The 57,671-nt window shown below is 37.8% G+C and carries 56 protein-coding genes, 1 tRNA gene and 2 pseudogenes (2 of these 59 running past the window's edge); 33 read left to right on the top strand and 26 right to left on the bottom strand.

The features are described 5' to 3' along the window. On the bottom strand, positions 1 to 560 hold the 5' portion of the coding sequence (locus N4G44_RS21705; RefSeq protein WP_474929879.1) for a YceI family protein. It extends 100 nt beyond the left edge of the window; the window shows 560 of its 660 coding nt (coding positions 1-560); it begins with the start codon at positions 558 to 560; the stop codon falls past the left edge of the window. A gap of 74 nt (positions 561 to 634) precedes the next feature. Here N4G44_RS21705 and N4G44_RS21710 point away from each other — a divergent pair, with 74 nt between their 5' ends. Further along, a complete protein-coding gene (locus N4G44_RS21710) occupies positions 635 to 1,570 on the top strand; it encodes an ABC transporter ATP-binding protein (RefSeq protein WP_474929880.1) in 936 nt (311 codons plus the stop codon). A gap of 337 nt (positions 1,571 to 1,907) precedes the next feature. On the opposite strand, the gene N4G44_RS21715 is transcribed toward N4G44_RS21710, so the two are convergent. Then, complete coding sequence (locus N4G44_RS21715; RefSeq protein ID WP_040996693.1) at positions 1,908 to 2,252, bottom strand: zinc ribbon domain-containing protein YjdM; 345 nt, start codon at positions 2,250 to 2,252, stop codon at positions 1,908 to 1,910. A gap of 320 nt (positions 2,253 to 2,572) precedes the next feature. Here N4G44_RS21715 and N4G44_RS21720 point away from each other — a divergent pair, with 320 nt between their 5' ends. The 19 genes and pseudogenes from N4G44_RS21720 to N4G44_RS21810 all read left to right on the top strand — a co-directional run bounded on the left by N4G44_RS21720 (position 2,573) and on the right by N4G44_RS21810 (position 19,736). Continuing rightward, the gene (locus N4G44_RS21720) at positions 2,573 to 3,778 is read left to right on the top strand and encodes an RsmB/NOP family class I SAM-dependent RNA methyltransferase (RefSeq protein WP_474929881.1); all 1,206 of its coding nucleotides are present in this window, start codon (positions 2,573 to 2,575) and stop codon (positions 3,776 to 3,778) included. Between the two features lie 184 nt (positions 3,779 to 3,962). After that, positions 3,963 to 5,630 (top strand): GLPGLI family protein, encoded by a 1,668-nt coding sequence (locus N4G44_RS21725; RefSeq protein WP_474929882.1) that lies wholly within the window; start codon positions 3,963 to 3,965, stop codon positions 5,628 to 5,630. Between the two features lie 318 nt (positions 5,631 to 5,948). Then, positions 5,949 to 7,616, top strand: coding sequence for an asparagine synthase B (asnB, locus tag N4G44_RS21730; protein ID WP_474929883.1), 1,668 nt, complete (start codon positions 5,949 to 5,951; stop codon positions 7,614 to 7,616). Between the two features lie 341 nt (positions 7,617 to 7,957). Continuing rightward, positions 7,958 to 8,632 (top strand): hypothetical protein, encoded by a 675-nt coding sequence (locus tag N4G44_RS21735; RefSeq protein ID WP_474929884.1) that lies wholly within the window; start codon positions 7,958 to 7,960, stop codon positions 8,630 to 8,632. A 14-nt stretch (positions 8,633 to 8,646) separates the two neighbouring features. Continuing rightward, the gene (locus N4G44_RS21740; protein WP_474929885.1) at positions 8,647 to 8,769 is read left to right on the top strand and encodes a hypothetical protein; all 123 of its coding nucleotides are present in this window, start codon (positions 8,647 to 8,649) and stop codon (positions 8,767 to 8,769) included. Positions 8,770 to 8,907: 138 nt separating this feature from the next. Continuing rightward, on the top strand, positions 8,908 to 10,311 hold the full coding sequence (locus N4G44_RS21745) for an MFS transporter (RefSeq protein WP_474929886.1): 1,404 nt from the start codon (positions 8,908 to 8,910) through the stop codon (positions 10,309 to 10,311). A gap of 177 nt (positions 10,312 to 10,488) precedes the next feature. Beyond that, on the top strand, positions 10,489 to 11,364 hold the full coding sequence (locus N4G44_RS21750; protein WP_474929887.1) for a pirin family protein: 876 nt from the start codon (positions 10,489 to 10,491) through the stop codon (positions 11,362 to 11,364). Between the two features lie 138 nt (positions 11,365 to 11,502). Further along, on the top strand, positions 11,503 to 11,814 hold the full coding sequence (locus N4G44_RS21755; RefSeq protein WP_474929888.1) for a GNAT family N-acetyltransferase: 312 nt from the start codon (positions 11,503 to 11,505) through the stop codon (positions 11,812 to 11,814). A gap of 54 nt (positions 11,815 to 11,868) precedes the next feature. Then, positions 11,869 to 12,768: a pirin family protein gene (locus N4G44_RS21760; RefSeq protein WP_474929889.1), complete on the top strand. Its 900-nt coding sequence runs from the start codon at positions 11,869 to 11,871 to the stop codon at positions 12,766 to 12,768. 23 nt (positions 12,769 to 12,791) lie between these two features. Next, a pseudogene (locus N4G44_RS21765) lies at positions 12,792 to 13,330 on the top strand (NADPH-dependent FMN reductase). Next, on the top strand, positions 13,323 to 13,901 hold the full coding sequence (locus tag N4G44_RS21770; protein ID WP_474929890.1) for a TMEM175 family protein: 579 nt from the start codon (positions 13,323 to 13,325) through the stop codon (positions 13,899 to 13,901). Before N4G44_RS21765 ends, N4G44_RS21770 begins: the two are co-directional and overlap by 8 nt. A gap of 1 nt (position 13,902) precedes the next feature. After that, positions 13,903 to 14,121 carry a (4Fe-4S)-binding protein gene (locus tag N4G44_RS21775; RefSeq protein ID WP_474929891.1) on the top strand — a complete coding sequence of 73 codons (219 nt, stop codon included), beginning with the start codon at positions 13,903 to 13,905 and terminating at the stop codon, positions 14,119 to 14,121. Next, on the top strand, positions 14,121 to 14,516 hold the full coding sequence (locus N4G44_RS21780; RefSeq protein WP_474929892.1) for an OsmC family protein: 396 nt from the start codon (positions 14,121 to 14,123) through the stop codon (positions 14,514 to 14,516). The genes N4G44_RS21775 and N4G44_RS21780 overlap by 1 nt, the downstream gene beginning before the upstream one ends. A 1-nt stretch (position 14,517) precedes the next feature. Beyond that, on the top strand, positions 14,518 to 14,805 hold the full coding sequence (locus N4G44_RS21785) for a GNAT family N-acetyltransferase (protein ID WP_474929893.1): 288 nt from the start codon (positions 14,518 to 14,520) through the stop codon (positions 14,803 to 14,805). A 112-nt stretch (positions 14,806 to 14,917) separates the two neighbouring features. Further along, the gene (locus N4G44_RS21790; RefSeq protein ID WP_474929894.1) at positions 14,918 to 16,357 is read left to right on the top strand and encodes a sodium:solute symporter; all 1,440 of its coding nucleotides are present in this window, start codon (positions 14,918 to 14,920) and stop codon (positions 16,355 to 16,357) included. Positions 16,358 to 16,519: 162 nt separating this feature from the next. Beyond that, on the top strand, positions 16,520 to 17,314 hold the full coding sequence (locus tag N4G44_RS21795; protein ID WP_474929895.1) for an SGNH/GDSL hydrolase family protein: 795 nt from the start codon (positions 16,520 to 16,522) through the stop codon (positions 17,312 to 17,314). Next, a complete protein-coding gene (locus N4G44_RS21800) occupies positions 17,295 to 17,765 on the top strand; it encodes a hypothetical protein (protein ID WP_474929896.1) in 471 nt (156 codons plus the stop codon). The genes N4G44_RS21795 and N4G44_RS21800 overlap by 20 nt, the downstream gene beginning before the upstream one ends. Positions 17,766 to 17,871: 106 nt before the next feature. After that, a complete protein-coding gene (locus tag N4G44_RS21805) occupies positions 17,872 to 18,726 on the top strand; it encodes a transketolase (RefSeq protein ID WP_474930119.1) in 855 nt (284 codons plus the stop codon). A 62-nt stretch (positions 18,727 to 18,788) separates the two neighbouring features. Further along, the gene (locus tag N4G44_RS21810) at positions 18,789 to 19,736 is read left to right on the top strand and encodes a transketolase family protein (RefSeq protein WP_474929897.1); all 948 of its coding nucleotides are present in this window, start codon (positions 18,789 to 18,791) and stop codon (positions 19,734 to 19,736) included. 229 nt (positions 19,737 to 19,965) lie between these two features. Here N4G44_RS21810 and N4G44_RS21815 read toward each other — a convergent pair whose 3' ends face one another. Both N4G44_RS21815 and N4G44_RS21820 read right to left on the bottom strand, forming a co-directional pair. Beyond that, positions 19,966 to 20,400 carry a hypothetical protein gene (locus N4G44_RS21815; RefSeq protein WP_474929898.1) on the bottom strand — a complete coding sequence of 145 codons (435 nt, stop codon included), beginning with the start codon at positions 20,398 to 20,400 and terminating at the stop codon, positions 19,966 to 19,968. After that, positions 20,397 to 20,861: a hypothetical protein gene (locus N4G44_RS21820; RefSeq protein WP_474929899.1), complete on the bottom strand. Its 465-nt coding sequence runs from the start codon at positions 20,859 to 20,861 to the stop codon at positions 20,397 to 20,399. Before N4G44_RS21820 ends, N4G44_RS21815 begins: the two co-directional genes overlap by 4 nt. A gap of 459 nt (positions 20,862 to 21,320) precedes the next feature. On the opposite strand from N4G44_RS21820, the gene N4G44_RS21825 reads away from it, so the two are divergent. From N4G44_RS21825 to gwsS, 6 genes are read left to right on the top strand one after another with little or no spacing between them, the layout of a single operon-like run. Beyond that, positions 21,321 to 21,527: a grasp-with-spasm system A modified peptide gene (locus N4G44_RS21825; RefSeq protein WP_265131635.1), complete on the top strand. Its 207-nt coding sequence runs from the start codon at positions 21,321 to 21,323 to the stop codon at positions 21,525 to 21,527. A 48-nt stretch (positions 21,528 to 21,575) separates the two neighbouring features. Next, a complete protein-coding gene (locus tag N4G44_RS21830) occupies positions 21,576 to 22,469 on the top strand; it encodes a hypothetical protein (RefSeq protein ID WP_474929900.1) in 894 nt (297 codons plus the stop codon). A 2-nt stretch (positions 22,470 to 22,471) separates the two neighbouring features. Continuing rightward, entirely contained in the window at positions 22,472 to 22,678 is a 207-nt protein-coding gene (locus N4G44_RS21835; protein ID WP_474929901.1) for a hypothetical protein, read from the top strand. Beyond that, positions 22,645 to 23,373 carry a grasp-with-spasm system ATP-grasp peptide maturase gene (gene gwsG / locus N4G44_RS21840; RefSeq protein ID WP_474930120.1) on the top strand — a complete coding sequence of 243 codons (729 nt, stop codon included), beginning with the start codon at positions 22,645 to 22,647 and terminating at the stop codon, positions 23,371 to 23,373. The genes N4G44_RS21835 and gwsG overlap by 34 nt, the downstream gene beginning before the upstream one ends. Next, on the top strand, positions 23,370 to 23,552 hold the full coding sequence (locus N4G44_RS21845) for a hypothetical protein (protein ID WP_474929902.1): 183 nt from the start codon (positions 23,370 to 23,372) through the stop codon (positions 23,550 to 23,552). The genes gwsG and N4G44_RS21845 overlap by 4 nt, the downstream gene beginning before the upstream one ends. Further along, positions 23,549 to 24,595 carry a grasp-with-spasm system SPASM domain peptide maturase gene (gene gwsS / locus N4G44_RS21850; RefSeq protein WP_474929903.1) on the top strand — a complete coding sequence of 349 codons (1,047 nt, stop codon included), beginning with the start codon at positions 23,549 to 23,551 and terminating at the stop codon, positions 24,593 to 24,595. The genes N4G44_RS21845 and gwsS overlap by 4 nt, the downstream gene beginning before the upstream one ends. A 30-nt stretch (positions 24,596 to 24,625) precedes the next feature. Here gwsS and N4G44_RS21855 read toward each other — a convergent pair whose 3' ends face one another. The 4 genes from N4G44_RS21855 to N4G44_RS21870 form a co-directional block, all read right to left on the bottom strand. Further along, positions 24,626 to 25,003, bottom strand: a complete 378-nt coding sequence (locus N4G44_RS21855; protein ID WP_474929904.1) for a hypothetical protein — start codon at positions 25,001 to 25,003, stop codon at positions 24,626 to 24,628. 70 nt (positions 25,004 to 25,073) lie between these two features. Beyond that, the gene (locus tag N4G44_RS21860; RefSeq protein WP_040996736.1) at positions 25,074 to 25,544 is read right to left on the bottom strand and encodes an Lrp/AsnC family transcriptional regulator; all 471 of its coding nucleotides are present in this window, start codon (positions 25,542 to 25,544) and stop codon (positions 25,074 to 25,076) included. Between the two features lie 134 nt (positions 25,545 to 25,678). Continuing rightward, positions 25,679 to 29,626: a translocation/assembly module TamB domain-containing protein gene (locus N4G44_RS21865; protein WP_474929905.1), complete on the bottom strand. Its 3,948-nt coding sequence runs from the start codon at positions 29,624 to 29,626 to the stop codon at positions 25,679 to 25,681. After that, positions 29,605 to 30,468, bottom strand: a complete 864-nt coding sequence (locus N4G44_RS21870) for a hypothetical protein (RefSeq protein ID WP_474929906.1) — start codon at positions 30,466 to 30,468, stop codon at positions 29,605 to 29,607. Before N4G44_RS21870 ends, N4G44_RS21865 begins: the two co-directional genes overlap by 22 nt. 4 nt (positions 30,469 to 30,472) lie before the next feature. Between N4G44_RS21870 and tsaD the strand changes: the two are divergent. From tsaD to N4G44_RS21885, 3 genes and pseudogenes are all read left to right on the top strand, one after another. Then, positions 30,473 to 31,488 (top strand): annotated as a pseudogene (gene tsaD, locus N4G44_RS21875) (tRNA (adenosine(37)-N6)-threonylcarbamoyltransferase complex transferase subunit TsaD). Beyond that, entirely contained in the window at positions 31,485 to 31,889 is a 405-nt protein-coding gene (locus N4G44_RS21880; protein WP_474929907.1) for a hypothetical protein, read from the top strand. Before tsaD ends, N4G44_RS21880 begins: the two are co-directional and overlap by 4 nt. Positions 31,890 to 31,934: 45 nt before the next feature. Beyond that, complete coding sequence (locus tag N4G44_RS21885; protein ID WP_474929908.1) at positions 31,935 to 32,636, top strand: RsmE family RNA methyltransferase; 702 nt, start codon at positions 31,935 to 31,937, stop codon at positions 32,634 to 32,636. A gap of 56 nt (positions 32,637 to 32,692) precedes the next feature. Here N4G44_RS21885 and N4G44_RS21890 read toward each other — a convergent pair whose 3' ends face one another. Both N4G44_RS21890 and N4G44_RS21895 read right to left on the bottom strand, forming a co-directional pair. Then, entirely contained in the window at positions 32,693 to 33,334 is a 642-nt protein-coding gene (locus N4G44_RS21890) for an XAC2610-related protein (RefSeq protein WP_474929909.1), read from the bottom strand. Next, positions 33,331 to 34,002 (bottom strand): TrmH family RNA methyltransferase, encoded by a 672-nt coding sequence (locus N4G44_RS21895; protein WP_474929910.1) that lies wholly within the window; start codon positions 34,000 to 34,002, stop codon positions 33,331 to 33,333. Before N4G44_RS21895 ends, N4G44_RS21890 begins: the two co-directional genes overlap by 4 nt. A gap of 81 nt (positions 34,003 to 34,083) precedes the next feature. Here N4G44_RS21895 and N4G44_RS21900 point away from each other — a divergent pair, with 81 nt between their 5' ends. Together N4G44_RS21900 and N4G44_RS21905 are read left to right on the top strand one after the other, a co-directional pair. Next, a complete protein-coding gene (locus tag N4G44_RS21900) occupies positions 34,084 to 35,100 on the top strand; it encodes an asparaginase (RefSeq protein ID WP_474929911.1) in 1,017 nt (338 codons plus the stop codon). Positions 35,101 to 35,155: 55 nt separating this feature from the next. Then, a tRNA-Ser gene (locus N4G44_RS21905) sits at positions 35,156 to 35,242 on the top strand. 167 nt (positions 35,243 to 35,409) lie between these two features. On the opposite strand, the gene N4G44_RS21910 is transcribed toward N4G44_RS21905, so the two are convergent. The 16 genes from N4G44_RS21910 to N4G44_RS21985 form a co-directional block, all read right to left on the bottom strand. Next, positions 35,410 to 36,108 (bottom strand): hypothetical protein, encoded by a 699-nt coding sequence (locus N4G44_RS21910; RefSeq protein WP_474929912.1) that lies wholly within the window; start codon positions 36,106 to 36,108, stop codon positions 35,410 to 35,412. A 314-nt stretch (positions 36,109 to 36,422) separates the two neighbouring features. Then, positions 36,423 to 37,955: a M20/M25/M40 family metallo-hydrolase gene (locus N4G44_RS21915; RefSeq protein ID WP_474929913.1), complete on the bottom strand. Its 1,533-nt coding sequence runs from the start codon at positions 37,953 to 37,955 to the stop codon at positions 36,423 to 36,425. A gap of 105 nt (positions 37,956 to 38,060) precedes the next feature. Next, positions 38,061 to 38,627 (bottom strand): hypothetical protein, encoded by a 567-nt coding sequence (locus tag N4G44_RS21920; protein WP_474929914.1) that lies wholly within the window; start codon positions 38,625 to 38,627, stop codon positions 38,061 to 38,063. 314 nt (positions 38,628 to 38,941) lie between these two features. After that, the gene (locus N4G44_RS21925; protein WP_474929915.1) at positions 38,942 to 39,412 is read right to left on the bottom strand and encodes a hypothetical protein; all 471 of its coding nucleotides are present in this window, start codon (positions 39,410 to 39,412) and stop codon (positions 38,942 to 38,944) included. Between the two features lie 751 nt (positions 39,413 to 40,163). Next, positions 40,164 to 40,475 carry a hypothetical protein gene (locus N4G44_RS21930; RefSeq protein WP_474929916.1) on the bottom strand — a complete coding sequence of 104 codons (312 nt, stop codon included), beginning with the start codon at positions 40,473 to 40,475 and terminating at the stop codon, positions 40,164 to 40,166. Between the two features lie 469 nt (positions 40,476 to 40,944). Beyond that, positions 40,945 to 42,891, bottom strand: a complete 1,947-nt coding sequence (locus tag N4G44_RS21935) for an RHS repeat domain-containing protein (RefSeq protein WP_474930121.1) — start codon at positions 42,889 to 42,891, stop codon at positions 40,945 to 40,947. Between the two features lie 107 nt (positions 42,892 to 42,998). Then, positions 42,999 to 43,547, bottom strand: a complete 549-nt coding sequence (locus N4G44_RS21940) for a hypothetical protein (protein ID WP_474929917.1) — start codon at positions 43,545 to 43,547, stop codon at positions 42,999 to 43,001. Continuing rightward, a complete protein-coding gene (locus N4G44_RS21945) occupies positions 43,496 to 44,590 on the bottom strand; it encodes a DUF6443 domain-containing protein (protein ID WP_474929918.1) in 1,095 nt (364 codons plus the stop codon). Before N4G44_RS21945 ends, N4G44_RS21940 begins: the two co-directional genes overlap by 52 nt. Continuing rightward, positions 44,583 to 44,726, bottom strand: coding sequence for a hypothetical protein (locus N4G44_RS21950; RefSeq protein ID WP_474929919.1), 144 nt, complete (start codon positions 44,724 to 44,726; stop codon positions 44,583 to 44,585). The genes N4G44_RS21945 and N4G44_RS21950 overlap by 8 nt, the downstream gene beginning before the upstream one ends. 8 nt (positions 44,727 to 44,734) lie before the next feature. Continuing rightward, positions 44,735 to 48,484 (bottom strand): DUF5977 domain-containing protein, encoded by a 3,750-nt coding sequence (locus N4G44_RS21955; RefSeq protein ID WP_474929920.1) that lies wholly within the window; start codon positions 48,482 to 48,484, stop codon positions 44,735 to 44,737. Positions 48,485 to 48,488: 4 nt separating this feature from the next. After that, positions 48,489 to 49,367, bottom strand: a complete 879-nt coding sequence (locus N4G44_RS21960) for a T9SS type A sorting domain-containing protein (protein WP_474929921.1) — start codon at positions 49,365 to 49,367, stop codon at positions 48,489 to 48,491. A gap of 253 nt (positions 49,368 to 49,620) precedes the next feature. After that, a complete protein-coding gene (locus tag N4G44_RS21965; RefSeq protein ID WP_474929922.1) occupies positions 49,621 to 50,040 on the bottom strand; it encodes a hypothetical protein in 420 nt (139 codons plus the stop codon). A gap of 252 nt (positions 50,041 to 50,292) precedes the next feature. After that, positions 50,293 to 51,735, bottom strand: coding sequence for a TolC family protein (locus N4G44_RS21970; RefSeq protein ID WP_474929923.1), 1,443 nt, complete (start codon positions 51,733 to 51,735; stop codon positions 50,293 to 50,295). Then, positions 51,722 to 54,916 carry an efflux RND transporter permease subunit gene (locus N4G44_RS21975; RefSeq protein WP_040996766.1) on the bottom strand — a complete coding sequence of 1,065 codons (3,195 nt, stop codon included), beginning with the start codon at positions 54,914 to 54,916 and terminating at the stop codon, positions 51,722 to 51,724. The genes N4G44_RS21970 and N4G44_RS21975 overlap by 14 nt, the downstream gene beginning before the upstream one ends. A gap of 87 nt (positions 54,917 to 55,003) precedes the next feature. After that, positions 55,004 to 56,086 carry an efflux RND transporter periplasmic adaptor subunit gene (locus tag N4G44_RS21980; protein WP_474930122.1) on the bottom strand — a complete coding sequence of 361 codons (1,083 nt, stop codon included), beginning with the start codon at positions 56,084 to 56,086 and terminating at the stop codon, positions 55,004 to 55,006. A gap of 147 nt (positions 56,087 to 56,233) precedes the next feature. Next, entirely contained in the window at positions 56,234 to 56,623 is a 390-nt protein-coding gene (locus N4G44_RS21985; protein WP_040996768.1) for a hypothetical protein, read from the bottom strand. A 565-nt stretch (positions 56,624 to 57,188) separates the two neighbouring features. Here N4G44_RS21985 and N4G44_RS21990 point away from each other — a divergent pair. After that, a complete protein-coding gene (locus tag N4G44_RS21990; protein WP_474929924.1) occupies positions 57,189 to 57,500 on the top strand; it encodes a hypothetical protein in 312 nt (103 codons plus the stop codon). A gap of 117 nt (positions 57,501 to 57,617) precedes the next feature. Beyond that, positions 57,618 to 57,671 carry the 5' portion of an META domain-containing protein gene (locus tag N4G44_RS21995; RefSeq protein WP_474929925.1) on the top strand. 384 nt of this gene lie beyond the right edge of the window, so the window shows 54 of its 438 coding nt (coding positions 1-54); the start codon lies at positions 57,618 to 57,620; the stop codon falls past the right edge of the window.

Genomic DNA, 57,671 nt, shown 5'->3' on the forward strand with positions numbered 1-57,671 from the left:
CTTTTAATATCCTTAGGCTCAGTAGCCACACTCACTTCTCCGTCTTTTACAGAAACATTGGCTTTAAACTGAACCGGCTTTGAAATCCCCTTGATCGTTAAATTTCCATCAAGAAGCGTATTATAGTCTCCTTCCGCAGAAGGTGTCACTTTAGTAATTTCAAAAGAAGCTGTAGGGAATTTCTCCACTTCAAAAAAATCTCCGCTCTTAAGGTGGCCGTTAAGTTTTCCCAACTGCTCAGCATCGTCCTTAAGGTCTACAGAGGTAAGAGAATTCATATCCGCTACGAATTTTCCGCTTTCAAGCTTTCCGTCTTTTACCGTTACATCACCACTTTCAAATTTGATGGTTCCGAAATGGCTTGTACTTTCTGATTTGAATATTTTATATCCTTTCCACTCCACTTTACTGTTCAATGTATCCACTATGTACTGGTTCCCGTCTTTTGTAGTAGTCACTTCATTGCTTTCGCTGGTCACCGGTTTGTCTTTTTTACAAGAAACCATCACAGCTGCTACAAATAAAGCAGGAATAGCTAATGAAAACAGTTTTTTTCTCATTTTTGATATATTTTTATTACTTCTGCTAATATAATAAAAAATTTATTTTTTCCTAAAAACCTTACATTTGTATTATGCTTTTAGAAATAAACAATTTATACTTTTCCCATACCAAAGATAAGCCCCTGTTTCAGAACCTTAACCTGAGTTTTGAGGAAGGCAGGATCATTGCACTTGCGGGAGAAAGCGGCTGTGGAAAATCTACATTGCTCAATCTTATTTATGGACTGCTGGACTGGCAAAGCGGTGAGATTATTTTTAACGGAACCCGGCTTTTAGGCCCCAAAGGAAATCTCGTTCCCGGGGAAGCTGAGATGAAACTGGTAGCCCAGAATTTTGATCTGATGCCTTACGCCACCGTTGCTGAAAATGTAGGAAAATTCATTTCTAATATCAATTTAGCCCAGAAAAAAGCAACTGTCCTGGAACTTCTGGAAGTAGTCGGGCTTCAGGAATTCGCCCATGTCCTTCCCAAATATTTAAGCGGTGGACAGCAGCAGCGTGTTGCTATAGCCAGAGCACTTTCTGTACTCCCTAAACTGCTTATTCTGGACGAACCTTTCAGCAATCTGGATTTTCCGAGGAAAATAGAGCTTAGGGAAAGACTTTTCAGATATGTGAAGCAGCACCGGATCTCCCTGATCATTTCTACCCACGAACTCCAGGACATTATGCCGTGGCTTGACCAGATTATTATTCTGAAGGATGGAAGGCTGATCCAGAACGACAGCCCGGAAGAAACTTATAAAAACCCTTATAATACTTATGTTGCCAGGCTTTTTGGTGAAGTGAATATATTCAGTGAAGAAGAAAAAACAGAATTCCAGCTTCCTAAGTTTTCTTATTATCCCAAAGACATTAAAATTTCAGACAACGGAACTGAAGCGGAACTCCTGGAAAGCAGGTTTGCCGGAAATCATTACTGGAACAAGATTAAAGTAAGGAATAAAGAACTTATTGTATACACAGATGTTAAAGTAGAGGGTAATATTAAAGTATCGTTTGAATAAGGTAAAAAGGCAGAATAGCGAAAGGGCAATTTAGCTTCCTCAGCGTATTGGGTTCTTCGCCTTAATAATATCTTCCAACCTTCCCGCCTTTTCGCTTTTTGCGGTTTCGCCATAAGCTAACTTCTACATTCCCTTATAGTTATTGTTAATTTGTGGATAAAAAAAATACAAATCTAAGAAGCAGTTTTGAAACTTTTTCTTACATTTGTATTTCCACAGCATAAGGAAATTTTTGGTTAATTCTCTTTCTGCCTTAAGACGGACATTAGCACCTCCCTGCAATTAAGTCTTTGAAAGATTACACTGTCCAATTCTTTCCTTTTTTTATTTTCCAGCCTTAAGCTTTCTTCACAAATTCTGACTTTAAAGCCATAGACCCGAAGCCATCAATTTTACAGTCAATATTATGGTCGCTGTCCGGTCTCAGACGGATATTTTTCACTTTTGTTCCCGCTTTTACAGGCTTTGGTGCTCCTTTCACAGGAAGATCCTTAATAACCACTACAGAATCCCCATCCTGAAGCTCATTACCATTCGAATCCAATATCTTTCCTTCATTGGCTGTTTCAGCAGCTGTTTCCTCCGGACTCCATTCGTAGAAGCATTGAGAACAGGTCATCATATTATCGGTTGGGTAAGTAAATTCAGAGCCGCATTTCGGACAAAGTACAGTATCACTCATATTTTTGATTTTTGCAAAGGTAAGATTTTTGGATCAGAGTTAGAAGCCGGATGTAGAAACTAAGATTAAAGAGGCAAGAACCAAGAACCAAGAATCAAGAATCAAGAATCAAGACTTCAGATGTGAGATTTCAGATTTCAGACTGTTTCCTCAACAATTTAACTGTCAACCAGCATCTGGCAACATAAATTAAACCTTAACCCTAAAACTCTCCCACTTCCAAAACAGAAAACACGAACCTCGTATCCCGAAACCCGAATCCCGATTCAATTCTCAACTATAATTTGTACCTTTGCAGATTCAAACAGCGAAGCAAATTTATGGAACTTATTCACAGAAACCTGGCCATCGGAATTCACGATGCTTTACAAGAAACATTTTTCGAGAAAAACAAATACGCCGATAAGGTAATCGAAAGACTTTTGAAAGCTCATAAAAAATGGGGAAGCCAGGACAGAGCCGTTGTTTCTGAGATCTTCTACAATATCATCCGCTGGAGAAAACGTCTTGAATATTATATGGGTGAAGGAGTAAAACCCAACAACATTTATAAGCTGATCATCGCTTATCTTCTTTGGAGCAAAACCAATTATAAAAAGTTTGAAGAATTTGACGGAATTAAAATCGCAGATATCCTTACCAAACTTAAAAAGAATACCGTTCCTACGAAAGCTATTGAGCATTCTATTCCTGAATGGCTGGCTGAAACTTTGGAAAAAGAACTAGGTCCTGGCTGGGAAAAGGAAATGCAGGCCTTAAATGAGCAGGCTCCTACTGTATTAAGAGCAAACAGCCTGAAAACAACACCTAAAGAACTTATTTCTGATCTTTCAGATGAAGGTGTAGTAGCTTACACGGTAAGAAACTATCCGGATGCTGTACAGCTTGAAGAAAAGAAAAATGTTTTCCTTACAACCGCATTCAAAGAAGGTTTATTTGAAGTTCAGGACGCCTCTTCCCAGAAGATCGGATATTTCCTTGATGTAAAAGAAGGCCAGAGAGTGGTGGATGCATGTGCCGGAGCAGGTGGAAAAACGCTGCATTTGGCTGCATTGATGGGAAATAAAGGCCAGATTGTAGCCTTAGATATCTTCGAATGGAAACTTGCCGAACTGAAACGCCGTGCAAAAAGAGCCGGAGCCCACAATATTGAAACGCGTATGATTTCTGACAATAAAGTGATCAAGCGTCTTCATGATAAAGCAGACCGCCTTCTGATTGATGCTCCATGTTCAGGACTTGGTGTTTTAAAAAGAAATCCGGACAGTAAGTGGAAAATTGACCAGGATTTTATTGACAGGATTAAAAAAGAACAGCAGCAGATCCTTCAGGATTATTCCAAAATGGTTAAAGTAGGCGGAAAAATGGTGTATGCCACATGCTCTATCCTGCCTTCTGAAAACAATTTACAGGTAGAAGAATTCTTGAAAAACAATGCAGGCTTTAAACTTGTGAAAGAAGACAAAGTAATGCCAAGCCAAGGCTACGACGGATTCTATATGGCATTGATCGAAAGAGTTTCTTAATCATCCGAAACTATTGTAAAAATATACAGCTGCTCTATTTCAGGGCAGCTTTTTTGTTGAACATACTTTTTTAACCATATTAATAAACAAATTGTAACATCTGCATTGTAAATCCCTACTTATAGAATATTGTAAGCCACTTCAGGCATAATCAGAAACTATTTTTTGCAGAAAACCCTTATTTATGAACAAAAGAACCTTCTTTAACTTCTTTGCTTTATTCATGTGCTACCTTTCGTATGCCCAAATTTATGAAGTTCAGTATACCAGTTCTTACAACGGAAAAGCTCTTACCGGGCAGTCTCCTACCCTTGTATGGGCGGATGCAAAAGAAAATTTTATTCTGAACAATACGATCCGGGAACAGAAAAGTGATTATCCGTTCGAGATCACCAAGGTAGAAAAGCCTTCCAACACCATTGTTTCGTATGCATTTCTGAAGCCGGGAGAAATTATTTCCTCTTCAGATGCAGAATCGGTGGGAAAGCAAAGCTTTGAGCTGACTAATGAAACGAAAAAAATTCTGGGATATAACTGTAAAAAAGCGGTTACCAGGATCAATTCAAATACCATTGAGGTTTGGTATACCAACGATCTTAAAATTACCGGCGGACCTTCTGTTCTAGGACAGAATTTAGGATTTGTCCTGGAAGTGGAAAGAAATAAAAACTCTCTGGTCACTGCAAGCTCCATCAGAAAAGTAAAGAAAATGGATATGGACCTTATTTTAAAAGGACCAGTACAATCTACGGATCTGTTGGGCTACAAAGACCTTCTCTGGAAAAGCCGTTTCACGACATTGAAGGTTTTTGAAAATGAGACCGTTAATTTTTCAGATGAATCAAAATCGGACGAAAATGTAAAAAGATTCGCCAACGGAACGATCATTCTTAAAAAAGTAAAATTTCCTGCCATCAAAGAAGGGGAAAATATCTTTGTTGAAGTAAAACAGCAATCCAATGGTGATGCTTACGACAGAACAGGAACCGTATTTTTCATTCCACAGGATAAAGCTTCATCTTTCTTTGACGGACTTGAAAAAGGCGCTAAAACACTCCCCGTTTATGATAACGGCAACGGAAAACAGTATTTTGGGATTACAGCCACTGAAAATTATAGTCCCGTAGTAGAAATGATGAGATTTTTTACCGCTTTTGGGATTCAGAAGTTCAATCATATTCAGCTGAAGGGTAAAGACTGGCAGACCATAAGTCCATACCGTCAGGATATCACAGAATTAAAACCCTCTCTCTCTGAAAAGGAGCTTTGGATAGGTACTTTTATCGGGAATTACGATAAAGGAGGTCATAAAGTGAGCCTTGAAATCACTATTCATAATAGCGATCAGACCGTTCATAAAAACAACGTTGCCATTCCTTTATTCAACACTTTGAACATCATGGAAATGGCCGGACAGGACTACTCTACTATGTTTGATAAAGACAAAGGCCTTTTTGTAGAGTTTACCTTAAACAAAGATATAAAGAATGCCCGGCTGAGATATATTACGACCGGCCATGGAGGCTGGGAAAACGGGGATGAGTTTGTTCCGAAGGCCAATTCCATTTTCCTGGACGGAAAAATGACCTTTTCTTTTATTCCGTGGAGATCAGACTGTGGTTCTTACAGACTTTACAATCCTGCATCGGGGAATTTCCCGGACGGACTTTCTTCATCAGACCTCAGCAGATCAAACTGGTGCCCGGGTACCGTTACAAATCCTGATTTTATTTCCCTCGGAGACCTGAAGGCAGGTAAACACACCATACAGATAAAGATTCCTCAGGGTGCAACAGAAGGTACAAGTTTCAGTTCATGGAATGTTTCGGGTGTTTTGCTAGGATCCCAATAAAACAAAACCTTCTTGCAAAGAGAATTGCAAGAAGGTAAAAACACAAATGATGAAAAAAATTATTTCGAGCCACAAAGTAAGGGCAAAAATTCATATAATAAATTACCATATATTAATAATTATTTCATTTTAATTTTGTATAGGATATAAACATCCTTTTTCCTCAGCGAAAAAAATCAATTAAATACACTTGAATTGATTCAAAAAGTTAATATTTTTCTTTTAAAATAATAAATTAATTAAAAATTTTAACTTTTATTTATTTTTTATTGTTATTTTTAAACATCAAAACTAATTTTGCTTCAAATAAGTAACAATATGTGTGGAATTGTATGTTTGTTTGACGCCAAACAAAAGACCGAAATACTAAGACCTCAGGTTTTAGAAATGTCAAAAAAAATCCGTCACCGCGGTCCGGACTGGAGCGGTGTATATCAGGATGACAAAGTTGTATTTTCTCATGAAAGGCTTGCCATTGTAGATCCTACTTCAGGAAAGCAGCCTTTATTCACCAAAGATGAAAAAGTGGTGCTTGCAGTGAACGGGGAAATTTATAACCACAGAGAATTAAAGGAAGAGTTTCCGGATTTTGAGTTTCAGACCCAGTCGGATTGTGAAGTGATCCTGGCACTATACAGAAAATATGGAAAAGATTTCATTGAAAAACTTAACGGAATTTTCGCATTTGCGCTTTATGACATAGAAAAAGGAATCTATCTGATTGCACGCGACCATATGGGGATCTGCCCTCTTTACCAGGGATGGGACAAAAACGGAAACTATTATGTTGCTTCCGAACTGAAAGCGCTGGAAGGTATTTGCAAAACCATTGAAACCTTCCTTCCCGGACATTTTGTATACAGCCCTGACGGAGCTGAACTTCAGCAGTGGTACAAAAGAGACTGGGAAAGTTTTGACAACGTAAAAGATAACGAAACCGATATATCCAAAATAAGAAAAGGCCTTGAAGATGCTGTTCACAGACAGCTGATGAGTGATGTTCCTTATGGAGTCCTTCTTTCCGGAGGCCTGGATTCATCCGTTATTTCAGCAGTTACTGCAAAATTTGCACGACAGAGAGTGGAAAGCGGCGACACCCAGGAAGCATGGTACCCAAGACTTCACAGTTTTGCAGTAGGTTTAGTAGGATCTCCTGACCTGGCGGCAGCAAGAAAAGCGGCAGACCATATCGGCTCTGTGCACCATGAAGTTAATTTTACCGTTCAGGAAGGACTGGATGCTGTACGCGACGTAATCTATCATCTGGAAACTTATGATGTGACTACCATCAGAGCTTCCACCCCTATGTATCTCCTGGCAAGAGTAATCAAATCCATGGGAATCAAAATGGTGCTGTCCGGAGAAGGTTCAGATGAACTTTTCGGAGGCTATCTGTATTTCCACAAAGCTCCCAACGCCAAAGAATTCCATGATGAAACGGTAAGAAAATTAAGCAAATTACACCTTTACGACTGCTTAAGAGCGAACAAGGCATTGATGAGCTGGGGAATTGAAGGCAGAGTTCCTTTCCTGGATAAAGAATTTATGGATATTGCAATGACCGTTAATCCAAAGGATAAAATGATCAGCACTGCAGAAGGAAAAATCGAAAAATGGGTATTAAGAAAAGCATTTGAAGACCTGCTTCCTGAATCCATTGTCTGGAGACAAAAAGAGCAGTTCTCAGACGGTGTGGGATATTCCTGGATCGACACTTTAAAAGAAGTTGCCGAAAAAGAAGTCACCGACGAAATGATGGCCAATGCAAGGTTCAGATTTCCTCTGAACACTCCTCAAAACAAAGAGGAATACAGGTACAGAACTATTTTCGAAGAACATTTTCCAAGTGAAACGGCGGCAGCAACTGTTCCATCGGTACCTTCAGTAGCCTGTTCCACTCCTATTGCTTTGGAATGGGATGAAGCTTTCAAAAAAATGAATGATCCGAGCGGAAGAGCAGTGAAAGTGCATGAGACGAGTTATTAAGTGATGAGTTGCGGGATGCGTGATTCGGGTTTAAGGTTCTAGAGTTTGAGGGTTTGAGAGACTTGATTTATGAGTTGCCGGATGCTGGTTGACAGTTATATTATTGAGGAAATAGTCTGAAATCTGAAATCTCATATCTGAAGTCTTGACTCCTGGTTCCTGGCTCTTGATTCCAAAATACTCTACCCCTATAATTCTATTGTACAAAATTATCAATCCTGTAGAAATACGGGATTTTCTTTTGAATAACGTTAATAATATCAATATAATTTAACTGACAATCAAAAATAATATCTAATAAATAATTATATTTGGACAACGAAAATATCAATTATAAAAAAATGAGAAGAAATCTTACTGTTTTGTTTGCCTTACTATCCATCAGTTTTGCTTTTGGACAGGGGAAATATGGCAAATACTTAAATTCAAAAAAGCTTGCCTTGTCTTACAAAAGCGTGAAAGATGTAGATAAGGACGACTATTATCAGCAGTATTACTGGCTGGTAAAAGCAGAACAGCTTAAAACGTATCCTCACCTGAAAGATGTAAAGCCTGTCGTTTTATATGAGTTTGTAAAAAAAGTAAACCCTCAGAATCCTACCAAAAAACTGGATGAAAGAGGAAAAGAACTCAGAGCAACAGCAGAATTATCTTTAAATCAGTATTTTAAAAATAAAAAATTCGAGAACAATTCAGTTTTGATGTACAACCTTGAAACCTATGTGGATCCGTCCAAAGGACAATACTATACCAAAGTAGATCCTGAAAAGATCAAGGAACTGGTTCCAAAGGAATTATTTGCCTTCAACTCCTTAAACAGAAACCTGGGCGAAGAAAAAACCTATTACCTGTGGATCGATAAGAAAAAAGACGATTTCAAAATTGTAGATATCATTCCTGATGAAAAAGAAGACAAAGCTTTCTATACAAGATTAAAACAATACCTTCCCAACTATAAGTTTTCCAAATATGTTCCATCTGTAAAAAAGGAAACAAATCGGACAAAACAGACGTAGATTACTACTACATCATGCCGTTTGAACAAAACACCGATAATATTGAATACAAAACAAAAGATTTCAAAACTTTCATCTTAAGCCAGTACAGAAAAGCCGGTGACGAATGGAAAGGAGTAGAAAAAACAAAAAAATAATTAAAAAAGTCCTGTGAAAATTCACAGGACTTTTTTAATTTTATATGAAATTCTTTATCTAAAGATCAAACCGCTTCACACGGAAGCTGATTTCAATAAAAAAAATCTGGAAGTAAAGTTACCTCCAGTCTACATCTAATGACAGAAACAAGCCCGCAACAGACCTCTGTAAAAAAAATACTTCCGCTCATCCTGGCCACTGCTATTTTTATGCAGATGCTGGATTCCACCATCCTGAACACTTCCCTGCCTTCCATTGCAAAGGACCTGAATGAATCTCCGCTCAATATGCAGAATGCTATCATCAGTTATGTTCTTACCCTGGCGGTCTTTATGCCTGCAAGCGGTTTTCTGGCAGACCGGTTTGGAACAAAAAAGGTGTTTATTTTTTCACTGGTCCTTTTCAGCATAGGTTCCCTGTTCTGCTCCATGTCACAAAATCTCACCCACCTTGTTATTTCAAGAGTTATTCAGGGTGTGGGAGGAAGTTTGATGACACCAGTCGGAAAATTGGCCCTTATTAAAACTTTTGATAAGAACGAATTGCTTAAAGCCATGAACTTTGCCATCATTCCTGCCCTCATCGGCCCTGTACTTGGTCCCCTGGTCGGAGGATATATGGTGGATTATCTTTCATGGCACTGGATCTTCCTGATCAACATTCCGATTGGCTTTTTAGGAATTATCCTTGGCTTAAAATATATGCCCGACTACAAATCTACTGATGTCGATTTTGACCTGAAAGGATTTTTAATCTTTGCGGCAGCCTCGCTTCTGCTGTCCATTTCACTGGAACTCTTCGGAGATATGCAGAACATTACCCCGGTCCTTGTCGTATTTATCCTGGGATTTTTATTCCTGTACTATTATTACAAACATGCCAGAAGAGGCGGAAATCCTATTTTCCCTTTAGACCTGTTTCAGGTAAGAACTTTCCGGGTAGGAATCGTCGGGAACCTTGCCACCCGTTTAGGAATCAGCTCTGTTCCTTTACTTCTTCCCCTGATGATCCAGATCGCTTACAAGCAATCAGCGGTGACCTCGGGATGGATCATCGCTCCTATGGCCCTTACCGCCATATTCGGAAAATCATCCGTTATAAAAATTTTGAATAAATATGGTTACCGCCAAACCTTAATGGTCAATACCTTCATTATCGGAACGCTGATCTGTATGCTTGCTATTCCCGATATTCATACTTCTTTATACTGGTTTGTCCCTATTATTGCCATATTAGGATTCTTCAACTCTATCCAGTTCACCTCAATGAATACCATTTCCATTGCGGATCTCAGAAATTTCCAAACCAGCAGCGGGAATTCCCTGCTATCAGTTAATCAGCAGCTGGCTATCGGATTCGGGATTGCTTTCGGACTGATTGTTTTAAAATTATTTGAAAGCTCTGATCTTATCAAAGGAGAAACACACAACGCTTTTCGCTATACTTTTCTTACTGTAGGAATACTGACGATTATCTCCGGCTTTGTTTTCAGAAGACTCCATATTTCCGATGGAAAGAATATGAAATCGAAAGAGGATTAGGGAGAAAAGGCTAAATAGCGAAACTGCCAGCTAAAACACAAAGACGAACAAAGCAAATTTACTGATTTGCCTCTTTGCCATTTAGCCTTTTCGCTTTTTCAACTCTTACGAACTTACCACAGATCAATGCCCCCGATTTTCCGCTTCAGTATTTTTGTTATATAAAATTCACATATTATGACAGCAAAAAAAGTAGAGATCGTGGTATCACCAAAGCCTGCACATTTTGTAGGGGATGGTTTTAGAGTTCATAATTTTATCCCGGGCGTGCAAGGTTTGGACATGAAAAGAATGGACCCGTTCATTATGCTTGATTATAATTCGAAATTCCATTTCAACGGTTCGGAAAGACCGCGTGGTGTAGGAGTTCATCCTCACAGAGGTTTTGAAACCGTCACCATAGCCTATCAGGGTAAAGTAGAACATCATGACAGTGCCGGCGGCGGCGGAATCATAGGGGAAGGGGACGTACAGTGGATGACGGCAGCCAAAGGTGTTCTCCATAAAGAATACCATGAAACCGAATGGTCTAAAAAAGGCGGTATTTTCCAGATGGTCCAGTTATGGGTCAACCTTCCGGCAAAAGATAAAATGAGCTGCCCGAAATACCAGGCTATAGAAAATTCAGCAATGAAACGCGTTGATCTCGGTGAGAACGGTTTTGTGGAAATCATTGCGGGAGAATACAAAGGGGAAAAAGGACCTGCATATACTTTCACACCACTCAACATGATGAATGCAAAATTAAAAGCCGGTGGAAAAGCTGAATTCAGCTTCCCTGCCCATTTTAATACCGCTGCATTAGTGATTGAAGGAAGCATTATTGTAAACGGAGAACAAAAAGCAGCTTCAGATCATTTTATCCTGTTTAAAAATGAAGGTGAAATATTCAACATTGAGGCTCAGGAAGATGCAGTCGTACTGATCATCAGTGGTGAGCCTATCAATGAACCTATTTATCCTCACGGCCCCTTCGTAATGAATTCGAGGGAAGAAATCATGCAGGCATTCGAAGATTACAACACCGGAAAGTTCGGCTATCTGGAAGATTAAGAGAATTAAATTTATCTTAATCTTAGATTATTCCTTTTTTATTAACTTTATATACTTGTGTCTGGTGAACTGCAAAGACATACATTTACACTTTATGTCTTTGCAATCCACCAGCTAATTGATTATACAGAAAGAATTATGAAACCTGAATTTGAAAATATTCCTCTTGTAAAGACAGGAAAAAGATTTGAAATAGAGATCGATGGGCATTTCGCCTTTATCGACTACCAAGAAATGGGGCATCAGATTGCCCTGGTACATACCGAAGCAGATCCAGAACTTGCCGGTACGGGCGCAGCCGTTGCTGTCGTGGAAAAAACTTTGGCTTATATTGAAGAAAATCAGAAAAAGCTTCTTCCGTTCTGTCCCTATGTTTTTGCTTACATCAAAAGGCATCCGGAGTGGAAACGCATCGTTGATGAAAAATTTGAAGGATATGACAAATTGTAGCTGCCGGCTAAAATCTATTTATTAACCCCAACTTAAAAAACATCCAATTTTATCATGTCAAATATCGGACTTATCATAGAGGAAAAAGCAGCAGATATAGGAAATTTTCTGGTAGGAAGGCTTCTTCCTTTCCGTGAAAAAAGAGCAGTCGGACCTTTTGTTTTTATCGACCATATGGGACCTTCCGAGCTGAAAGATTATCAAAATCTTGATGTTCCGCCACATCCCCACATTGGATTATCTACTCTTACTTACCTCTTAGAAGGATCTATTTTTCACAGGGACAGCATAGGAAGCGCTGTTGAAATAAAACCGGGAGCTGTTAACTGGATGACTGCCGGAAAAGGCGTTGTGCATTCGGAAAGAACCCCGGAATATTTAAGACACAGCGATAAAAGACTTCACGGATTCCAGATCTGGGTAGGCCTTCCGAAACACCTTGAACAGACAGAACCTACTTTTCACCATATTGAAGCAGACGAAATCCCGGTTTGGGAAGAAGATGGTATTCAGTACAAACTGATTGCCGGTGAAGCATTCGGAAGAAAATCTACAGTTCCTGTTCACAGTAAATTATTTTTTATCGAGATCAAGACAAAAGAGGCAAAAAAAATAAGCATCGGAAAGGATCTTTACGGAGAAGCTGCCATGTACGTACTGGACGGAACGGTTTCCACTGAAGGTAATTCTTACGGTTCAAAACAATTGATGATCGCTAAAGACACCAAGCTTTGTGAATTCGATATGAGCGAAAACGGTACGGTATATCTTTTCGGTGGTGAACCTTTTGATGAGGAGCGTTTTATATTCTGGAATTTTGTAAATTCAGATAAGGAACTGATCGATCAGGCTAAAGTGAACTGGAACGATCAGAACCATGATGCTTTTCCCCTGGTTCCCGGTGACGAAAACGAATATGTTCCGCTTCCAAAAGCAGTTTTAAACAGAAAATAACGGTTAGTACAGAAAGATAAACCATGAAAATATTAGCATTTGCAGGAAGTACGTCTTCTACTTCTATCAACAGGGAACTGGTAAAATTTGTTTTGAAAGATTTTCAGGATGAAGAGATCAACCTGATCGACCTTAACGATTTCACGATGCCAGTTTTCTCTGTGGACCTTGAAAAGAAAGGTTTTCCGGATGAAGCCCATAACTTTTTAAAGCAGATTGAGGAATGTGATGTTATTATCTGCTCTCTTGCAGAACACAACCGATCTTACAGCTCTGCTTTTAAAAATGTCTTCGACTGGTCGTCAAGGATCAATGTGAAAGTATTTCAGAATAAACCCATGTTTCTGATGAGCACTTCACCCGGCGGATACGGCGGCGGTAATGTGATGAATACGGCAAAGACTTTTTTCCGCAGTTTGCAGCAGATGTTAAAGAGACCTTTTCACTGCCTAAATTTTATGAAAATTTTGATATTGAAAGCGGTGTCATTAATCCTGATATGCTTAAAGAACTTAAAGACAAGATAGAAAATTTTAAAAACGAGATTAAAGGCAATGACTAAGGGAAGACTGGAAGCTTTCAGTGATGGAGTTTTAGCTATCATCATTACCATCATGGTTCTTGAACTGAAGGTTCCGGAAGGGAGCAACTGGGCCAGCCTCAAACCCCTTTTTCCAAAATTTCTCGCCTATGTTTTCAGTTTCATCTATGTAGGAATCTATTGGAACAACCACCATCACCTGTTTCAGGCAGTAAAAAAAGTGAACGGAAGCATTCTTTGGGCCAATCTCCACCTGCTGTTCTGGCTTTCGCTGATGCCGATCGCTACGGAATGGATAGGGGAAACCCATTTTGCAAGCAATCCGGTGGCAGCCTATGGAATCTGTGTGATCATGTCTGCTGTCGCTTATACCATTTTAGAAAATCTGATTATTAAATGTGAAGGTGAAAATTCAAAGCTGAAAGAAGCTATACATTCAAAATTTAAAGAATATATCTCGATCGTATTTTATGTCCTGGGAATCGCTGTTTCATTTTTTTATCCCTATATTGCCATAGGTTTTTATTATCTCGTGGCTCTCATATGGCTGATTCCGGACAGAAGGATCGAAAAATCCCTAAAAGAAAATTAATATGGAAACACACGAATATCCCAACGGCAATATTACGGTTATCTGGCAGCCCAAAAAGTGCATCCACTCGGCTGTCTGCGTAAAAATGCTTCCCAAAGTCTACAATCCTAAAGAAAGACCCTGGATAAAAGCCGAAAACGCAAGTCCTGAAGAACTCAAAAACCAGATAGACCAGTGCCCGTCAGGAGCATTAAGTTATAAATTCAATACAGAACAATAATGGCGGTAACCGTAAAAGCAAGTTTAGGAAAAACGAAATATTATACTGAGGTAACAGCCGGCGAAAACAAGATCATCACCGATGAGCCTATTGATAAAGGCGGTCAGAATAAAGGTTTCAATCCACTGGAAATCCTGGCAACCTCTCTGGCAAGCTGTACTGCAGCCACTTTAAGGATGTATATTGAAAGAAAGGAATGGGAGGTGGAAAACATCAATGTGGAAGTTGAGCTTGAAAATTATCCTTTAACCAAAAGAGCTGTTTTTAAAAGAGAAATAAGCTTTGAAGGTATTCTGGATGACGAGCAGCTGAAAAGGCTCCACACTATTGCAGATGCCTGTCCGGTACACAAAATATTAACCAACGACATAGAAATACTAACCAAATTTTCATAATATGACCGAAGTAAAACAAAACAACGACGAAAAACACGGAAGTTTTGAAGCTTTCATAGATGGAACACGCGCAGGACTGATGACGTATACCTGGGCCGGAGAAGAAAGATTTATTATAGACCACACGGAGGTGGAAGAAGCCTACAACGGCAAAGGTGTAGGAAAAGAAATGCTTCTGGCAGCAGTGGAATTTGCCAGGAAGAACCATAAAAAGATCATTCCGCTTTGTCCGTTTGCCAAAGCAAGTTTTCAGAAAAGTGAAGAATTGCAGGATGTTTTAGTCAACTGATGATGATTTTACCCTCAATATACAGGCCTTTCAGATGTTTTATTCTGAAAGGCTTTTTCTTTTTTATCAGAACATAAAAAAACTATATTTGTAAAATTTTAATTGAAAAACTATGTCTCCAGTTATATTACTGTCTATTATTATCGTCTACTTCGCATTGCTGCTTTGGGTAGCCTACAGAACAGGAAAAGGAAGTGATAATGAGAGTTTCTTCATCGGAAACCGCAAGAGTAACTGGATGCTGGTAGCTTTCGGGATGATCGGAACCTCGCTTTCGGGGGTAACGTTCGTAAGCGTTCCGGGAGCCGTAGGAAATGACAAATTTGCCTACCTGCAGATCACATTGGGCTATCTTATCGGGTATATTGTGGTAGCTTACGTTCTTCTGCCTTTATATTACCGTTTAAAACTGACCTCTATTTACGGCTACCTTCAGCAGAGAATGGGCCAGCTTTCGTATAAATCGGGAGCATGGATTTTCATTGTTTCCAGGCTGGTAGGTGCTACGGCAAGATTATATCTGGTGGTAAATATTCTTCAGATTTCCATTCTGGACAGTCTGGGAGTTCCGTTTATAGTAACGACACTGATTATTTTGGCCATGATCATCCTTTATACCTACGAAGGCGGTGTAAAAACAATTGTGTGGACAGATACTTTACAGACTTCGTGCATGCTTTTAGGACTGATTATCTGTACGGTTTATATGCTGAATCATTTAGGATTAAGCTTCGGAGAAAGTTTCACAGCCATGCAGGCAAAAGGCTACACCAAAATCTTTGATTTCGATCCTAACCAGAAGAGCTTCTTCCTTAAACAGATCCTGGCAGGAGCTTTTATCACGATTACGATGACGGGAATCGATCAGGAAATGATGCAGAAAAGTTTATCCGTAACCAAACTGAAAGATTCACAGAAAAATATGGTGACTTTGGGCTTCATTCTTCTTGGAGTCATTTCATTATTCCTTTATATGGGAGGACTTCTGCACCTTTACGGAGCTCAGGAACATGTAACAAGCTCAGGAGATCAGCTTTTCCCTGATGTAGCATTAAACCATATGCCGGGCTTTATTTCCATTATCTTCATTATTGCTTTAATATCAGCGTTATTTCCAAGTGCAGACGGTGCTATGACAGCCCTAACCTCTTCCATATGCATTGATATTTTCGGGATGAAGGATAAGAAAGACTGGGACGATTCCAAAAAGGAAAAATTCAGGAAAAGAATACACCTTATCGTGGCTCTTTCTTTTCTGATCATGGTGGTTATTTTTAAAATCATTAATGATAATTCCATGATTGGATTGATCCTTAAGCTTGCAGGATTCACTTACGGCCCTTTGCTGGGACTTTTTGCCTTTGGAATTTTCACGAAATACAAAGTCCGCGACAACCTGGTTCCTTATGTATGTATTGCCGCACCGGTGATTTCATTTTTCATTGATAAATACCAACAGAATTTATTTGGAGATTTTAAAATCGGACTGGAATTATTGATCATCAACGGATTACTGACGTTCATAGGACTTTGGCTGATCAGAAAGAAATAATAATGATTTAAACGGGCTAAAACCCGTTTCTATTGAATGAATATTCCAAAATATAATTAATCTTTACAAAAATTAATTTATTTTTTGTGAAGGTCATGGGTTCCATTGTATTTTTGCATAAGCGTGCTTTTCCGGCACCTGTAACCACAAACAATATTTAATATGAAATTATCCGTTTTTCTTATCATCGGTTTACTTTTCGGTGAATTTGTAAATGCTCAGAGCGCCATTGATTTTGCCAATCTTGCCAGATATAAAGATGACAATACCACTATTTTAAATTCAAAGAAAAAAGTAGATGTAGTCTTTATGGGCAATTCCATTGCAGAAGGCTGGGTAAAAAGCCATCCGGAATTTTTCTCTGAAAATAATTATACAGGCAGAGGCATCAGCGGGCAGACCACTTCACAGATGCTGCTGCGTTTTCAAAATGATGTTGTTGCTTTAAAACCAAGACTGGTTGTCATCAATGCAGGTACCAATGATATCGCTGAAAATACGGGAATTTATAACCCTGATTTTACTTTTAATAATATCAAGGCAATGGCTGATATTGCCAAAAGCAACGGAATAAAAGTAATCATTGCCTCCGTACTGCCTGCAGCTGCATTCCCATGGCGTAAAGAAATCACCGATGCGACTCAGAAAGTAGATGCTTTAAACAGTAAATTGAAACAGTATGCACAAAGCAACAAACTGATTTTCGCAGATTACAATACCGCTATGCGCGATGCAAAGGGCGGTATGCGTGAAGGTCTTGCCAAGGATGGCATCCACCCTACTCCTGCAGGATATGCTGTGATGGAACCGATCATTAAAAATGCCATCAACAAGGTTTTAGGAAAAAATAAAACTCAAACAAATTCATTTCAAGACTTAATTATTAACCATGAAAAAAATTATTTTCCTTTTCGTATTTATTTTGGCGTCCGGTTTTATGAAGGCGCAGGATTTTGAGGTTTCTACCCTGAGAATCGGGCCTTACAAGATCTTTATGGAAAGAGCTGAAGCTGAAAAGGTAGCAGGCACAAAACTGAAGATCACAGACGGAACTATTAAAAACAACGTTAAATATAACGGGGAACTGATCCAAATCGATCTTTATGAAAGCTACATAAGCGAAGCCAAACCCAATGTGGCAAGTGTTATGGGTTTAACCACCACCAGTAAAAAATTCAAAACCAAAAGCGGGATCGGAATCGGGAACACCAAAGATGACCTGATTAATGCTTATAGGAATCATCCAAGTTTTACCGTACATCCGGCATGGGATGAAAAGGGTGAAAAACGTCTTAAAGATACCGGATATTTTACTCTGGAGGATCTTGATGCAGGAACCCAGCTTTCCTTTAAATTTGTCAACAATATTATTACAGAAATTTCAGTATACCTGAACGAAGGCTGTTAAAATCAGCATTTTTACTAAATAATTCTAAATCCGGACCCATAATCCGGATTTTTACATTTCCATAAGCCGCTAAAAAATTGTAAATTCGCGTGCAAATAAATCAGATATAATGAGTAAAAGTATCGAAGAGCTGAAATCTCTTACTACACAAATCAGAAGAGACATTTTAAGAATGGTCCACGCTGTAAATTCAGGACATCCGGGCGGAAGCTTAGGTTGTACGGAATTTTTTACGGCACTTTACGGAAAAGTAATGAACTACAGTCTTCCTTTCACCATGGAGGGCAAAAATGAAGATCATTTTTATCTTTCAAACGGGCATATTTCGCCGGTTTACTACTCTACTTTAGCAAGATTTAATTTCTTTCCGGTAGACGAACTGAGAACCTTCAGAAAGCTAGATTCAAGACTTCAGGGACACCCAACGACACACGAAGGTCTTCCGGGAATCAGAATCGCTTCAGGATCTCTGGGGCAAGGACTTTCTGTAGCTCTTGGGGTAGCTCAGGGTAAAAAACTGGATGGTGATTCATCTATTGTTTACACGCTTCACGGGGACGGAGAACTTCAGGAAGGCCAGGTTTGGGAAGCATTTATGTACGCTGCCGCTAAGAAAGTTGACAATATTATTTCAACAATCGACTACAACGGACGCCAGATCGATGGGGATACTGATGATGTATTAAGCTTAGGAAATTTACATGCTAAACTTGAAGCATTCGGTTGGACTGTGTTAGAAGAGAAAAACGGTAACGACCTTGAAGCTGTTATTGCCATCCTGGAGAAGGCAAAAACTGAGACAGGAAAAGGAAAACCTGTGGTTATCCTACTTCATACGGAAATGGGTTACGGTGTAGATTATATGATGGGATCCCACGCATGGCACGGAAAAGCTCCAAATGACGAGCAGCTTGAAACGGCATTCAAACAACTATATCTGGAAGCTCCTGCTGACTATTAATAATGAGTGATCAGTAATTGATAATCAGTAATTTTAAAATCTTTTAAATCTTTAAGTTAATAATGAAATATACATATACAGAAAAAAAGGATACGCGTTCAGGATTCGGAGCCGGATTAGCAGAACTTGCAGATAAAAATCCTAATGTAGTAGCACTTTGTGCAGACCTTATCGGTTCTTTGAAAATGGAAAAATTCATCGAAAAAGCTCCTGAAAGATTCTTCCAGATTGGTATTGCAGAAGCGAACATGATGGGAATTGCTGCGGGTTTAAGCATCACAGGAAAGATTCCTTTTACAGGAACTTTTGCCAACTTCTCTACTTCAAGAGTATACGACCAGATCCGTCAGTCTATTGCCTATTCAGGGAAAAACGTAAAGATCTGTGCATCTCACGCCGGACTTACTTTAGGGGAAGACGGAGCTACCCACCAGGTTCTGGAAGATATAGGAATGATGAAAATGCTTCCGGGCATGACGGTTATCAACCCTTGTGACTACAACCAGACAAAAGCGGCAACTCTTGCTATTGCTGATTTTGAAGGTCCTGTATATTTAAGATTCGGAAGACCAACTGTTCCTGTATTCATGCCGGAAGATATGCCTTTCGAGATCGGAAAAGGAATTCTTCTTCAGGAAGGTACTGATGTAACGATTGTTGCAACAGGACACCTTGTATGGGAATCTCTTGTAGCAGCTGACGAGCTTGAAAAAGAAGGAATCTCATGTGAGGTGATCAACATCCACACCATTAAGCCTCTTGATGAAGAAATCATCCTTAAATCTGTTGAAAAAACAGGCAAAATTGTTACTGCTGAAGAGCATAACTATCTGGGAGGTTTAGGAGAATCTATTGCAGGAATGCTTGCCAGAAAGAGACCTACAAGACAGGAGTTTGTAGCAGTAAATGATACTTTCGGAGAATCTGCTACCCCTGCGGAACTGATGAAAAAATATAAGATCGATGCAGCAGCTGTAAAAGAGGCTGTGAAGAGAATTTTAGCGAACTAAGCTATACTTTATAATATAAGCTCGGGCGGTTTCTTCGAAACCGCCCGAGTTTTTTAACCATCCCGTCAAATCTTCGATTTGCCACCCCTCCGGAGGAGGGGAATTTCGCAGTACCAATTGTGATGTTTATAACCTATAATAGGCTAAGATTATCCTTGAGATCTATTGATGGGGATATTAATTGCATTAAGAAGCGGGTACAATATTTTCTCCAGGAATCCTTCTTCTTTTATCCGGGATGCTTTAGAACCTGAGAAATAATTGCTGATCCTGTAGTTTTTAACAAACTGATTTCTTTTTTCCCGATCACATAGTAGTATCCTCCACTGTCTTCATTAATGAAATAAGTCATCTCCTCAAAGTCCATAATTTTTTTGGTGAAAAATAACTTTCTGTAAATGCACTTTTCCCGCTTGTCAAAAATATATTTTACAGGAACTCTAAAAACTAAGTCTACCAGAAAGTATCCCATATACACTATCCATATAGAAAAAATAATGATAAAAGCATTTTCAGAGAGTATATTCCTGAAATAGTAGATTAAGGGAACGGCAAGAATACCAGCGGCAAGCCACCATTTTAAGGTACGCAGAAAGCTGTAATTAGGCATAAAGCTTATTTCATTGCCATTGTCTTCGAATTTATACTGGTCTGTAGTATTCATCGTATGTTTTCATTTAATCGCATGATATCTTCAGTTTCATTCACCATTTTCTGTATGCCTTTATGAGTAAGAGTTTGTCCTATCATGAATTTCGATTCTTTTCCGTTCACCTCAAAATGAATATTCAGAAATACGTTGGTCGTAATGAAACCAAGATATTTCATTGCCAAAACTTCAAAATTGGTAAAATCCTGAAAAGAATAAGTCTTTACAGCAACAAAAACACTGGGCTTACATGTAATGGTCTGCTGCTGAGGATCAATAACAAACTTTTTTGCAAAAAAATTAGCGATAATAAGTATTGCCAGAGCCACTAAAAACCAACCCATCAAAGGAAAGTTATACTTGTAAGATACTCCGGCAATAACGAGCATAATAATTGCCAATACCGAACTAAATATGGGTTGGTTTTTGAAAATAAAAAGGTTTCCTTCTTCTTTGTAAAATTGATAAGTTTTCATAATAAATGATATGTAATTTTTTTAATGGTATGCAAAAATAGGCGAAAAATAAATATCACCTACATAATCTTATGTATTCAAAACCTTTCTTTTTTGCATGCACAGCCAATTATATTCATGTACAACATAGTTATTCGTGTATTCATTAATTCAGTCAATTTAGCAAAATCAGACCATTTAGTTTTCAATCTTTAATTAATAAAAATTAACAATACCGGCATTTTAAAGATTTATTTGAATGTGTACAACCCTTACAAAAAGGCTTTATAAAATTACATCAAACTCGCAAATAAACTCACATAGATGGGATATAATTATTTATAGTTTTGAAACCATCAACGTTGATTGAGATTCGGTATTCTACTTATATGTGTACAGTATGGGATAGAATAAGAATCCTAAAAACCCATGTCAGGGTTTATATGGCAACAAGATTTTTAAATAAAAAATAATCAAATTATGAAAAAGCTTCAAGGTATGAAGAAAGACTTTTCTTCATTAGAAAACAAAAAGATGAACAACCCTGCCAATATTGTTGGGGGAAGATTAGCTGAATCCAGTACTAGAACTACAGCAGAAACAGGTCCTAATGGTAGTCCAGGCAATACTGGTGATACCCAGATGTATAATGACGGGGTTTTGGTAGCAACAATAACTGTTGACTAGTATAAAAGAGGGGGATTTTCCCCCTCTATTTTAAAAAACTTTACGTTGATGAACTATAGAAAACCACTTTTCACCCTACTGATTCTTTTATTTCTGTTGTCATGTCAAAGTAAAAAGCTGAATTATATAGACTATTACCATAAAGTATATGCCATTGACAGCACCCACAGGATCGATAAAGATACTTTAGCCACCCTCAGGCAGTATAAAAAGCTGTTCAGAAAATATCCTCCTGCACAGAATGAGAGGCTGGAAGAATACGAAACCTATATCAGATATGCAGACCGCTTCCATAAAAATTTTGGCGGCATAAAAAGCCTGGATAAACTTATCGCACAGTCAGCACCCAACTGGAAATACAAAAGAGAAGACCGGGATTTTTTCAAACTTTATAAAAGGTACGGAATCGACAGCATTACCGTTGAGCAAAAAGTCCTTCAATGGAAAAGAAACTTAAATAAAACATTGATAGATTCTTTCAGCATTGCTTCTGAGCGTGACCAACAAAATAAACGCGTAGGACCACAGGTCGTAATGAATGACAGGAAAAATGCCGAATTACTGATGTGGACATTTAAAAACTATGGCTTCCCTTCAAAACAAAAGATAGGGCTTTACGGAAATAATGAACAGTTCATGCCTATGGGAACCCTTTTTAATCATATGGCAGGGACAGCACATTATGAGTATTTCAAAACAAAACTCATGGAGTATGTGAGGTCCGGCGAATGCCCTCCAAGAGACTATATAGAAATGGTTGACAAATACCAGTACATTCATAATCTGGAGCCTGTTTACGGCATCTTCTCACATTATGATGTGAATTTTGATGCTGCCGATTCTGCAAGAATAGACCGCAACCGAAGAGCAGTGGGCTTTCCTTCTTTAAAGCTCTCTTCAAAGATGACAAAAGACTTTCAGAGAAAAATAAATAACCAATAGTGATGATACTGATTATCTCTCAAAATAATGAAATCACCACCACAGAAGTGATCAAAGAGCTGATTTCAATGGGAAAGAAATTCATCCGGGTGCATGAAGATGAAATATTTGAAATAAAAGTCCGGCAAAAAAGAATTTTACTGCAAAGCTCCCGCAGTATTTTTTTCTTGATGAAATCACAAGTGTCTGGTTCAGAAGAGGCGGATTGACTTTTAAACGTCTAAAATATATTCACACAGCCATTAACCTGAATATGAATGAAACCCAGCACTGGCTTGAAGACTATGTAAGAAAAACACTTGAATCCAAACGGCATATCAACAAGGAAAGTAACGCTCATATTAATAAACTTCTCGTCCTTGACAAAGCAAAAGAGCTTGGGTTTGATGTTCCTGAATATTATCTGGCAGAAAATACCGACGATGTAAATATCGGAAATACCATTATAAAGACCATCACCGGAAATGTGATGCTGGAGGAAATCAGGAAAAACTCAGGAGGTTTCATGTATACCTCGGTGGTTGATGAACATGAACAAGAAGATTTCTTCATTACCTTTTTCCAGAAGAAGATTGAAAAAGATTTCGAGATAAGGACTTTTTATTTAAACGGCCAATGCTGGTCGATGGCTATATTTTCCCAAAAGGATGAACAAACCAAAATAGATTTCAGAAAATACAATGAAACCAATCCTAACCGAAATGTCCCGTATATACTTCCGTCCCATGTTGAGGAAAAAATACAGCAACTGATGAAATATTTTGATTTGAACTGCGGATCACTTGATTTTATAAAGAAAGGAGACCACTATTATTTCCTGGAGATCAACCCGATCGGGCAATTTCTGGGAATGTCCCACACCTGCAATTATTCTCTGGAGCAAAAAATAGCTGACTATCTATGAAAAAGCTGTACAACGAAAAAAACAAACTGCCACTTACATTCAAATACATTGAAATCTTTAAAACAAAAAACGTAAGTAAAATCCATAGCAGCATGGTATATTTTGTACCCTCCGAAAAATACCAGACTGAATATCATGTGAGGGAAAAACCTTTAAAACAGCTTACAAAACTCATATGACCTATTTTAATCTGTTCAGTAACATTATGGTTACAAAAGGAGCCAGCCGTATCCTGATCTCCGACCTTCAAAGAAATGTTTCAGAATTATATTCTTTAGAATTTTATGAAATTATAGAAGAATTCAGTAAAAAATCCATTGAAAATATCCTGGAAAATTATGATGTAGAATCCCGGAAATTCATCTATGAATATATAGAGCTGCTGCTTGAAAAAGAATATGGTTTTATTTCCGAAGGAGATTGGGACAGGAATTTCCCGCCAATTTCCTACAAATACCATGAACCGAATGAAATTTCTAATATTTTCATCGAGGTTAATAATCTTTCGGTTTTAGAGACTATAAAAGAGTCTGTGGAAAATCTTGGAGTAAGGCATCTTGTTATTTACTCCCATAAAAAACTTTCCCTTAAGGAATTTCAGGATATTGAATCACAATTTGCCGGCTCTGTCTTAAACGGGATTGAAATATTTTCGCCTTATCACGATGATGTAGATGAAAATTTTATTCATTGTCTTAATCAAACTGTGAGGAGAATTTACGGACTGGTATTTTACGGCTGTGCTAAGGCTCCTTTTAAGTCCGGGGATATTTTCAGATTTCATGTACAGTTTAGTTCTGAAGATCTGAAAATTTCGTCGTGCGGAAAAGTAAATCTAAAGTATTTCAATACCAATTCTCAGAAAGTTTCAGAAGCCCTTCACCATAATTCCTGCCTGCACAAAAAAATAGGGATAGATGTAAACGGCCATATCAAAAACTGTCCTTTAATGGCTGAAAGTTTTGGCAATATCAATAAAAACAGCCTTGAATATGCACTGGCAAACCCGGGATTCAGAAAATACTGGAATCTCAGCAAGGATAAAATAGAAGTCTGCCGCGACTGTGAATTCAGGTATATCTGCACAGACTGCAGGGCTTTTACGGAGAACAACCGTAAAAACAGCGAAGGACTGGACATCTCCAAACCTTTGAAATGCGGATATGATCCTTACTCCGGAAAATGGGAAGCAGGAAGTAACAATCCTTTAAACAAAAGCTAAACTTTTATAAGGAATAATCCCCGAAAATGTCTACCTGAAAAACTTCCATTTCGGGATAATGGCCAGCATACCAAAACCTGTAAACAGGAAAAGGTTCGTTACATCGGTATACAGGAATGTGGACAGATAATAATTGTGCATAAAGAAATGCAAAACCAGCAAAGCCGGAAACATAAAAATTCCGATTTTCCTGTAGAAAAACATCAGGATCAGCCCAATGATCATCAGGGCATCAATGGAAAAAATAACGAAGAAATACCATCTGGGGATCTGAAGAAACTCGTGCTGAAGATATTCATCGATATCAATTCCCAGACCCATAATGGTGAAAAGCATCAATGATGCAAATGCTAAAATAAAGCCCCATCCTTTCTTTGGATCCTCATCAAAATAACTGTATTCTTCCATAGGTACAAAAATAAAGAACTTATGAGTAAATTCATAAGTTCTTTAATATAATCTTCGTTTAAAATTTGAATTATATAGAAATAGCGTTGATCAATCTGTTTTTGTCGCTCAAGTACTCTTCCATAGAAATCATACTTTCGGTTCTCATTACATCTTGAATATCGTCTATCTGATAAATAATTCTCTTCGCATCATCTGTATTCTTAGCTCTTACTTTACAGAAAATATTATATTTCCCGGAAATAACGCTTGCTTCGATTACGTTTGGAAGTGTAGATAGCTCTTTAAGCACCTCCTGAGTGCGGTTGGATTTTGTCAAAAGGATCCCAATGAAAGCTGTAAAGTGATAGTCCAGCTTACCATAATCGATATTAAGAGATGATCCCAAAATAATACCTGCATCCTCCATTTTTTTCACTCTTACGTGAATTGTTCCAGCAGAAACATCCATCTGCTTTGCAATTTCAGTAAAAGGCATTCTTGTGTTTTCGACTAAGAAATCAAGAATTTTCTTGTCTATTTCGTCCAGTTGATAGTTCATATTAGTTAAATTACAATTTTCTTAAAAAATCTATGTATTTGTTGCAAATTTATAAAAAATAATTTAACTAAAAAAATTATATCAAATATTAACAATAATTAACACGGATGATAAAAATCATTAAAATATTACGATTATTTACCAGCTGATTTTGTAGAATCTGTTTTTATTTCTGTCTTGGCTTCAGGCTGCTTTTTATCTTTTCTCTTCTTTTTAAATAGGGAATTAAAGCTTTTGCTCCATACAACCCCGCCACCATAGGCTTGATTTGCAGAACCATTCGTACTCACCATTCCAATATTGGTAGGCTTGGAGTAACCTCTTAAAATAAGACTTCCGTCATTCTTTTTAGAAACGTCATATTCAATAGATCCTTCACCGGAAAGATAGTTGGTTTGCGTACCTTCGGTTTTCGTGAGTGGAATTCCAAGTCCGGTTTTAATATTCACCCTCGGTGAAAGCGCTACGCTAACCCCTGCATTGGCACGGTCTCCGGTGTTGGAGTTCTGGTCACCTTTTACATAATTCAAATCAATCTGGAATTCGTTACTCATTGTATTCAGCACAGATCCCAGCTGCTTCAGAAGCATATTGTACCCGGAGGATTCCGCGACTCCTGCCACATCAAAATCTACCCCTCCGCTATTGGAAACATTAAAGGAGCTCAACAGCAGAACAGAACCAAACTGAAGGACTTTTTCTCCTTCCTGGCTCATTTTGGCTGCCAGCGTCTCTCTTACCTGGCTGGAAACATCAAGAGCTGTTACATTAAGGTCTATCTTCGGATTTACTAATGTCTGGGTAATATTGGCCTGCAGGAGTACACTGATAGGCTGCAGTTTCCCCATACTCAGGTATTCTCCGGCGTTGGATACCATTCTTACATAATTAGCCGTAATATCCAGTGCCGGTTTCATGGCATCCCCATCCCACCGGATGCTGCTGTTCTTTTCAATCTGGAAGGTTTTATTAAGAATGGCTTTGGAAACAAATGTACCATTATCTACTTTATAAGTTCCGTTCATAGCAATCGCTCCCTGTCTTCCCATCTGGAACCTCAGCCTGTCGGCAGTTCCTTTTACCGTAATATTTCCTACGTCATCTCCTACAAGGACATTCACGGTAGTTCCTTTATCTACATCAAGACTGAAATCGATGTGCATATTGGCTCCGGTCTTTTTCTTCTCTTCCAAGGTAATAAGCCCGTCTTTTCCTTCTTTCAGGAACCTCAGCATTTTAAATTCTTCCACATTGGATGTTGAGCTGGAATTGAAAGTAAAATTACTTCCATTTAAAGCTTTCATATTAGGTGTAGTGATGCTCAGTCCTGAAACCGGTCCGTCTACATAGAGATCTCCCTGTCCGTACACTCTTCCCCAAAACAGATCATAATCTTTCTGAGTCGTGTTCAGCATCAGGAGATTATCCGCCCGCATGATCAGGTTGACCCCCATTGAAGAGATTTTCTCAAACTGTATTGCTCCGGAAATGGTTCCTTTAGAGTTTGATCTTCCGTCATGAACCTCAATATTGTTTAGAAGCGCAAGTCCGCGGGAAAGCGGAACGACCGTATCATCAAATGAATAATCCACACCGGTGAACAGAAGCTTCAGACCAAAACCTTTCAAAGCAATATCACCACTATAATCAAGATCGCTTAATTTCCCGTTGATCTTCAGATCGCCGGTCGCTTTTCCTCTGATATTTCCGAAAACAGCCTGTACAAACTGCTGGGTAAAGGCAAGGTCGAAATCACGCATTTCTGCAGTCAGGTCAATCGTAGGGGAAGCTGTGTTATTATTTACAGTACCTGTCAGATGAAGGTTATTATTTCCAAGAACGCCTGCCGAAGCTACTTTTACATCAACGTCATACACATTCAGAGAGAAGCCATTGGTTGCAGAAATAGTAAGGTTACCCATCTGGTTTCCGTTCATCACAATATTATCTACGGTAAGGTCTACAAGCGGCTGAAGGGTACTCTTATCCATTTTGATCTTTACACTTCCGTTCGCAAGACCTTTTATCCCCATAGGATTTCCTCCTGACTGCATTTCAAGAAGCTTTTCAATGGCAAATTCTTCAATATCTGCGTCTACATAAAAATCTTTGGCTGATTTGAACTGTGCTTCTTTGATAAATAAGGCACTTTTATCTGAAAATATCCGCAGGTTCCTGACATCAAAGTCACCTGTACTTTTTCTGTAGGTAATGGAATGATCAAGCTCAGGGCTGGTATCTATAGCCCAGGTCACTTCATTAAATTTAACTTCTGTAGGTTCAAATCTGAAAACATAATCTCCGGCAGCATTGGTAGACTGATCCACATTAATGGCATATGCTTTAAGATTGTCATTCAGATCATCGTCCGGACTTCCGTGTTTAAAGGTAGTCGCCAGATGAAGGGCGGTATTGTTTTCGTTTTTCCCTTTCAGCTCAAAATCTTTGATGATATTGTTATTGTATTGAAGCTTGCTGATTCTTGCATACAGCTGCTCATTAAGATTGGCTGTATTAATTCTTACCATAACGCTGTCGATCATCGCACTGTCTCTGGAAACATTATTCCTGTCATTGATTTTATAATCAGGATTGGCAGCTGCGAGAGCTTTATCCGCATCTGAAATTTCCTCCTTCTTCGTCATGATATATTTCAGAGAATTGGCATCCAGATTCAGGATCAGGTCATTGGAATCCCCATTATATTCCCCTTCTATCACAGCGCCCTGCGGAAGCTTGAGGTCAGGCAGGAAATAATTCACAACGCCCTGCTGAACATCAAAGTTCATTTTAAAGTTCTGACCTCTGTATAATTTCCTTGGCGGAGGGCCTACCAGGATTCTTCCGATTCCGTTCTCCACCATTCCTGCAAGATCACCAAGGTTGTATCTTCCCGATATCTTCCCGCTTGCAGCGCCTGGCGCATCAACATCTATCACACGTCCTCCTGCTTCTATAAAAGTTTTCAGCTTCGCATTAGGGATCATATATTTCTGGGTAGCCGTAGCAAAATGAAGATTGTTGGCATCTACATCCAGAGTCAGATCGTTGATATTGGACATAGACATTTTACCTTCTACCTGTCCGCTTACAATCTGGCTTCCCGGTTTATTGGTAAAATAATTCAAATTCAGAGAGCTGACATCAGCATTCACATTCATATTGATTCTTGAGGTACTGAAATCAATAAGTCCTTTGATCGTAGCTTTCACCTGTTCATCATTGACGGTGATGAGTCCGTTATACTTTTTATGATCCAATAACCCATCCAGATAAAGGTTATTAATCTCTTTATCCATTATTTCGATGCTGCTGATCTGGGATTTGGTGGTCAGACGCATGGTATTAACGTCAAAGCTCTGTCCGTTAAGATTAAATTTCCCCGAAATCAGACCAACACTTTTGTTTTTGGTAATTACAGAGGTATTTAAATCCTTTACTTCAAGGTACCCTGAATACTTAGGCATTGCCGTGCTGTATGCGGTAAGCGAAAGTTTGGAGATCTTTGCCTGACCTATTCCTGTCATCAGGTTTCCATTTGAAACGTATACCTGCTCAGGAGTTACCCTTGCGGCTCCGTTGTACTTCAGCTTCCCGAAATCATCCGCAAAGTTCTTCATCTTTTTAGAAATAAATGAAGGCATCATTGCTTTAAGGTCTTTGTAGGTAAAATCTGTAGAAAGATCATTGGTTTCAATTGCGAAATTTCCTTTCAGTAGTCTGTCTACCTTCATGGTTTTGGTCGCAATATTAACGTCGGGATTTCTGATGAGGAAGTTTTCCAAATGGAACTTATTCAGCGGACCGGTCATTTTCCCGGCCAGGTTGAACGGCTTAAAATTATCCCAGTTCGTCACAAAGTAACTGATATCGTATCCGCTCAGCTGGCTTCCCTGATTAATTTCCATATCCCAGCGCACACGGTCTGCAAAATCCGACCATGATCCGTCATGAAGATTAAATTTGATATTTCCCTGGAGCAGTGAATGATCTGTATTTAAAGTAAGGTCTTTTAAAGACAGAAATTCATGGGTTAAGGAAAGTTCTGTAGAAAAGGTGTCTACCAAATGAGATTTCCCCATCTGGTAGTGACGAAGGACATATTGTTGATCAGTGCCGATATATTGGCTCCGTTCACCTTTACATTAGGTGCTTTTAAATTAAAATTTGTTGCCGTAAGCCATTTGCCGGGTTCTCCCGGAGAGTTCTGACTGATGATGGAAACCTTCGAATCAATAATCTGTACACGGGAATCCAGCTGGAAAGGAGGTTTACTCGGATCTCTTTTCTTACCGCTGTCGAAAAGCTTGGTAAATCTGATAAAATTGGAAATACTGTCGCCTTTGTAAGTAATTACTTTTACATCGGCATTAACAAGGGTAAGGGAATTAAAGCTTAAGGAATTACTGTTTCCCGAAATGGCATTGTAAGCAAGAGACATCCAGTCTGAATTGGCACGGAACTCCCTCGCTGTGATAAAATCAAGGCCTTTGTAATCCTTAATTTTTAATCCTTTTATGGTTACATCTCCGAAATAATCTACTTCCACGCTTTCGGTAGACATTCCGGATTTAAAATCTTTATTAACGATCTGAAGCGCCTGATTGGCAGCCCATTGCTTCGTTGCCGGGAGATTAATGGCAATCAGCACTCCTCCAACAAGAATAACTCCCAGCCAGAAAAGGATAAGAAGAAGGCGTGCCCACCAGGAATAGCTGGTAACATCTTTTACAGCCTGCTTTCCAAATTCTTCAGCAGTTTCTACGGGATGATGAATGGCATCTGAAGCAAGTTCAGATGCTTCCTTAACTGTCTCCTTTACAGCTCCTTCTACATTCTCAACAGTTTTCTGTACCTGATCACCAAGGTTCTCAGCTACTGATTTTTTATTCTCATTCTCGTTATTATTCTCTAACTTTGCCATTATTATGAGCGACTCTATAATTTTAGGTATTGAATCGTCCTGCGACGACACCTCAGCAGCTATCATCAAGGGAAACTGTATTCTGTCTAACATTGCTGCGAATCAGGCCATCCACAAAGAATATGGCGGTGTGGTTCCGGAACTGGCATCGCGCGCGCATCAGCAAAATATAATCCCCGTTGTTGAAAAATCTCTTACTAAAGCAAATATACAACAAAATGCTATTTCTGCTATAGGATTTACACGTGGCCCCGGACTTTTAGGATCCCTGCTTGTAGGAACGTCATTTGCTAAGTCTTTGGCAATGAGTTTAAATGTTCCGCTCATCGAGGTGAATCATCTCCAGGCCCACATTTTAGCCCATTTCATTGACGATGCAAATCCTATGCCGCCAAAATTCCCTTTCCTGTGTCTTACGGTAAGCGGAGGACATACAATGATTGTATTGGTCAAAGATTATTTTGACATGGAAATCATTGGAAAAACCATTGATGATGCGGCAGGAGAAGCTTTTGACAAAATTGGGAAGGTTTTTGACCTGGATTACCCTGCGGGACCTATTATAGACCGGCTGGCTAAGGAAGGAAATCCTGATGCCTTCAAGTTCAATAAACCTAAAATGGAGAATTACGACTATTCTTTCAGCGGAATCAAGACTTCCGTTCTCTATTTTATCCAGAAAGAGGTTAAAAAAATCCGGATTTCATCAAAGAAAACCTGAACGATCTGTGTGCTTCTGTTCAGAAAGCTATCATTGAAATTTTAATGGCCAAACTTGAAAAAGCAGCCACAGAACTCAACATAAAAGAGGTAGCCATTGCCGGCGGAGTTTCTGCTAATTCTGCTTTAAGGACAGCTATGCAGAACAACCATGAAAAACTGGGATGGAACATTTACATTCCAAAATTTGAATACACCACGGACAATGCCGCTATGATTGCCATGGTAGCCCAGCTAAAATTTGAAAGAGGAGAATTTACGGATCTGAGAACAACGGCTACGGCGAAATATGATTTATGAAAATATTGTTAGAAGAAAAAATATTAGGCAAACACTCTAAAAAGAACTCAAAATATTACTGGATATTAGAAACAGTGACGGGTAAAAATGAATTTTCAGAGCATTCCACCGATTATTTTCCTGCAAGTTCAGAAATAGGATATATTCAGAATATTAAAGAAGAAATTATTGAGAAAATCAACTCAGAGAACGTTTTTAGTTTTGAGTATGAACCGAAAGAAGGAGATTATCTATCCATCAAAAATAATTTAAGAAAAAACGAATATCTGAATTTAATTTTCTTGAATAACAAATGGATTGAAGAAATTTATACATGTTCGTACAGAGATTGTGATGGCGATATTTATAGCACAATAAAAACTGGTGTGGCATTTTTAAGCGAGAATGAAACTTACTTTTAATACTCACTTATCAATAAAATTCAGGCAGATTCTAAATATTTAAATATGAAACTTTTTTACGGAGAAATTGAGGGAAATCAGGTAAGAATCAATGATGAAGAGCAGCAGCATATTGTAAAGGTTCTTCGGATGAAGAATGGTGAAGATATTCATGTGACAGACGGTAAAGGAAATGTTGCTTCGGGAAAATTAATCATTGAAGGAAAGAAAGCCAGTCTGGAAGTTTCTGAAATTAAAACGACTACTCCGGATTTTAATCCTAAACTTCATATTGCCATAGCGCCTACTAAAAATATAGACAGGATCGAGTTTTTCGTGGAAAAAGCTGTAGAAATGGGCATATCGGAGATCAGTATCATTATTACTGAAAAAACCGAACGTAAAAATATCAATATTGATAAAATCAGGAAGCAGAGCATTGCAGCATCCAAGCAGAGTCTGAGGTTTCATTTTCCCGTTATTCATGATGCGGTAAAACTTACAGACTTTCTGAAAAATATTGACCCTGAGCATACATTTGTGGCTCATTGCCATGAAAACCTGGAGAGAACTTCACTTGAAGATATTCCGCAATTGGAAAGGCTCACATTCCTTATCGGGCCTGAAGGTGATTTTTCTGAAAAGGAAATTGCATTTCTGGCAGATCAGCAGATCAAAGCTGTTTCTCTTGGCAATCAAAGGCTGAGAACGGAAACAGCAGGCCTGTTTGTAGCCGCGTGGAACTATTTTAAGATGATGAAAAACTAATTATCTTTAAGCCAAATCTGAACTTTGAAACTCATCAGCAAATCATCACATCAGAATTATTCCACAACCATTTTTCCATTTTTCCGGTACATATGGATTTCATCTCCTTCTTCAATAATATGGGCACTCATCATTAAAAGTTTACCATTTTCCCATTGATAGGTTTTACTGTAGGTATTAACAGGACCAACATGATAGGAGGAAGTGATTTCTTTTCTTTTCCGATCGAACCCAATGTTCTGAATAGTATCCAAAGGTTTGTAGTGATCATATGCCCTGCTCTTTTGGTTATACAGCCAAAAACTTGAAGACGAGGTATAATTTCCCGCCTGATTGATCAGTTCTATGTCATTGTAGCCGTCAAAATTCGCATCGTTATCAATATTAAAAATTACTTCCCGCTCATTCAGAACTGAGATAGTGTCTACCATGATCTTCTGATGCAACTTATTTTTATTAAATATATTGATTGATTTAAAACTGATTTCACCATCAGGACTTTCCAAACCTTTAAGGGTATAGGTAAATCCGTTTCCTTTCATAGATCGGGAAAAAGGTACTGATGCCGTGTCTTCAGCCTGTACATTTTCTACCTGTTGTACCGGAGCAGTCTCGTTTATAATAGGTTCTTCCTTTGGCTCCGCTTTTTTAACACAGCTGCATAGAACGATCAGGATCAAAGGAAGTATTCTGTTCATATGGATAGGTTATGATCTTTAAGGTATTTGTCGAAAATCTGTTGCCCGCTTCGTATAGAATTTACGGCCCAACGGATCTTCATTCTCAATAGTTTTTCCTCATCAAGCTTGTAATCGATATTTGATTTTATCAGCTTTTGCTTTAATTCATACATACAGATGGAAGCAGCAACGGATACATTGAAACTTCTTGTAAAACCGTACATCGGAATTGCCAATGTTTCATCTGCAAAATCCAGAATTTCCTGGGAAACGCCTTCCATTTCGGTTCCGAAAACCAAAGCAATGGGCTCGGTAATTTCATATTCAGGCAACATTTTCGCATTATTTTCTAATGAAACAACGACTATTTTGTAGCCTCTGTCTTTGATTTTTTGAAAAGATTCCATATTTCTGGGAAGTTTTTCTACCTCAACCCAGGTATCAGCCCCTTTTGTAACGCGAAGATTCGGCTCAAAACTATATTCTTCCTGCAAAGCCACCACTTTATGAAAACCGCAGGCTTCCACAGAACGTACAATAGCTGCAGCATTTCTGAACTGATAAATATCTTCCACAACAGGAAGCACAAAATCCGAACTCTCCGGTGAAAAGTGTTCAATTTTTGCCAATCTTTCCTCCGTTAAAAACTGCTTTAAATATTCAAAAGTTTTTGCTAAATCTTCCATTCATTTTCAAATCTTTGCAAATTAACGTAATTTTGGACTATGAACCTGAACGAGGCTCAATTTCTTGCTAAAAAATAATTCATGAAACGAAAAGTCCTGCTTATTTATACCGGAGGAACCATCGGTATGGAAAAAGATTATGAAACCGGAAGCCTCCGCGCATTTGATTTTGGAAATATTTTCGAAAAAATGCCCGAAATGAAACTGATGGAATGCGAAGTATTCGTACACCCTTTCGCAAAACCGCTGGACTCTTCTGATATGGGACCCGAAGAATGGAAGGTGATCGCCAATTATATCCTGAAAAATTATGAGCTGTATGACGGCTTCCTGATTCTTCACGGGACAGATACGATGTCTTATACGGCTTCTGCATTAAGCTTTATGTTAAAAGGTTTGAGAAAACCGGTGATCATGACAGGTTCACAGCTGCCGATCGGCGATCTGAGGACGGATGCAAAGGAAAATCTTCTGACAAGCCTTTATTATGCCAGCCTTTACGAAAACGATGAGGCCGTTATCCAGGAAGTGGCCATTTATTTTGAATATAAATTATTAAGAGGAAACAGAACCCTGAAATATTCTGCCGAGTATTTTGATGCTTACGCCAGCCCGAATTACCCTATACTGGGGCAATCCGGAGTTCACTTAAATATTATCAAGGAAAATCTTTACCGTTGCGATCCGGAAATAGAATTTCATGTAGATGAACATATTTCCGAGGATATTCTTTTCTGGAGGATTTTTCCGGGAATGCACCTGAGCCATTTTAAAGAAATCCCTAAAATGAAGGTACTTATTCTTCAGGTTTTCGGTTCGGGAACTATTTTCAGCAGTGAAAAAACACAGGAAACGCTGCAGGAAATCAGAAACAACGGTACTGAAATCGTGGTAGTAAGTCAATGTATATCAGGAGGTATCTCGTTCGGGAAATATGAAAACAGTAATATTTTTTCAAGGATAGGCGCGATCAGCGGGAAAGACATGACGGCAGAAAGCGCCATCAGTAAAGCCATGCACCTGATAGACAATCCGAGCTACTCCGGAACCTTTGCCGAGAACTTCACCAAAAGTCTTTGTGGAGAAATAACTGAGTAATTTTAAAGAATAATTTGCAGATTCCAGAAATTAACCTATTTTTGCAATCTCAAATAGAGAGGTGTCCGAGTGGTTGAAGGAGCTACCCTGGAAAGGTAGTATACGGGTAACTGTATCGAGGGTTCGAATCCCTTCCTCTCTGCAGAATCTTAAAAGTCTTAAACTTAATTGTTTAAGACTTTTTTATTTTCTATTTAAGATAGTAATGTCTCAAAATAAAACAAAATCCTGGCGTAATGACCAGGATTTGTTTGGAAAAACCGGTTAAGGCTTTCCGTCAATATAATTTAGATATGAATGGTGTAAAATTTAATTACAGATGGTCAAAAACTGATGGCTCATCTGTACTTTGAATTTTGCTTCTGATTTTAATTTAGCATAAACAGTGTATTCAAAAGCGCGGACAGCTTTCAGTTTCCTGTCTATATATTCTGCAATCTGTACGACAGAAAAAATAAAGTCCCTATACACTGCAATATCCACAGTCTGCCCGTGACAAGGAAGATAAGCTTTCAGAAAAGGAACTGCAGCCTGATGCCTGTTGTAATTGACACAATATCCTGCTCCTTCTCTTGCAGTAACTACCTCACAGTCGTTGATATAATCCAGGATTGTTTTATTTCCTTCCGGAGAGCCATTGCTTTTTAACAGATGCCTGTTGATTTTATCCAGGATATGCTGCGCGTATTCCATCATGGTGATGGTCTTCCACTCAAAAATATGGTTCATCCCTTTGGCCTTGAAATGTTTTTCATTTTCACAGTTGGTGCAGAAAGAAATTCCGATTTTTTCATGATATGGTAAAAAACAATCTTTGATTTCCATAGAAGCATCAGCCAAAAGCTTATCGCCCGCAAAGCTATAGTACAGATAAGGGCTGTAAAGATCTGCAAGGGCCTTCAGATAATCAATTTCGCTGGCGTTATGATATTCTTCAAACCATTTTTCAAGGGTGTCATAATAATGGCTTTCAAACTCTTTAAATGTTAAGTAAAACGGCAATTCCATAGCTCTGTAATTTTGATATGACAAAGCTATTGCTGTAATGCGACAAAACTTGACGTGTTATTTTTTTTGTAAAATGTTTTTAAAAATAAGAGCCAAGAACCTAGATCCAAGAGTCAAGATTTCAAGATGTGAGATTTCAAGATGTGAGATTTCAGATATTTGTGACGTTGGCTTCGGGAGCCTCAGCCACCGGATATTTGTTCTTTGTCAATATTTCCGGATCCATTGTTTGCAAGCAGCAAAATTCGCAAACCCTTAAAACTCACAACTCTCTAACTCTCCCACACTCCGATCCCGAAACTCGCACCCCGTACCTACTTATCATAATTCGCCATCACAAATTCAAAGTAATGAATCATTTTCAGGTAATTCTCGATACTCAGGTATTCATTGGTACTGTGGATGCTCTGTTGCTCTGAGCTGTTGATCCTGATTGGCATAAACCTGTAGATATTTTTGCTTACGATCTGGTATTTATAGGCATCGGTTCCGGCCATAGTAAGATAGGGAGTCACGATGGCACCGGGATATATTTCCCTGACTCCGGCTTCTATCAGTTTAAATCCTTTCGTATTGGAAGGAGAAACCGCGGAAGCTTCTCTGGTATTGTCGATCTCTTCTACCTCTACGTCGAAACCTTTTGTGGCTTTTGCAATATGCTCATGAACGTCTTTCACTGTATTTCCGGGAAGGAGCCTGAAATTGACTACAAATTCGACTTCGGGAGACAGAACATTTGTGCCGTCGCTTCCTTTCATCATCGTTAAAGCAGTTGTTGTACGTACCAAAGCGTTGGTGGTGTTATTTTTGGTAAGCTGGAATATAAGAAGAGGTTTTAGCAACCATTGATTAGAAAGGGCCAGTCTAGTAGTCCATGGCATTGCGCCCCCGATATTGTTAAAAAAATCTTTGATGAGCGGGGTGATTTCAGGTTTCATCTGATCGTCCTCAAGACGCTGCATGATCACTGCTGCTTTTCCTATTGCGCTTTCCATAGGAGGCATAGAGGAATGTCCGCCAAGTCCTTTCACCTTTATTTTTGCGGATAAGAATCCTTTTTCTGCACAGCCTACCACAGCGATATCGGAATCTACTCCGGCTACATTTCCTTTCCGCATGATCAGACCTCCTTCATCATAAACTGCATCGAACTGAAGCCTCTTTTTCTTAAAATAATCCGCAATCTGCATCGCTCCTTTCTGCCCGCCCACTTCTTCATCGAATCCGAAAGCCAGATAGATATCCCGTTGGGGAATTTTTTTGCTTTTAACCATAGCATCCATTGATTCCATCAGGGAAAAAAGCATTCCTTTCATATCGATGGCTCCCCTCCCATAAATCCTTCCATTGGCAACAGCTCCAGAAAAGGGTCCGAAATCCCAGTCTTCCGCTACTTTTGAAACGGGTGGCAAAGGTTTGTCACCAGGTCTGAAAATATTCTGCTCATTATTTTTCACATCCGCATCTCCGGGTGGTACCACATCGATATGGGAAAGGAAAAGTATAGGCTCCAATGCAGGGTTACTTCCTTTAAGCCTGAAAACCAAAGCATGGGTATTAATTTCAATGTTTTCTGTGTGCTGATATACTGAAGGATATGATGCTTTCAGATATTCTTTAAACTGATCAAACGGAGTGTAATTGAATTCGCCCAGACTTCCCGTAGAAACTGTAGGTATTTTGATTCCGCCTGACAAACGGAGTACGGCAGAATCATTTTTTATGGGTTTCCATCCTTCAGAAGTTTCTGCTGTAGTTTTTTTGAACGGATAGGTATACATTTTGATCAGCAGTATAGCAACCAAAATAACAAGAATACCGAGAACGGCTAAAAGGAACTTTTTCATAGCGAAGATTTGTGTGGTGTTGATGTCTAACAAATATACCAAACAAAAGTGCTACAACCATGTTAAAAACAAAGTATTTCCCAAAGACAAGATAAAAAACCGCTATCAATACCGGCTCAAAAGTCCTGAATTGACTTCAAAAAACAGTTTTGTATTTTCCTTTCTAAATTTTTCACCGGTTTGTTTTGCAGAATTATTGATCGAAATAAAACGCACTACTCCTTTTTCCGTCTGTCTGAAGACTTCGATAATATAATACCCATTATAGTCATAGGCATATAAAATTCCATTCTGCATTTCTTTTTCGGGAGTTTTAATGGAGAAATTATTCTTTATATCTGCCAAAGTTTTTCCAGCGTAATAAAACCCCAGCATATTGTTGTAAATACTGATCTTCGTATAGGTAAAAAGAACCTGTGAAGAAGTTTTTTCTTTAAGCTTATTAAGGATATTGCCAACATCTTTATTGGTGAAAAAGATGAATTTTTTCTCAACCTTATTGAATATATAATCTCCATAAAAGTTGACATCCAGTGTTTCGTTCTGAAGAAATAATTTTCTTGTTATGTTTTCGGAATCGGGAACTGCTTCTGTATGGATGGGCTTTATGTAGTTGGTACAGGAGAATGTGATGAGAAGTGTGATGAAAAAGAGATAGGAGATTGTTTTCATAGGCATTTTCTTTATGTAAATTTAGTTTTTTTTACGGGTATTCAGGTTATGAAGGTATTATCCGGTTCATTATCCGCCTGAAGCATTTCAAGCTAACGAGAGCCTTACAAAGTGGCTCTCAATGATGAGCTAAATGGAAAAATTGCTTGCTAAATAAAACTTCATAATAAATAAAACCTCGCAGATTGCGAGGTTTTATTTATATATCACACGATAAAATTATGCGGTAGCGGGGGACTTTGTTGCTTTATTACAAATTTCAATAATTTTTCTTAATTCTAATTCTATTATAACTATTAATTAATAATCAGCACTTAATAAATCTTAGTTATATCGATACTTTGAATTTCTTCAAGGCTAATATTATAAGTCGTTCTAGCTAGAATATTTTTTATATTCTCTGGAAGATCTTCTAATCTCAAAGGATTCCTTGGGCTTGCCACCATATGATAATTCGGATCTGTAAATTGATTCGGATGTGTTTTATCGAAAGAATAGAGACCCTTTCTTGTCATTAGTGCATAATCTTCAATATATCTTTCATCTATCCCAGAACCAAATACTTTCATCAGTATATTGTTCAGATCCGGATTAATTATTATTTCAGATATTTCAGATATTTCAGGTAAATTTCTAAAATAACTAGCTAACACAAGATTATCTTCTTTAGATTTGGCAATAGATTCAGGCAATTTTCCACCACCTGATGCCATAAAAGACACATATTTTCCATCGGTAAAAAACCAATCTATATCTAAGGTTTGTTGTTCTATTTCTGTATACATAAATAATAATATTCTTTTATTTTCCAAAAGTTGCTTTACAAGTTTCGCACATTGGAATCACCTTACCATTCCTAGGCCTTATAGCTTCTGTAAAATTAATATCGCTTGGAAGAGCTTTTGGATTTAATAATAATTGATTTCCATTGTAACATTCTGAGCAGCAACCAACAGCTCCTCCTGAATTAAATGGTCTAGCATTTAAACCACCCAGTTCATCTACTACTCCTTTTAATTGGTTTGTTATAACCGTAGGGTATACTTTAATTATCTTTTAATTTCAAAATCTCTTATCATATATGTATTTAAAAAAACCAGCTGCTGTATTTACAGGAACAGCTCCCGCAGGTAGCCAATACCTCTATATCTAACCTCCAAGTACTTGTTTTCCATCATTAAGTTTTGCGGCGAGGTTTTATTTATTATTTGCCACACGATAAAATCGTGCGGCAGCGGGGATCTTTGGTCATCTTTAGAATCCCATTGAGAATCATAACCATTTCTTCTTGAATTACACCTACTATTTGCATGTGCTCCTATTTGAAGACCAGAATAATTAAACCCAACTACATAACCTGTAGCTGCTCACATAAAATTTCTGACATCGTCAAACTGTAAATAGTATTTATACCTTCAAATCTGACATGATAAGAAAAATCATTTTGGTAAACATTTGTCCCAATCAAGCCTAACTTCCTTGTGAGATAATACACAGAAAAAAATCTTATTTACGCTAATACCTATTTTACCTAAATTAATCGTGAAATACAACGGCATATAAAACTGTAATTGCTATAAATAAAAAATATAAAACCACTAAAGTCAATGGGATAATAGATATTAATTTATTTTTAAAATCATTTTCTACTTTACTTTTTTTAATATTATTAATAAATAATAATATAAAAATAAATAAACCGGGTATGAAATATAAAAAAAGTAAAGTAGATCTTATTTTTTTACCTTCGTAAGGATCTATTCTATAAATAAAAATGACACTTATAATAAATAATATGAACAATATTAAAGTTATAATTGGGTTAAAAAAGTTTAATATTTTTTTCATAGCATTATTTTCCAGTTATTAAAAATCTTATTCCATTGAATACAGACCACTTAATAAACTTTGCTTTCGGAATATTCTGAGTGGTCTCATGGTGAAAACCATCCAAACTCTATAAATTTTCTTTCAAATAATCAGAAGTAATAAATCCATAGATTAAAATTGAAAAAATATAAAGAAAATAAACAATAATTAAAAACATAGGAATAGATGAGATAAAAATATTTTTACGATTCCTATTTTTTTACTTGCAACAAAGTTATAAATGGAAACAACTAAAAAAAATATTATTCCAGGTAGAAACAAAAAGAAATTAAAAAACTGCGCTGTTCTAATATAAATATGTTTCACAGACAGTTCAGAAGTCTGACCTATATAATTTATTGATAAATAAATTATTATAAATAACACAAATAATATTAAAGTTATAATTGGGTTAAAAAAGTTTATTATTTTTTTCATAATATTATTTTTATTTGCCATTTGTTAAAAATTTTCTCCCGCCAAATACTGATCTTTGATCTGCAGGCGTATCGATTCTACCACTTGAGAAAATCTCATTTAAATTACTCCCACCATATACTTCAGCAGAACTTAATCCAATAAATTTTGACCATCCTCCCCACATAAAATTGCCTGCATCCATTAAGCTGTACATTATATTGGTGTTACCAAATCTAAAATGATAGGAAGAATCGTTTGCATAAACATCATTTCCAATATCCAATTTCCTTGATAAATAATGTGCTGAAAAATCTGCTTCTCCCTGTGTGGATTCATAAGCAATCAAAGCATAAGCAGAAGCAAGAAGACTTGGAGCAAGAAAACCAGCAGTTTTGCTTCGTACAAGCAGGCTCATTATCTTAGTGTTGCTAGGCACACTTCCAACTGCTGTTAAAAATTCTGGATAATCTATCTGATTATAAACCTGATCTCCAATATCATACTTTTTATTTAAACTTATTTTATCTACACCTAGAGGATCATTAAAAAATAACTCTTGATTTCCATTACTCATATCAAAAAATCTATTTGGCTTAGAATTTCTGAATATTGTGGAAACTTTTCCATCCTTACTTAAGTATATATCATCTTTAGGTTTCTGCGAATTCATAGAACTTTGTAATGACCTAAAAGCAGATTGAGCCTCTTCTCCTGTATAAGTAACATCCAATGTTAGATTAGCATACACACTTTCCGTCCATGGAGAAGATTGTCTTCCATCGGAATCTATAAACCTAATGGGATTATTGAAAGCATAATTATATGGACTATATCTCGTCATTTTCTCAGCCAAAGGATCAACAGCACTCCATCTTCCAATATCCGCCATATACATTCTCGCTCCATAATCATACATCCCCGTCTCTTGCAACTCTTTCCCATTGTATTTATATTTATACGCAGGATTTCCAGATAAAACATTATACCCTTCATGCTTCAATCCAAACGGATAATAATTACTTTCCTCAATGATCTCTGCTCCTGAGCTATTTTTAAAGTAGCTCAAACGTATATTTCCTAAATGGTCAGTATAATTATACACATATTTCCCGGACTCAAAATTAAAATACCCCTCAGCAGTTGGTAAAAACTTCAATGTACCATTTTCATACTGGAAACCATCTAAATAATCTGTGGTATCTGTACCGAAGATCTTTTTTACTTTTACCCCATCTGCCCTGTAAGTGTAATCTGTTATTTTAGAGTTTTGGGTAAACTTTTCCGGTAAATTTAGATAATTATATTGAATAGAAGCAATCCCTTTATCCTGCTGAACCGTCATATTCCCATTCAGATCATAGATAATTGTACTTCCGGTGCTTCCTGATGAAAGCGGATATCCGCTTAAAGCATTCCCTGTACCTATCTCTTTAAGATAAGCAAGTTTATTACTCTGCTCCCCATTTTCATAATGGTATTCAAGGTTATCCATAACTTCAGGCGCGGTATATCCTGGAAGCTGTCTTCCTCTTCTGAGCATAGATTTAATATTCCCGTTCAGGTCATAGGTAAGCTGCTCATAGTATTCTCCCCTGTCCAGATTCATAGCGTCCCAGAAACGTCCTTCTTTAAGACGGTTAAGGGAATCATATTCATAGGAATAATTCCTCATTACAGCATCGCTTTGGGTAATCCAAGACATCTGAGAGATGTTTCCATTGTATCTGGCAGAACCGGAGAACTGACTGTTCGGTCTGTTATACCTCAACTCGTAAGCAAAGAGTTTATTCTGCATATCGGAAGGTTCATTAAGTTTTGTGAGCCATCCTCTGATGTTGTATGCATATTTAACATTCTGCAACGCACTTCCTGTAGTATTCCCTACGTTTTTTGTCTGTATCTGGCCAAGATCGTTGTAAAGGTTTTCTGCAAGGAGTTCCTGTGCGCCACCATTTACCTGATGCCAATGCCTCACCAATCTTTCCTGATGATCGTACTCAAAAGTTTCTTTGATATTTACTTTTATTCCATCTGCAGCTCTTTTATGCTCGGTAAGTGTATATTCCGGAGCCCCTGAAAATTTCAGAAAACTTTCAGTTTTGGTATATCCCCCAGATGATTAATCGAATAGGCAGATATTACTCTTCCTTTCTTGTCATAATAAGTATAGGTCTTTGTCCAGTTATCATTTTCAACATTTTTCACATAAGAAGCTGTAGGCAGGCTCTTGGTACTAACATTCGAACTTTGAACATCCTGAGGCAATACTTCCTGGCCTAAAATTGTTGCCGGAATTGCCGAAGCATCCTGAGGGTAAGTATCATAATAATTGACTATAAGGACCATGTCAATACTTGTAGGATAAGAAACGTTTCCGTATCCTATATTCATTCCGTTCAGAGTAAGATTTCCCCCACGGGTTTCATAAGAAACGCCCGCTGGCTGATTATCAATGTATGCCTGAATGTTTTGCCTTGAAGTTCCATCCCTTGAAATTCCTGTATAAACAACTCTTCCAAACTGGTCATACTTGGTAAAAGTCCATGAGTTATCTGCTGTAAAATTCGGTATCCCGTTTTTCAGAACAATATCCCGGTACAGAACAATCTGGTCTTTTTTGTTGTAAACCATCTGCTCGGGACCTTTTCCAGGAAGCTTTTTTCTACCAGCCTGTTTCTGCCATCATATTTATACTGATAACATAAATGATCCAAAGCTGCAGCAGATATTGATGCGGAAGCAGAAGCCAAAGGAGGAATTACAAACGCCAGCTGATCATATTCATTGTACACATAATAAGTATCTGCATTTTCTGAAGAGCTTATAACTTTTCTGACTAATATGGTTTGTCCATTACCGTTTTTGTATTCTATGGTTTTATTGTTATCTTCATCAGTAACAGTATTTTTATACAGTTGTGCTTCCCCATAAGTTCCAGGAGTATTTAATTCAGAAGAAGTGGCTCCATCCGCCCAAGTAGTGGTGGTGGTATATTTTTTCACTTCACCTGCTGTATTGGTCTCATAACCGAAAGTAACAGGTTTATTTTGCCAGTCGGCACCTGGATTTTTCTGGCTCAGAAGCCTGTCAAGCGGAGAGTTTTCTAAATTTTTATGACTGAACGGAAATGAATCATTTATTCCGTTCCCTTGATAATAAGTATTAGCGCTACTTTCTACCCCTGCCTGAATATTTCCATTTTGCGAAGACACAGGAACCGGGAGCCAACTGTCAACCTGTCTTCCAAACCCATCATAAGGAATGTGAGTGACAAGATCTTTTCCTGTAGGGGTAGATTTTATGCTTACTGACTGCTTAGGTCTTCCAAGACCATCAAAAAACTGTACACCCTGTATCTGCTGCAGAGATCCGTTTGACTCTTCAGTAGGGACTAAATACTGCCTGGTATAAATATAATTTTCAGTATTTGAAATATTAGTCGAATAATCAACGGTGATAGGTGTATACGTATTCCCAGGATTATTGGAAGAAGATCCTCCGATATAGGCCCGAAATGTCCCGCTAACAGAATTGAAACTAAATCCAGGCACCATGCGTATGATTTGAGGATCTGCAACCTCCGTATTAGGAGCGGGAGGAGAATTCAAGACTACCTGGCCATAGTGATACATACCCAGTACTAATCCTATGCTTATGTATATTTTTTTATGCATAATTTTGAATTAATGGATAAATATTAAGAAACTGTTCTTGTTCTTTTAACTGGTTATTGCCAGACAGTAGAGTTGCCACATGATTTACAACTGCTTCTGGCAGCTGTATATCAACAATGAATATTATCTTTTTCATAACAGTGTTTATTTTTGATATTCAAATAAGAAGTTTAAAGGATTAGTAGAGGATCCATCTACAGTTCCTGAGATAAGTGTTGCGGTACAATTTCCTGCTGTATCAATAAAGATGCTCCATTTACGATTAAAACTGCTCTCATTATATGTTATTGTTCGATTTACAGATGGTACACATTCTGATCCTACCTTACCTATATTCACACCATTTGCCCAGTTCTGCCAAATACCATAGCCTGAGAAATAAACTTTAAAATAAACAGTTCCGTTTACTGTTGTAGTAGAATTATTACTAAACTGAGGACTACCTACAACCGATGAAAATGTAAAGCTACATGAAACAGGAAAAGAACAGGGTCCATTTTGATTGGCCATGTTTTGACCATTAGTATTAATATCGTCTAGTGCCTTTTGATTTGCTGCTAATAAGCTTACATCAGAGGTATAAGTACCTGCTGGAACAATATAAGTATATGTACCTCCAATTCCATTCCCTGCACAATTTGTTCTTGTGAATGTCTCACTTTTTTCTTCGTTTAAAAAATTCACAGATGTACTTGTTGCATATCTATATTTAAATTCTTTTAATATTTTATTGTTTATATCAACAACTTTTTCCAATCTATTAGTGACGTCATATTTATAATATTCTCTAATTCCTGAAGGGGGTGTAATGCTTGTTACTCCAATTAAAGGGTCATAAGTATAAGTTGTAATTTGATAATTAGCCAAATTGATATTTTTTCTTAAATTATCTTCTGCGGTCATTAGACCCTGTTCATTGTTAGGATTTAATGCATCGTTATTGGATGCTGTTACAATATCATTAATATACATAGCAATATTATCGTACCGAGCTCCTTCTATTTTCGCTATTGGTAGGGAAAAGTTGTATCCCCAAATAATAGATACAGGTACTTCATCTTTAGTAGTATATTGAAGAAGATTTCCTTTTACATCATATTTATCCAGAGTTATTTCTGTAGGAGAATTATTGCTCAAGTAGTCATAAGATGTTACAGATTTTGGAAGTACAAAATTGCCAATCTGGGCATCTGGTAAAGACGTTGGATACACAGTCTCAGTTTTTGACAAGGTCTTTGTAATTCCATTATTTGTTTGGGTCGTAATAGTTTCCAATGGAACACCAACAATATTTTTACCGATTAACAGCTGATTCCCTTTCTCCTGCGCATAATTATAATGTATTTCATTTACTGAATTATCCGGATTAGTAATTTGGTGAACATTAGACTGATACTTATTATTATATGTAATTAAAGATTTTGTTTCTACATAATTATTTGATCCTGCCGGGAAATATTCTTTTGTTGTTGAGGATTCTAGCAGAGATTTATATAAACTGATTGTATAATTGTGGATAAGCCCCGCATAAGTAGGTATTATTGCACTTGTAACCGTTGGACTAACAGCTGAAACAGGTCTTGCCACCAAACTTGTAACTGGTTCTAAGATAGAAGCAGATAAAAAATAGGTATTCAGGTTATCAGGATAATTGAATTTATATTTATATGATATTTCTTTTATTAAATTATTGCTGTTATCATATATTTGTTCCTTGGTCAGATCTCCATTGCCGATAGCCAATGAGCTTCCCCTCGCAATCATACTCAAACACGATTTATTATAATTATTCACATAATAGCTATCTGTTTTACCTTTTCCTGTAACTGATTCTGTAACTTTAGAATACCCTATATGACTGCCTTGGGGAAGAGTGGACATTCCCTGTGATTGAGATCCCTCATATATTGAAATCCTGAAATTTTTTTGAAGCATTGAACAACTCGGTTCAGAAGTAATTAATGTGCTCCCATAATAACTTCCATATATGGTTCCTCCTTCATCATATCGTTTGAAACATCTGTTCTGTATTTCATAAAATTTTGGTATCTCTGCTAAAATACCATTGGAAATCATTTTTGAGCCATTATTTGTAAGTTCTTCGTAGGTATAATTTTTAATCAACGCTGTTGCTCCTGGATTTTCTTTAGTTTTAATACTTTTAACCCTTACTCCTCCTCCTATACTATAATCACGATCAATACCCATATTGGCGTTATCTAATAAAGATTGCAACGGATAATTAGAAAAAGTATTAGGTTCATATTCAAATTCTGTTTCCGCTCCCGTAGGATAGCTAATGTTTGTTAACAAACCCGCTAGAGAATTTAATGAAGCTCTACGATCTGATAAATAATGTTTGTTATTGCTCGAAAAATTAAAATATCCAGTAGATAGATCTGGTGGAACGTCAGGACCATATTGAGCTTCATACCAATAGCCAGTCTGATCTTGATTGAATGAAGTAACATTAAATATTGTTTGATCTTTTAAATATTTTGTCGGATCTGGGATGAAGGTATCACTATTATTCTGTCCATTATAATATCCCCAGAAATCAGTAGAAAAACTTAACTTATTAGGAAGATTGTATGTTGAATTATAGTTAAATGAATATTTTTCGTTAGTTAAAGATTCTGTTACATTAATTAATTTTAACCTGTGTGTAAATATTTTATTATTTGGTGCCCCCAACCAAGTTACTATGGCGCTTGTATTGAGATTATCGTTAGATATAAAATATTCATAATTAAAATCATACTGTTTAATTAATCTATAATTATTATAAATCTTAATAGAAGACAATTTTTTAGAATTATTAATATCTTCTCTATCTGACCATGTAAATTCTATTTTTCCGTTTGTAAATTCTATTTTTTCAATAAAACTTTCGTCTATTGTTTGTTTATTACATTCAGTAAGACCTTTACCTTTTAATAAAGATAAGAAAGCATACCCCCCAGAATCAGGTGAATATTCAATGTCTTCTCTGGTATTTCTACAGCCCGACAATCTGTCAGCATGTAATGTTGGAATATATGAAAAATTAACTTTTCTTCCCGCTGGATCTTCTATTTTTGTAAGTAGTTTGGATACTCCTGTAACTCCTCCATATTGTCCTGTTGCAGAGGTACTAATTTCTTGTGCCCCATCAAACGAATAAAGTATTCCGTTGTCATCTGTAACCTTAAAATTATTTCCGCCATTATTGGGCACATATCCTCCATTAGGAATTAGTTTAAAATCGATATTAGCCTGTCCAGCAAATGCAAATTTAGGATAGTCAGTTCTAGTTGTTTTTGACATGTCCAAATATGCCTTATAGGTCTTATTGGGTAGGTTTATTTGAAATAAATCGGGCTGCAAGTCCCAACCTGTATAAGTTGCTAATCCGGAATTATTATCGTCAAAATTATTCGTATAAAAAGAATAGATTGATGTACTATTATTCCATGAAGGAGTTGGACAACCTGATATAGAACCTACTGTACCATTTGCATTTTTAGGATAGACATTATAATATCCATACATATTAAAATCATTTGCACCGGCAACAACTTGTGAAACTCTTCCCCCGGCATTTAAACTCCAGCCTAACCCTACTGAAGATGCTTCTTCATTTACTTTTATTCCGCCTGAATGATAAGAAATAGAAATTGGAATTTCAATAGCTCCTTCTTTAATTGTATAAATTGGAATACTAATATCAGGAACTCCTGTATATAAAGAAACTGGAGTTTCTGAATATTTGAATAATGCTGCTGCATTAGGCGACTGTACAGCTGTATTGTTTACAGCATTTTGTATGATAGATTTTGAACCTGTAGGAATCTGGGCCTGCGCCTGCATTATTATCATAGACAGGCTAGAAATCAGTATAATTATTTTCTTCATTGTGTTATTTTTTTATCAGTTTAGCACTAGCCGTTTTATTATTATCCGTTTTTATCGTCACCAGATAAGCCCCCTGAATCAAATTCTGAGTATTTATTTTAGTAACCTTATTCTTTGTCTTCAAACTCTGAAGCTGTCTTCCTCCCATATCATACAACATAATATCAGCCTCCTTAAAGTCAAAGCCTATTTCTACATAAGTATAATCTGATACAGGGTTCGGATAAATTTTAATGTCTTGTTTTTCAATTAATTGATCAAGCTGCTTATCTCCTAATTTTACAATCTTCCAGTTCTCTTTTCCAAGCTCTTCCGCACTGGTTCCTGCCAGAATGATAGAGCCGTCTCTGTTCAGTTTTATATCAGACAATCTTTCTTCTCTTTTTCTGGATTCTCCTTTTACGTGTTTTCTCCACTTTTCATTGCCATCCTGATCCAGATACAGCATCCAGAAGGTTTCATCATCAGTCTGTATTTTTCCTTCCGCCTGGGTGTAGCCTCCTAATAAAATTCCTTTGGAAGATTTATCATCCGCTGAATGAAGTACGCTGGTTCCCATCAGAATATCCCTGTTTCCGAAATTGTAGGATTTCTGCCAAAGCTCTTCGCCTCTTTCGTTTAAGGAAATTAGCCACAAATCGGTTCCTTCTTCTATTCCTACGGTTTTGTTTCCAGATCTTTCGGATCTGGATTCTCCACCTATTAAATATCCTGTTGATGTTAAAGCAAGAGTTCTTATATGGTCATCTGATTTTCCTCCATAATTCTTTTCCCATTCTACTTTTCCTTCTTTTGAAAGTTTGATAATATAATAATCACCCTCACCAAAGTTTTCAGTTTTCTTAGAACCTCCTGCATTGCTTCTTGAATAGACTCCTAGCAAAGCACCGCCATCTTTAGTAGGAATAATTTTCTCTACTTCATCTAATCCTTTCCTCCTAAAACTGATTGGGATACTTCTTTTCCATCTTTATGAAGCTTTACAACCAGAACGTCTTTTGAACCATATCCTTTGGATGAATTCTGAATATTTCCGGCAATGAAAAATCCTAAATCTGTACTTTGAATGACGGATCTGGCTTCCTCATCGGAAGAGCTTCCTAATGTTTTCTGCCAAATTTCATCACCAAATTCATTTAATCTGATGAGCCATATGTCAGAGCCACCTTTGGAATCTTCTTTTTATCTAAACCTTTTCCGGAGTAAGAAGTACCAGCAACAAGAAATCCTCCCTCCTGGGTAGCTATAGAAGCTGACAAATAATCATGATTCTGACCTGAAAAATATTTCTCCCAGACTTCTTCTCCCTGCTGGTTTAATTTTACCAAATGGAAATCGTAACCGTTATTTTGTTTACTATTAGAGGTCCCTGAGCCTGTCGAAGGGCCGGATTGAATTGAACTTCCTGTAATTAAGTATTGACCGTCAATGGTTGTAGTAATCTGGCTTAGGAAATCCTGAGTATTGGATTTGATGTCTTTCTGCCATAATACTTCCTGGGCAGAAAGCCCTAGAACCGTGCATAGAATACATGCACCAGAGTAAATTTTCTTCATCTGTTTGTGTATTTAGTTAACGTTAGTTTTTATAATTCACGGCAAATTTAACATTTTTTAACACGCATACAAGTCTCATTGCAGAGATTTAACATAAATCATATCACTTGCCTGTGTTTTTTAATATTTCAAATGATTACTGGTGTAAAGATATCGACGGAAAGCGACAAAACTTGTCGCATAAAATAAAAAGGGCCAACCCCCGAAAGGATCAGCCCAAAACATTAACTGTTTATTGAGAATTATGATGTTTTATTTCCAGCCACCGCCTAAACTCTTGTAAATATCTACAACGGTGCTCAGCTGTTTCTGTTTAGCTTCGATCAGCTCCAGTTTTGCATCCAGAGCATCTCTCTGGTTCAGAAGAACTTCAAGATAATCAGCTCTTGAATTTTTGAATAACTGGTTCGCAATATCAATAGACTGATCCAAAGCTTTGGTTTCCTGTGATTTTAACTGATAATACTGGTCTATATTTTTAACCTTTGACATAAGGTTGGCTACATCCAGATAAGCATTCAAGATCGTTTTATCATATTCATACAGAGATTGTATCTGCCTTGCATCAGCCGTCTGGAAATTGGCTTTGATCGCACTTTTGTTGATCAGCGGACCAGCAAGCTCACCAGCAAGGCTCGTCGCAATAGATTCCGGCAATTTAACCAGATAAGAAGGTTTGAAGGCTTCCAATCCCAAGGTTGCAGAAATTTCCAATGACGGATAAAATTCCTTTCTGGCAGCTTCTACATCGAGCTTTGATGCTTTTAATTCTAATTCTGCCTGTTTAATATCCGGACGGTTTGCCAATAACTGAGAAGGAATTCCTGTATATACCGTTTGAGGCACTGTAGACATGAAACTTTCTTTCTTTCTCACAATGGGCTGCGGATATCTCCCCAGAAGAGCATTGATCTGGTTTTCCTTTTCCGTAATATTCTGACGGATGGTATATTCTGCCGCTTTTGACTTCGCCAGCTCAGCTTCAAACTTTTTCACTGCCAGTTCGGTGGCAGCAGCAGCTTCTTTCTGAATTTTGGAAATTTCCAGGGCTCTTTGCTGCAGTTTAATATACTGTTGAATAATATCTAGCTGGTTATCTAAGGCAAGCAATTCATAATAATTGTCTGCCACTTCCTCAATAAGGTTGGACAATACGAAGTTTTTCCCTTCTACGGTAGAAAGATAATGAGCAACAGCCGCTTCTTTCTCGGTTCTGAGTTTTTTCCAGATATCAATCTCCCAGTTTGCCATCAGGCCTCCTTCAAAATTACCCAGCGGATCCGGCATTTCTTTCCCGGGTTCTATTTCCGTAGTAGCATCACCTGCTCCTTCGCTTGTATAACGGCCGGACTTTTTCACTCCGGCTCCAATTCCTGCTGCAACCGTAGGAGTTAATCTCCCTTTTTTGGCTAAAACACCACTTTTGGCAATTTCAATTTCCTGAAGAGTGATCAGTAATTCCTGGTTGTTCTTTAAAGCTGTTTCAATTAAGTTTACCAGATCAGGATCTGTAAAGAATTGTCTCCAGGGTGTAGTTCCGCTGTTATTATTGGCATCTCCCTGATCTTCCTGATTAAAATTCTGAGGCACATTTTCCTTCATCTCGTCTTTTATGACGGTCGCCATTGGCGCCTTACAGCTTGCTAAAACAAGCGATAAGGCAATGGCTGCTATATATTTATTATAAATCTTCATGTTTGTCATCGTGTTGGTAAGGTTCTGTTTGTTCAGTTAAAGGATTTTCTTCTTCATACTTTGCCAGTTTAGATTTTTCAGCAATGGTTCCGAAGATGTAATACAATCCAGGAATAATCATTAATCCGAAAATAGTTCCGATCAACATCCCTCCTGCTGCGGCTGTACCGATTGTTCGGTTACCAATAGCTCCCGGCCCGGTCGCCATTACCAACGGAATCAAACCTGCGATGAATGCAAATGATGTCATCAGGATCGGACGGAAACGGATCGCAGCTCCTTCAATGGCGGCCTGAGCTACCGGAATCCCCTCTTCTGCTTTCTTCTGTACGGCAAACTCTACAATCAATACGGCATTTTTACCCAAAAGACCAATCAACATGACCATTGCTACCTGGGCATAAATGTTGTTTTCCAATCCCAATAATTTTAAGCATAAGAAAGCTCCGAAAATACCCGTCGGCAATGATAAAATTACCGGCAACGGAAGAATGAAACTTTCATACTGTGCAGAAAGAATCAGGTAAACGAATCCTAAACACACCAGGAAGATAAATACCGCTTCGTTTCCACGGCTTACTTCATCTTTGGAAATACCTGCCCAGTCGATCCCGAAACCTCTTGGAAGGGTCTTATCCGCAACTTCTTTGATCGCTGCAATTGCCTGTCCGGAACTGTAGCCCGGCGCAGGGGTTCCACTTACCTCAGATGAATTATACATATTATGTCTCGTGATTTCAGATAAACCATATACTTTTTCCAAATGCATAAAGTCTGAATACGGAACCATCTGTTCCTTATCATTTTTAACATATAATTTTAATAAATCTGTCGGCAGCGCACGGTATTGAGGACCTGCCTGAACAATTACCTTATACGGCCTGTCGAAACGGATGAAACTGGTTTCATAGTTGGAACCGATTAACGTAGATAAATTATCCATTGCATTTTCAATCGTTACCCCTTTTTGTTCGGCAAGGTCATTATCTACTCTCAACATATATTGAGGGAAACTCGCGGAATAGAATGTAAATGCAGAACCAAGTTCAGGACGCTTTTTGAGTTCCCTTACGAAATCGTTACTTACTTTTTCCATTTTCTGATAATCTCCACTTCCTGCCTTATCCAGCAAACGAAGCTCGAAACCACCTGCAGCACCATAACCCGGAATGGATGGGGGCTGGAAGAATTCTATATTCGCACCCGGAATATTTTTAGCTTTTTCTTCAAGCTTTTCTATAATTTCTGCGGCGGATTCTTTACGGTCTTCCCAGCTTTTTAAGTTAATCAAACACGTACCGGAGTTGGAACCTGTACCTTCTGTCAGAATTTCATAACCTGCCAGTGAAGAAACGGATTGTACTCCATCTATTCCTTCAGATTCTCTCAACAATTCTTTAGCGATCTGGTTGGTTCTTTCCAGTGTTGAACCCGGAGGTGTCTGAATAATCGCATAGATCATTCCCTGGTCTTCTGCCGGAATAAATCCTGAAGGAAGTGAGTTGCTCAGGAAGAATGTACAGGCACAGAATGCTAATAATAAAGGTAAAGTGATGGTCTTTTTCTTAACCGTTTTATTAAGCATTCCTTCATATTTATTGGCTCCTTTTGTAAATAAACCGTTGAATTTATCAAGGAAAATGGTAATCGGAGTTCTTTTCTTAGGTTTTCCGTGGTTGTTTTTCAAGATTAAAGCACACAGAGCCGGCGTCAATGTTAAGGCTACAACTCCTGAAAGGATAATCGCAGAAGCCATTGTAATGGAGAACTGACGATAGAAAACTCCAACCGGACCGGACATAAAGGCAATCGGAATAAATACAGATGCCATTACCAAAGTAATTGCGATAATCGCACCGCTGATTTCATGCATAGCTTCTTCTGTAGCCTTTAACGGAGATAAGTGTTTTTCTTCCATTTTGGCGTGAACGGCTTCAATTACCACAATCGCGTCATCCACAACAACCCCGATCGCCATTACAAGGGCAAACAGCGAGATCATGTTTAACGTAATTCCAAAGGCAGACATGATGGCAAATGTTCCCACCAATGAAACCGGAACCGCCAAAGCAGGGATCAGCGTTGAACGCCAGTCTCCCAGGAACAGGAATACCACTATGGCCACCAAAATAAAGGCTTCAAATAAGGTATGAACTACCTTTTCAATCGAGGCATCCAGGAATCTTGATACGTCATAGCTGATATCGTAGTGCATTCCTTTCGGGAAGGTGGTTTTCTGCAATTCGGCCATCAAAGATTTTACATTCTTGATAACGTCACTTGCGTTGGAACCGTATGATTGTTTTACGGTGATTGCGGCAGAAGGTTTTCCGTTCAGTGTAGAATAAATATCATACATCGAGGAACCGAATTCGATATCTGCCACATCTTTTAATCTGATAAATTCTCCGTCAGGTTTTGCCTTAAGGATAATATTTCCGTAATCTTTTTCATTGTTGAAACGACCCGGATATTTTAAAATATATTCAAATGACTGCGAACGCTTTCCGGAACTCTCCCCTGTTTTACCCGGAGATGCTTCCAAACTTTGTGCATTTAACGCTTCCATCACTTCGTCTGCCGAAATACTGTAAGCCGTTAATCTGTCTGGTTTAAGCCAGATACGCATCGCATATTCTCTTGTTCCAAGGATATCTGCGAAACCAACCCCGCTTACCCTTCTCAGTTCAGACATTACGTTAATATCTGCATAGTTGAAAAGGAACTTCTGGTCAGCTTTCGGGTCATCACTGTACAGGTTGATGTACATCAGCATGTTAGGCTCCTCACGGGTAATTTTTACCCCTTCACGAACTACCAATGGCGGAAGTTTGTTTACTACCGAAGATACACGGTTCTGAACGTTTACTGCTGCTACGTTCGGGTCGGTTCCCAAATCGAAAACCACCTGAATAGAAGCTTCCCCGTCGTTTCCGGCATCGGAGGTCATATATTTCATACCCGGCACCCCGTTAAGACCTCTTTCCAATGGAATAACCACGGATTTGATCAACAATTCGTTGTTGGCACCCGGATATTCTGCGGTGATGTTTACTTTTGGCGGTGAAATGGACGGGAACTGCGTTACCGGGAGTTTTACCAAAGACAAGACTCCCATAAATACGATAATCAAAGAGATTACGATAGACAGAACAGGTCTGCGAATGAATTTCTTAAACATAAAAATAATGATAAATTATTAATGATGAATGATAAATGATGAGTTTGAACAATGTATGATCAATTATCGCTTATCAATTATCGTATTCTACTCTGCTTTTAATTTCAATGATCGAAGAACCTTTTTAGGATCCTGGGCTTTTGTCTGAACTTTCTGATCGTCTTTCACTTTCTGAACTCCTTCCAATAAGATTTTATCTCCCACTGCAAGTCCTGATGCCACAACGTAAACGTCCGGAAGCTCATAAGCAATCTTGATATTTTTAGACCTTGCCACTCCATTTTTATCCACTACGAAAACGTATTTCTGATCCTGAATTTCGTAAGTTGCTTTCTGAGGAATGATTAAAGCATTTCTCAACGGCAAAGTCATTCTTACTTTTCCGGTTTCTCCGTTTCTTAATAATTTATCAGGGTTCGGAAATTTGGCTCTGAAGGCAATGTTCCCTGTTTCACTGTCGAATTCTCCTGTAATGGTTTCAACCTCCCCTTTTTGCGGGAATAAATCTCCGTTTGCCATCAGCAGACCTACCTGATTACTTCCTCTTGAAGCTACATTTCTCTGATAATTAAGATATTCAGGTTCTGAAACATTAAAGTAGGTGTACATATTGGTGTTATCGGAAAGGGACGTCAGCAAATCTCCTTCATCCACCAGACTTCCCAATCTCAAAGGTAATCTGTTGATAATCCCTGAAAACGGAGCTTTAATGTCTGTAAATGACAAGTGAATCTGAGCCAGCTTAGCTTCAGCATTCGCTGCGTCAAGTTTAGCTTTAGCCATTGCTCTTTCGTTTTTGGAAACGATGTTGTTGCTGGCTAATGTACTTGCATTCTTTAATTCAATGGTAGCCTGAGCAACTTCTGCCTGGGCTTTCAGTAATTCCGCCTGGTACAATTGGGGCATGATACGGAACAATGTCTGTCCCTGATGCACGTATTGACCCTCGTCTACATAAATTTTTTCAAGAAAGCCTTTTTCCTGAGCCCTAACCTCGATATTCTTTACAGATCTTATCTGGGCTACATATTCTTTGTCAATTACCGTATCCATCACTACCGGAGTGGTTACGGGATAAACCGCAGCTTCTTCTTTTTCTTCTTTCTTCTTGTTGCATGCTGTAAACAACAGAAGACTGCTTAGCGCAATACTTGCGACAACTCTTTTGATCATAATTCTAGAGTTTATATAAATCGTTAATGTTTTGAATGGAAAGTGGTAATAGATATACTGCACCGTGATGATTACCGGCATACGCAACGCAGCTGATCTCCATCCGCATAGTGGACAGAAAACAGATTGGGAAAAAACGGAATTTTAAATTCTGATAGAACGGATCAGAATGAATGTTTTAACATTGGAATAGAGCGAAAGAAAGCCCGGTATAACAGGTTTTCTGCTTTTTGAAGAAGATAGGCCAAAAATATAAACCAGGCTGAAAACACCGGCAAAAACAGCAAATAGCTGTATGGTATCGGACAGCTGAAAGTCGTCTTCAGTAAGTTCCAGGGTTGAATTATCCATCTGATCGGCCATCTGCTGTATGGATAGCTTTTCAAAAGTCTGATTCAGCCGGTTGGCTTTTTTAGGCATATGATGAGAAACATGACCTGAATAGTCATTACGGAGTGTTTTAACACTAAGTCTGCTTTCTACTACGAAAAGCAGAAAAAGGCCGGTTAAAAAGTAAATAATAAAATTTCTCATTTGAAGTCGCAAATGTACGTCCAGAAAGGCATACGCTCATAACAGATTAACAAAATTTAACTCTTCTTTAAATAAACTAAATAAGAAAATTTGAAATTTTCACAATGGCTTTTAATTGCTTTTAAAATTTAATAACAGATATGAGTTCCTTTATTCAACGGTATTTCCGCAAGAATGCACTTATTTATGTCTATTAAACGTGAAAAATGGAATTTACAGCGGTATGATTTAAATCATTTTTTACTGTGTATCAGCATTATGTAATTTTTAATAATTTTGCAGCCAGTAAAAACAACAAATGTAGAACATGGAAAAACTGTATTATTTTATTCTTCAACCGTCGGCTTAACGTAGTCTTTTCAACGGTGATCTAGCCTTACAATCTTTAAAGAACACAGTGCTTTTCAGGGTTTTTGAAAACTACTGTTAGGAGTCTGTAATGCATAACGGATAAAAAAATCTAATTAATTTATGTAAAATTAACATATATTTATTAAAAATATTTGTAAATTTATGTAGTATTAACACCGCTATTTCATGACACACTTACAAATCACTTATCACTATGAAAAAATTATTTACATCGGTCCTTATCGGGCTGGCAGTCCTTTCTTCAACAGCATGTAAGCATCCTGGTAAAGAGGCAGAAGTTGTAACGGAAGCCGCTCCTGAGAACAGGGATGAAATCTCAAAAGATGTTTTCACGGACAGTTATGGGGAAAAAATTGAAGTCACCATTAATCATACAAAAGGTACGGCAACAGTTCATCTGGAAGGCAAAACCTATGATCTCAAAAAAGTGACGCTCTTCCGGAATATACCGCCAGCAATGAGGAATATCAATATTCCAATATTAAAGGAAACATTACTTTACTGAAAAAAATGTAGATATGGTTCTCTTTCATGCAAAACGTGAAACGAATGGATCAGGATCTGCGAAAATGGCTTCTTATTAATCTAAAGCCTGAAATATATTACCACCAAAATAATTATTATGAAAAACCTGTATTACTATTTATCCGCTCTTTTATTACTCGTATTTCTTACG

This window comes from Chryseobacterium sp. GTID13 (genome assembly GCF_056172655.1).

Excerpts from the sequence above, each read along its gene's own strand:
- N4G44_RS21710 (WP_474929880.1), top strand. The coding sequence starts at position 635 with ATGCTTTTAGAAATAAACAATTTATACTTTTCCCATACCAAAGATAAG.
- N4G44_RS21715 (WP_040996693.1), bottom strand. The coding sequence starts at position 2,252 with ATGAGTGATACTGTACTTTGTCCGAAATGCGGCTCTGAATTTACTTAC.
- N4G44_RS21720 (WP_474929881.1), top strand. The coding sequence starts at position 2,573 with ATGGAACTTATTCACAGAAACCTGGCCATCGGAATTCACGATGCTTTA.
- N4G44_RS21725 (WP_474929882.1), top strand. The coding sequence starts at position 3,963 with ATGAACAAAAGAACCTTCTTTAACTTCTTTGCTTTATTCATGTGCTAC.
- asnB (WP_474929883.1), top strand. The coding sequence starts at position 5,949 with ATGTGTGGAATTGTATGTTTGTTTGACGCCAAACAAAAGACCGAAATA.
- N4G44_RS21735 (WP_474929884.1), top strand. The coding sequence starts at position 7,958 with ATGAGAAGAAATCTTACTGTTTTGTTTGCCTTACTATCCATCAGTTTT.
- N4G44_RS21740 (WP_474929885.1), top strand. The coding sequence starts at position 8,647 with ATGCCGTTTGAACAAAACACCGATAATATTGAATACAAAACAAAAGAT.
- N4G44_RS21745 (WP_474929886.1), top strand. The coding sequence starts at position 8,908 with ATGACAGAAACAAGCCCGCAACAGACCTCTGTAAAAAAAATACTTCCG.
- N4G44_RS21750 (WP_474929887.1), top strand. The coding sequence starts at position 10,489 with ATGACAGCAAAAAAAGTAGAGATCGTGGTATCACCAAAGCCTGCACAT.
- N4G44_RS21755 (WP_474929888.1), top strand. The coding sequence starts at position 11,503 with ATGAAACCTGAATTTGAAAATATTCCTCTTGTAAAGACAGGAAAAAGA.
- N4G44_RS21760 (WP_474929889.1), top strand. The coding sequence starts at position 11,869 with ATGTCAAATATCGGACTTATCATAGAGGAAAAAGCAGCAGATATAGGA.
- N4G44_RS21770 (WP_474929890.1), top strand. The coding sequence starts at position 13,323 with ATGACTAAGGGAAGACTGGAAGCTTTCAGTGATGGAGTTTTAGCTATC.
- N4G44_RS21775 (WP_474929891.1), top strand. The coding sequence starts at position 13,903 with ATGGAAACACACGAATATCCCAACGGCAATATTACGGTTATCTGGCAG.
- N4G44_RS21780 (WP_474929892.1), top strand. The coding sequence starts at position 14,121 with ATGGCGGTAACCGTAAAAGCAAGTTTAGGAAAAACGAAATATTATACT.
- N4G44_RS21785 (WP_474929893.1), top strand. The coding sequence starts at position 14,518 with ATGACCGAAGTAAAACAAAACAACGACGAAAAACACGGAAGTTTTGAA.
- N4G44_RS21790 (WP_474929894.1), top strand. The coding sequence starts at position 14,918 with ATGTCTCCAGTTATATTACTGTCTATTATTATCGTCTACTTCGCATTG.
- N4G44_RS21795 (WP_474929895.1), top strand. The coding sequence starts at position 16,520 with ATGAAATTATCCGTTTTTCTTATCATCGGTTTACTTTTCGGTGAATTT.
- N4G44_RS21800 (WP_474929896.1), top strand. The coding sequence starts at position 17,295 with ATGAAGGCGCAGGATTTTGAGGTTTCTACCCTGAGAATCGGGCCTTAC.
- N4G44_RS21810 (WP_474929897.1), top strand. The coding sequence starts at position 18,789 with ATGAAATATACATATACAGAAAAAAAGGATACGCGTTCAGGATTCGGA.
- N4G44_RS21815 (WP_474929898.1), bottom strand. The coding sequence starts at position 20,400 with ATGAATACTACAGACCAGTATAAATTCGAAGACAATGGCAATGAAATA.
- N4G44_RS21820 (WP_474929899.1), bottom strand. The coding sequence starts at position 20,861 with ATGAAAACTTATCAATTTTACAAAGAAGAAGGAAACCTTTTTATTTTC.
- N4G44_RS21825 (WP_265131635.1), top strand. The coding sequence starts at position 21,321 with ATGAAAAAGCTTCAAGGTATGAAGAAAGACTTTTCTTCATTAGAAAAC.
- N4G44_RS21830 (WP_474929900.1), top strand. The coding sequence starts at position 21,576 with ATGAACTATAGAAAACCACTTTTCACCCTACTGATTCTTTTATTTCTG.
- N4G44_RS21835 (WP_474929901.1), top strand. The coding sequence starts at position 22,472 with ATGATACTGATTATCTCTCAAAATAATGAAATCACCACCACAGAAGTG.
- N4G44_RS21845 (WP_474929902.1), top strand. The coding sequence starts at position 23,370 with ATGAAAAAGCTGTACAACGAAAAAAACAAACTGCCACTTACATTCAAA.
- gwsS (WP_474929903.1), top strand. The coding sequence starts at position 23,549 with ATGACCTATTTTAATCTGTTCAGTAACATTATGGTTACAAAAGGAGCC.
- N4G44_RS21855 (WP_474929904.1), bottom strand. The coding sequence starts at position 25,003 with ATGGAAGAATACAGTTATTTTGATGAGGATCCAAAGAAAGGATGGGGC.
- N4G44_RS21860 (WP_040996736.1), bottom strand. The coding sequence starts at position 25,544 with ATGAACTATCAACTGGACGAAATAGACAAGAAAATTCTTGATTTCTTA.
- N4G44_RS21865 (WP_474929905.1), bottom strand. The coding sequence starts at position 29,626 with ATGGGGAAATCTCATTTGGTAGACACCTTTTCTACAGAACTTTCCTTA.
- N4G44_RS21870 (WP_474929906.1), bottom strand. The coding sequence starts at position 30,468 with ATGGCAAAGTTAGAGAATAATAACGAGAATGAGAATAAAAAATCAGTA.
- N4G44_RS21880 (WP_474929907.1), top strand. The coding sequence starts at position 31,485 with ATGAAAATATTGTTAGAAGAAAAAATATTAGGCAAACACTCTAAAAAG.
- N4G44_RS21885 (WP_474929908.1), top strand. The coding sequence starts at position 31,935 with ATGAAACTTTTTTACGGAGAAATTGAGGGAAATCAGGTAAGAATCAAT.
- N4G44_RS21890 (WP_474929909.1), bottom strand. The coding sequence starts at position 33,334 with ATGAACAGAATACTTCCTTTGATCCTGATCGTTCTATGCAGCTGTGTT.
- N4G44_RS21895 (WP_474929910.1), bottom strand. The coding sequence starts at position 34,002 with ATGGAAGATTTAGCAAAAACTTTTGAATATTTAAAGCAGTTTTTAACG.
- N4G44_RS21900 (WP_474929911.1), top strand. The coding sequence starts at position 34,084 with ATGAAACGAAAAGTCCTGCTTATTTATACCGGAGGAACCATCGGTATG.
- N4G44_RS21910 (WP_474929912.1), bottom strand. The coding sequence starts at position 36,108 with ATGGAATTGCCGTTTTACTTAACATTTAAAGAGTTTGAAAGCCATTAT.
- N4G44_RS21915 (WP_474929913.1), bottom strand. The coding sequence starts at position 37,955 with ATGAAAAAGTTCCTTTTAGCCGTTCTCGGTATTCTTGTTATTTTGGTT.
- N4G44_RS21920 (WP_474929914.1), bottom strand. The coding sequence starts at position 38,627 with ATGAAAACAATCTCCTATCTCTTTTTCATCACACTTCTCATCACATTC.
- N4G44_RS21925 (WP_474929915.1), bottom strand. The coding sequence starts at position 39,412 with ATGTATACAGAAATAGAACAACAAACCTTAGATATAGATTGGTTTTTT.
- N4G44_RS21930 (WP_474929916.1), bottom strand. The coding sequence starts at position 40,475 with ATGAAAAAAATATTAAACTTTTTTAACCCAATTATAACTTTAATATTG.
- N4G44_RS21940 (WP_474929917.1), bottom strand. The coding sequence starts at position 43,547 with ATGGTTTACAACAAAAAAGACCAGATTGTTCTGTACCGGGATATTGTT.
- N4G44_RS21945 (WP_474929918.1), bottom strand. The coding sequence starts at position 44,590 with ATGCATAAAAAAATATACATAAGCATAGGATTAGTACTGGGTATGTAT.
- N4G44_RS21950 (WP_474929919.1), bottom strand. The coding sequence starts at position 44,726 with ATGAAAAAGATAATATTCATTGTTGATATACAGCTGCCAGAAGCAGTT.
- N4G44_RS21955 (WP_474929920.1), bottom strand. The coding sequence starts at position 48,484 with ATGAAGAAAATAATTATACTGATTTCTAGCCTGTCTATGATAATAATG.
- N4G44_RS21965 (WP_474929922.1), bottom strand. The coding sequence starts at position 50,040 with ATGAAGAAAATTTACTCTGGTGCATGTATTCTATGCACGGTTCTAGGG.
- N4G44_RS21970 (WP_474929923.1), bottom strand. The coding sequence starts at position 51,735 with ATGAAGATTTATAATAAATATATAGCAGCCATTGCCTTATCGCTTGTT.
- N4G44_RS21975 (WP_040996766.1), bottom strand. The coding sequence starts at position 54,916 with ATGTTTAAGAAATTCATTCGCAGACCTGTTCTGTCTATCGTAATCTCT.
- N4G44_RS21985 (WP_040996768.1), bottom strand. The coding sequence starts at position 56,623 with ATGAGAAATTTTATTATTTACTTTTTAACCGGCCTTTTTCTGCTTTTC.
- N4G44_RS21990 (WP_474929924.1), top strand. The coding sequence starts at position 57,189 with ATGAAAAAATTATTTACATCGGTCCTTATCGGGCTGGCAGTCCTTTCT.